Here is a 55,870-nt window from a genome sequence, read left to right on the forward strand (position 1 = left end):
GCATCGGCGGCCCCGGCCAGATCAGACACCGTCGGCCAGCGCTGCGTGAAGGCCAGGAAATAGGGTGTCGCGTGAGGCGTCGTGGTCTGCTGCAGCATGATCTCCGACAGCCAGACCCGGTAGGGATCGGGCCGCGCCGAGCCTGCTCCGGGCCGCCAGGCCAGCGTCCGCCGATGGGCGTCGTACCAGGCCAGCAGGGCCGTGCGAACGGCGGGGCGCTGCTCCGGGATGCTTGTGGGGACTTGGGCCGGGACGGGGGGCATTCCCCGCGCTATAAACCGGAAATGCGCCGCACGCTGCCCACCGACGCCGAGGCCCGCGAAATCCTGTCGCGACGACGCACGCGCCCCGCCCCGAGACCGGCCCCGAAGGCGGGCCGCGCGCTACAGGGACTGATCAAGGACCTGGACGCGAAGTTCGGCCGCGGCGCCTCGGCGCTGGAGCCGCGGTGGACCGAGATCGTCGGCGAGCGGCTGGCGCGGGTGACGCGGCCGCAGAAGCTGAGCAAGGGCCGCGGCGGAGCGGGCGGGACGCTGGAACTGCGCGTGGCCGGCCCGGCGGCCCTGCTGGTGCAGCACCAGTCGGAAGAGATCCTGCAACGGGTTAACCTGTTCCTCGGCCCCGGCAGCGTCGACAAGCTGAGGATCGCGCAGGGACCGGTGAAGCCGCCGGTCGGCCTTCCGGCCCCGGTCCGGCCGCGATCGGCGCCCCGTCCCCTGCCCGCCCATCAGGAAGCCGAGCTGAAAGCGGCGATCGCCGACGCGCCCGACCTGCTGAAAGGCCCGCTGGAACGGCTGGGGCGCGCCGTGCTGAGCGATCCGCAGAAGGGCCGCGATCGCGCCGGCGACTGAGACTTGCTGCGGCGCTTCGACCCGGAGCCGCTGGCGCCGTCGATCTTCTTTGGCTAGATCGACTGTTCAGCGATAGACTGGTCGATGACCGGTCTGTGGCACAGACCCAGGCGCGCGCATTTCGGGGAATCGCGCGATGCTCCCCCATCCCCCGTGCCAGTGAGGACGACTCCATGAGCGCCACCATCCGTTACGCCGCGATGAGCCGCCGCGCCGCGATGACCGCCGCCGCCCTGACCGCCATGGTCGCGATGGCCGGCTGCAACAGCGGCGGGGCCGGAGCGCCGGCGGCGGGCGACATGGCCATGGGCGCGCCGGCGGGAGCCAAGGTCGAGGTGGTTGAATACGCCTCGGTCACCTGCCACGTCTGCGCCGCCTGGCAGGCCGAGAACTGGGAAGGCTTCAAGACGCGCTACGTCGACACCAACAAGGTGCGTTACGTGTTCCGTGAAATCCCGACGCCGCCCGCCGAGGTCGCCATCGCCGGCTTCCTGATCGCCCGCTGCGCCGGCGAAGAGAAGTATTTCGACGTCATCCACGAGCTGCTGGCCAGCCAGGAGGAGATGCGCGGCGATCCCCGCGCCACCCTGTTCCGGGTCGGCAACGGCGCCGGTCTGAGCAACGAGCGCATCCAGCAGTGCATCACCGACGAGGCCGGCCTCGCCGCCGCCGACGACCGCGCCAAGGCCGCGTTCGCCGCGGGCGTGGAGGGCACCCCCACCTTCTTCGTCAACGGAACCAAGGTGATCACGCCGGGCTCGTCGTCGGGCACCAGCCTGGCCGACCTGTCCAGGGCGATCGACGCCGAACTGGCCAAGAACTGATCGTCCGGTGAAGCGGCTTTCGCGATTCCTGCTGACCCTGCTGGTCGCGATCGCCGCGCCGGCGATGGCCCTCGCCCAGACGGTCGAGCCGGTGCGACCGGGCGACCGCACGCTGGGGGCGGAAACGGCGCCGGTGACGCTGACGGTCTATCTGTCGACGACCTGCAGCCATTGCGCCGACTGGCACACCCGGGACTTCCCGGCCTTCAAGGCCCGGTACGTCGACACCGGCAAGGTGCGGGTCGCCTTTCGCGACCTGCCGACCCAACCGCAGGAGCTCGCCGTCGCCGGCGCGGTGATGGCCCGTTGCGCCCCGGAAGAGAAATATGACGCGGTGCTGGACGCCCTGTTCCGGGGTCAGGCCCAGCTTCGCGCCCAACCGGGCCCGCCGTCGCAACAGGCGGTGGTCGGCTGGCTGGCCGCGGGCGGCGTCGCCGGGGGCCTGACGCGCGACCAGATGAACGCCTGCTTCGCCAATGAGGCGGCGTTCACGGAAGTGCAGGCCAGGGCCGAGCAGTCGTTCGCGGACGGGGTCAACGGCACGCCCAGCTTCTTCATCAACGGCGAGCCCGTGCCGGACACCATGGCGTCGCGAGACGTGGCCGCGTTTGAACCGCTGATCCAGCCGCTGCTCGACGGCCGGTGACCCGCTAGCAGGATGCAGTTCCAGCGCCTCCGGCTCGTCGGTTTCAAGTCCTTCGTCGATCCCGCCGAGGTGCATATCGAGCCGGGCCTGACCGGCGTTGTCGGTCCCAACGGCTGCGGCAAGTCGAATGTCCTTGAAAGCCTCCGCTGGGTCATGGGGGCCAATTCGGCCAAGGCCATGCGTGGCCAGGGCATGGACGACGTCATCTTCGCGGGCGCCGCCAACCGCCCGCCGCGCAGCCATGCCGAGGTCTCGCTGACCATCGACAACGCCCAGCGCAAGGCGCCCCAGCCGTTCACGGACAGCGCCGTCATCGAGGTTTCGCGGCGCATCGACCGCGGCCAGGGCTCGACGTACCGCATCAACGGCAAGGAAGTGCGGGCCCGGGACGTGCAGCTGCTGTTCGCCGACGCCTCGACCGGAGCCAACTCCCCGGCGCTGGTCCGTCAGGGGCAGATCAGCGAACTGATCGCCGCCAAGCCGCAGAACCGCCGCCGCATCCTCGAGGAGGCGGGCGGCGTCGCGGGCCTGCACACCCGGCGGCACGAGGCCGAGCTGCGGCTCAAGGCGGCGGAAGCCAATCTGGAGCGGCTGGACGACATCGGCCGCGAACTGGAGACCACCCTGACCCGGCTGAAGCGGGAGGCGCGGCAGGCGGAGAAGTACAAGAAAATCTCGGCCGAAATCCGGGCCTTGCAGGCGGCGCTGCTGTTCGTTCGCTGGAACGACGCCCGGGTGGCGGCGGAGGCGGCGGCGAAGGAACTGGCCGAGGCCGACCGGGCGGTGCTGGAGGCGACGACCGCCTCGGGTCGGGCCCAGACCGCGTCGCTGAACGCCCAGGAGGCGCTGAAGCCTGCGCGCGAGGAGGACGCCGTGGCCGGGGCCCTGCTGCACCGGGCCTCGCTTGAGCGCGACCGGCTGGACATGGCCGAGCAGGCCGCGCGGGCCGAAGTCGAGCGGCTGACGGCCGAAGCGGCGCGCATCGCCGCCGATATCGAGCGCGAGACGGCCATGGCCGGGGACGCGGAAGGCGAGCTGGCGCGACTGGGCGCGGCGCTGGAGGCCTTGCAGGCGGAGATGGCTGCGGCTCCGGCGCGGGGGCCGGAGCTGGAGGCGGCGCTGGCGGCGGCGGAGGACGCGCGCAAGGCCGCCGACGCCGAGGTCGAGCGCGTGGCCGGAGCGGTGGCGGCGGTCGAGGCGCGGGTCTCGGCGGAAAACGCCCGCAAGCGCGACGCCGAGGCGCGGGTGGCGCGGGCCGAGGCCCAGCTGGACTCGGCGCGGCGCGAGCGCGAGGCTCTGGGGCCGCTGGAGACGCCGGAGATCGAGGCCGCGAAGGCGGCGCTGGAACAGGCGCAGGCCGAGCTGGCGGCGGCGCGCGTCGCCGTCGAGACCGCCGAAGCGGACCGGGGCGACAAGGCGCGGGTAGAGCAGGAGGCGCGCCAGGCGGCGCGAACGGCGGAGGATCGGCTGGGCCGCCTGCAGAGCGAGGCGCGCGGGCTGGCGCAGCTGCTCGTTCAGGGCAAACGCGAGCACCCGCCAGCGCTGGACCGGGTGCAGGCCGACAAGGGCTATGAGGCCGCGCTGGCGGCGGCGCTGGGGGACGATCTGGACGCGGCGCTGGATGCGCGGGCGGCGGCGTACTGGGCCGGGGCCGATGCGCCTTCCCCGTCGTGGCCGAAGGGCGTGGAGCCGCTGTCCGACCACGTGACGGCGCCGGATCAGCTGAGGGCGCGGCTGGCGCTGTGCGGGGTGGCGGCGCGCGAGGATATCGAGGCGCTGGCGAAGAGCCTGCCGGTCGGAGCGCGGCTGGTCACCCGCGAGGGGGACCTGTGGCGCTGGGACGGTTTCGTGCAGCGGGCCGAGGCCCCGCGCCCGGCGGCGGTGCGGCTGGCCCAGCGCACCCGGCTGTCCGAACTGGAAGCCGAGATCGACGAGGGCAAGCCGGCGCTCGAGGCGGCGCAGGGCGCGCTGAAGGCCGCGACGGAGGCGTTCCGGGCGGCGGAGGAGGCGGTGAAGACCGCGCGCGCCGCGCCCTTTGCCCTCGACAAGGCGGTCGCGGCGGCGCGCGACCGGGTCGAGGCGCTGGGCCGGGAGCAGGCGCGCAAGGAGGCCCGGGCGCAGGCCCTGGACGAAACCCTGGCGCGGCTGTCGACCGAGGTCGAGGCCGCGCAGGCGGCGCTGGCCGAAGCGCAGGGCGCGGAAGCGCCTTCGGAGACGCTGGACGGGCTGCGAGCGGAGTTGATGGGTGCGCGGACGGCGGCGGATGCGGCGCGCGGCGCGGCGGCGACGGCCCGGGTCGAGCGGGACGCCGAGGCGCGCGATGTCGCTGGACGGCAGGCGCGGCTGGAGGGCCTGAGCCACGAACGCGACGGCTGGGCGGCGCGGGCGAAGGACTCGACGGCCCGGATCGCGGCGCTGGAGAAGGACGCGGAGAAGACGGCGGCGCGGCTGAAGGCGGCGGCGGAAGCGCCGGAGCGGCTGGCGACGCAGCGCTCGTCCCTGCTCGACGCCCTGACCATGGCCGAGACCCGGCGCAAGGCGGCGGCGGATGCGCTCGCGCTGGCCGAGGGTCAGGCCGGCGAGGCGGACCGGGCGGCGCGGGCAGCGGAGAGCGCGGCCTCCTCGGCCCGGGAAGCGCGGGCGGGGCTGGCGGCGCGGGCCGAGGCGGCGGCCGAGAAGCTGGCCGAAACCGAGGCCAACGTCCGCGAGACGGCGCAGATGTCGCCGGAGGAGCTGGGTCAGAAGCTGACCGACGACGCCATCGCCCGCCCGCCGGACGCGGCCGGGGCCGAAAGCCTGCTATACGGGCTGGAGCGCGAGCGCGAGGCGCTGGGACCGGTCAACCTGCGCGCCGAGGACGAGGCGACGGAATACGGCGACCGGCTGCAGACCATGAAGGTCGAGCGCTCGGACCTGACCAGCGCCATCGCCAAGCTGCGCGACGGCATCGACGAGCTGAACGCCGAGGGCCGCGAACGGCTGGTGGCGGCGTTCGACATCATCAACGAGAACTTCAAGACCCTGTTCGAGGCCCTGTTCGGCGGCGGCCAGGCCGAGCTGAAACTGGTCGAGAGCGACGATCCGCTGGAGGCGGGACTGGAGATCTACGCCTGCCCGCCCGGCAAGCGGCTGTCGGTGATGAGCCTGATGTCGGGCGGCGAGCAGGCGCTGACGGCGGCGGCGCTGATCTTCGCGGTCTTCCTCGCCAATCCGGCCCCGGTCTGCGTGCTGGACGAGGTCGACGCCCCGCTGGACGACGCCAACGTCGACCGCTTCTGCCGCATGCTGGACGAGATGCGGAAGCGGACCGACACCCGCTTCATCGTCATCACCCACAACCCGGTGACCATGAGCCGGATGGACCGGCTGTATGGCGTGACCATGCCGGAGCGGGGGGTGAGCCAGCTGGTCAGCGTGGACCTGACGCAGGCGGAAGAGATCGTGGCGGCCTAGCCGACGCCCGTTTCCCGCACGAAGTGGAAGGCGGTGATGGCGTAGCCCTCGCGGAAATAGAAGCGGTGGGCGCGGGTGCGGTGCGTGCCCGAGATCAGGGTGGTGGTGGGGCAGCCGAGCGCGACGGCCTGCTCGTTGAGCCAGCGGATCATGGCCGCGCCGTAGCCCTTCGAGCGATGCGCCTCGTCGGAGACCAGATCCTCGATCTCGAGACGCCGGCCGCAGTAGGTGGTTTCGAACACCCGCCACAGGGCGATGGCGCGGACCTCGCCGTCGTCCACGACCTGCGCCAGCCGCGCGCCTTCAGGGATCAGCCGTTCGATCTGGGCCGGGTAGTCCGCCTCAAGCAAGGGTCGCAGCTGACGGTGCAGGGCCTCGCCCTCAAGCAGCAGGGGCCGGCGCGCGGCGGGGTTCTCGACTGACAGGGCGTCGGAGGTGCGGAAATCGATACGGGTGAAGAAGGACATGCGGTGAAGCTTGGGACGCTGCGCCGCCGCGTTCAACCCTGCCCCAGCACCTCGTGCCGGATAAACAGGCCGAAGATGGCCGGGCCCTCGATGACGTAGCGGCGGAACATCCGGCGCGGCTGGGTCATCAGCCGGTGCAGCCACTCCAGCGACAGGGCCTGGTAGAGGCGCGGCGCGCGCTGCTGGCGGCCGGTCAGGAAATCGACCGAGGCGCCGACACAGAGCGTCACCCCGGTCTGACGGCCGGCGGCGCGCAGGGCGTGGGCGAAACGCTCCTGCTTCGGGAAGGAGACGCAGGCCAGCAGCACGTCCCACTCGGCCCTGGCGGCGTCGTCCACCGCACCGACCCAGACGCCCGTTCCCGGGGTCAGGCCCATCGGGGCGTCGATGAAGGTGAGGCGGCGGCCGGGATAGCGGGCCGCGAGATCGTCGAAGGCGGCGCGGTCCGGGCCGAAGACGCCGACGGTCAGATCGCTCGCGAGCGGCGACGCCAGCAGGTCGGCGGTCAGGTCGGAGCCGGGATAGACGGCCAGCGCCTTGCCCCGCAACCGGGCCAGATGGGCGAGGATGCGGCTGTCGCAGATCTTCAGGTCGGCGTCGCCGTAGACGTCGGCCTCGACCCGGCCGTCCATCAGCTTGATGACGTGATCGACGTTGGGGGTGACGACATAGCCATAGGGACCGCGCGCCATGGCGGCGACCCGACCCAGCAGGTCCGGGCGGTCTCCGTCGGCGAAGTCCAGCGTCATGAAGCGCGTCATGGGCGCAACCTACTCGCCAGCGGGTCAACGGGCGGTTACGACTGGGGCATGAGAACGGCGACTCCCGCGGTCCTGCTCGGCCTGATGCTGGCGGCCCCCGCATGCGCGGAGCCGGCCCCGCCGGCGCAGGAGGGCCCGCGGCTGGTGCTGACCGGCGTGGGCCGGTTCGCGGTGCTGGCTGATCTCTCCACCATCGCCCGCGACGGCGATACGGTCCGGATGCGCTCGCTGCAGGTCGCCGAAGAGGATTTCCGGGCCGGCGGACAGACCTACTGGGGCGGCTGGTCGTGGTGGGCCTTCGACTGCCGGGCGCGCACGGCGGACCGGCTGGATTTCGCCTCGGTGCGCGAAGGCGGCGCGGAGGGACCGGCGACCCGGGACGCCGCCCCGGCCTATCCCGCCGCGCCGGGCGGGGACGCCGCCGAACTGCTGGCCGTGGCCTGTGATCCGGCTTCGGCGGGCGAGGCGGACGCGGATAATCTCGAGGACGCGGTCAGGATCGGCCGAAGGGTGCTGGCGGGAGCGGGCTGAGGCGCAATCTAGCGCGCCGCCGCTTCCACCATGTCGGCCAGGGCCCGCGTCGCGTCGGGGAGCGCCGCGGATCTGGCCCCCGCACTCATGGCCGGCAGCCGGGCCGGGTCGGTCAGGATGGACAGCAGGGTCTCCGCCAGCGCCTGCACGGTAACGTCGTCCTCCAGCATCACCTCGGCCCCGCCGGCGTCGGCGAGGCTGGCGGCGTTGAAGCGTTGGTGGTCGTCCATGGCGATCTTGAGCGGGATCAGGATCGACGGCAGGGCCGCCACGGCCAGTTCCGAACAGGTCGAGGCGCCGGCCCGGCCGATGACCAGATGGGCCGCCGACAGCCGCCGGGCCATGTCGCGGAAGAAGGGGGCGACCTCGGCGTCGATGCCGGCCTCCAGATAAATCTGGCGGGCCGCCTCCAGCGAGTCGGGCCGGGACTGCTGCTGCACCTTGAGTCGGGTCCGTATGGGCTCCGGCAGAGCCGCCAGCGCGCGGGGGGCGGTCTCGGACAGGATGCGGGCGCCCTGGCTTCCGCCGGTCACCAGCACATGGATCGGCTGGCCGCGCGCGGGGGGGGCGAAAGAACGGTCGTAGAGGGCGCGGATGTCGGGGCGGACCGGGTTGCCCACCAGGCTGATGCGGGCCCCGACGCCCTGCGGCGCCTTCTGCAGGTTGGGGAAGGACGAGGCGACGGCGCCGACGTACGGCGCCAGCCAGCGGTTGGTGCGGCCCAGCACCGCGTTCTGTTCGTGCACCAGGGTCGGACGGCCCTGACTCAGCGCCGCCAGCAGGGCCGGAGCCGAGGGATAGCCGCCGAAGCCGACCACCACCGCCGCGTCCAGGCGCTTCAGCGCCCGGCGGGCCTGAACGACGCCGCGCACGATGGTCAGGCCGGCTTTCGCCATCCCGATCGGTCCGCGCCCGGTGGCTGCGTCGAGGGCGATCCGCTCCTCGGCCGGGAAGCTGTGGGCGTACTGTTCGCCGCGGTGGTCGGTCGCCAGCACGATGCGCCAGCCCCGCGCCGCCAGCTCGCGCGACAGCGCCTCGGCCGGGAACATGTGTCCGCCGGTGCCTCCGGCGGCGACGACGCAGACCTTGCTGGACATGGCGCTCCTTACGGCAATATCCGCCGCCGCTGCGGCAGGCTGGCGCCCGGCTCGTAGGCGCCCGGGCGGCGGCGGGTCAGGGCGAGGGCCAGACCCATGGTCAGCCCCATGGCCAGCATCGACGAGCCGCCGTAGCTGATGAAGGGCAGGGTCATCCCCTTGGTCGGGATCAGGTTCAGATTGACCGCGATATTGATGCAGGCCTGCAGGCCGATCAGCACGAACAGGCCGGCGGCGGCGGTCTGTTCATAGGCGTCGTTGAGCTTCATGGCGCGCTTCATGCCGCGCACGACGATGAAGGCGTAGAGGCCGATCATGGCCAGCGACAGGACCAGGCCGAACTCCTCGGCCCCGACGGAGTAGATGAAGTCGGTGTGCAGGTCGGGGACGTGGCGCTTCATCACCCCCTCGCCCACCCCGCGCCCGACCAGGCCGCCGGCGCGGATGGCCTCGGAGGCGCGGTCTATCTGATGGGTGTCGGTGTTCTCGGGCGACAGGAAGCGGCTGAGGCGGTCGCGCATGTGGCCGAAGGCGAAGTACAGCGACACGAGCCCGGCCATGCCCGCCGCCGCGATCACCGCCACCCATTTCAGCGGCACCCCGGCCATGAAGAAGACGGCCATGAAGGTGGTGGTGACCAGCAGGGTCTGGCCGATGTCGGGCTGGATCAGCAGCAGGCCGACGGTCAGGGCCCAGAACCCGAAGGCGATGCTCACGCCGGGCACGCCCTGCCCCTTCTGGGCCTCGGCGAACATCCAGGCGGCGAAGACGATCAGGCCCGGCTTGGCGAACTCGGACGGCTGCAGGCTGAAGGGCCCCAGGTTGATCCAGCGCGCCGCGCCCTTCACCTCGTCGCCGATGAACGGCAGGGCCATCATGGTGACGATGGCGCCGAGCAACGCCAGCACGGCGATGCGCCGCACCCCGCGCGGCGACAGCAGCGACGCCCCCAGCATGAGCACCAGCCCCATCGAGGCCCAGACCAGCATCCGCCACGAATAGTGGAACGGGTCGGAGATCGACTGGTCGGCGTTGATGGCCGCCGGGCTGGAGGCGAAGCTGAGCGCCACGCCCAGCGCCATCAGCGTCAGCGCCGCCGCCAGCAGGCCGCGATCGACGGTCCAGAACCACTTGGCGATCGGGCTCTGGTCGTTGCGCGAAAAGGCGGGGCTGTAGCCTTCGGTCATGACGCGCTCGCGGGAACGGCGCCGAGGGCGAGGACGGCGGCGCGGAAAGCCTCTCCGCGCGCCTCGAAGTCGGGATACTGGTCGAAGCTGGCGGCGGCGGGCGACAGCAGCACGACCTCGTCGCGTCCGGTGGCGGCGGCGGCCTCCGCGGCGGCCTTCACGGCGGTGGCCATGTCGCCGCAGATGCGATGCGGCGTCTCGCCCAGCCGGGCGGCGAACGGCCCCGCCGCCTCGCCGATCAGGAAGGCCTCGGCCACGCGTGGGAACAGGTCCTCGAGGTCGTCGATGCCCCCCGCCTTGGCCCGCCCGCCGGCGATCCAGAAGCTGCGATCGTAGGAGGACAGGGCCTGCCGCGCCGCGTCGGCGTTGGTGGCCTTGGAGTCGTTGATGAACCGCACCCGGCCGAGGGTGGCGACGTGCTCCATGCGATGGGCGAGGCCGGGGAAGGTGAGGAGAAACGCTGCCGCCTGATTTTGCGTCAGGCCCAAGGTGATCGCAGTCGCGTACGCGAACCCGGCATTCTGGGCGTTGTGCCGCCCTGGCAACGAGCGGGCGTGGGTTAATTCCGCCACCCGGCTACCCTCGAAGATCAGCCCATCTGTACCGGCGACCACCGTATGTTCCGGCCTGCCGATCAGGATGCCCCTCATGTTGGCGTGAACCCGAATGACCCGGTGCCTCGCCGCTGTGAGCTCCTGTTCGATCGCCATGCTCCAGTCGTCGTCGATTCCGACGATTGCGGTCTGTGACGCCGTCTGTGCCTGGAAAATCCTTCTCTTCGCCGCGACATAGCCTTCCATCCCGCCATGCCGATCCAAGTGGTCAGGACTCATGTTGATCAGCATCGCCACGTCAGGCGCGAAGCTCGTCGTCAGGTCCAGCTGGTAGCTCGACACCTCGATCACATAGACTGCGCCCGGCGTCGGCGGCGGAAGCGCCAGCACCCCGATGCCGATGTTGCCGCCGACGTGGACGGTCATCCCCGCCTGTTTGAGCATCCAGCCGATTAATGCCGTCGTGGTCGACTTTCCGTTCGTGCCGGTGATGGCCACCACCTTCGGCCGCTTGCCCTCCGGCAGCGCCGCGATCGCCCGCGCAAACAGCTCGATGTCGCCGACGATCTCGACGCCCGCCGCCTTCGCCTTGTCCACGGTCCAGTGCGGCTCCGGATGGGTCAGGGGCGCGCCGGGGGACAGCACCAGGGCCGCGAACCCCGACCAGTCGGCGCTGGTCAGGTCCTCGACGTCGAAGCCTTCGGCCTCGGCCTGCATGCGGCTGGAGACGCTGTCATCCCACAGCACCGGCAGGGCGCCGCCGGCCTTGAGGGCGCGCGCGGCCGTCAGTCCCGACCTGCCGAGGCCGAAGACCGCGATCCGCCGCCCTTCGAAGCCGGGGACCGGGATCATGTCCGCCGCTCCGTCATCCTCGGGCTTGACCCGAGGATCAGACGTGGTGCGCCTGTCGGGTGGGGCGCGGAACCACAAGGCTCAACCACTGACCACCGCGCGAGCGGACGGTCTGACCCTCGGGTCAAGCCCGAGGGTGACGGTCTGAATGACGAGGGCCGCGTCACCGCAGCTTCAGGGTGGCGAGGCCGGCGAGGGCCAGCATGGCCGAAACGATCCAGAAGCGGATCACCACCGTCGACTCCGGCCAGCCCATCTTCTCGAAATGGTGGTGGATCGGGGCCATCAGGAAGATGCGCTTTTTCGTGGCCTTGAAGTAGCCGACCTGGATCATGACGCTGAGCGCCTCGATCACGAACAGGCCGCCGACGATGCCCAGCACCAGTTCGTGCTTGGTGGCCACGGCGATGGCGCCGAGCGCGCCGCCGAGGGCCAGAGACCCGGTGTCGCCCATGAAGATCTTGGCCGGCGGGGCGTTGTACCAGAGGAAGCCGACCCCGCCGCCGATGATGGCGGCGCAGAAGATGGCCAGCTCGCCCGAGCCCGGGACGTGGTGGACGCCGAGGTAGTCCGAGAAGATGAAGTTGCCGACCAGGTAGCTGATGATGCCGAACGCCGCCGCCGCCATCATCACCGGCACGATGGCCAGCCCGTCCAGCCCGTCGGTCAGGTTCACCGCATTGGAGAAGCCGACGAGGGTGAAGGCGGCGAACAGGACGTAGAACCAGCCGACGTTCAGCAGCACGGCCTTGAAGAAGGGGAAGGCGATCGAGGTCTCGAGGTTGGGCGTGGTCGGCGAGGCGGTCATCCACAGCACGGTCATGACACCCGCCACGACCGAGACGATCACCTGGGCGATCAGCTTCTGTTTCGAGGTCAGCCCGGCCGAGGTCTGTTTCGACACCTTGGCGTAGTCGTCGATGAAGCCCAGCACCCCGAAGGCCGCCGTCACGAAGCTGACGATCCAGATGTAGGGATTGGTCAGGTCGCCCCACAGCAGCACGGCCACGGCGATGCCGGCCAGGATCATCAGCCCGCCCATGGTCGGGGTGCCGACCTTGGACAGGTGCGAGACCGGGCCGTCCGAACGGATCGGTTGGCCCTTGCCCTGCTTGAGCCGGATCCAGGCGATGAAACGGCTGCCCATGGCCACGGCGACGATCATGGCCGTAGCCATGGCGAGGGCGACGCGCACCGTCTGGTACTGGACCAGATTGAGCAGCGGGTAGTCCTGCGCGATGTCGGCGTAGTGGAGATACAGCAGATAGAACATTGGGCGTTCCCTATCGCGCGGCGCTGCTTGAGGGCGTTTCGAGGGCGGCGAGGGCCCGGGCGACCAACGACGCCTTCGAGCCGTTCGATCCCTTGACCATGACGATGTCGCCCGGCGCAACCAGCGACGCGGCTTCAGCGGCGAGTTCGGCGGCGGTTTCGCGCCAGAGGCCCCGGCGCGCGGGCGGCAGGGCGTCGTGCAGGCGCTTCATCTCGGGTCCCGCGGTGTGGACCAGATCGAGGCCGGCCGCCGTGATCGGTCTGGCCAGCCCCTCGTGCAGCTCGCGCGAGCGGTCACCGAGCTCCAGCATGTCGGTCAGCACCAGCACCCGGCGCGCACCCGGCCCGACCGGCTTGGCGCCGAGGCTGCGGAAGCCGGCGGCCATCGACAGCGGATTGGCGTTGTAGCTCTCGTCGATCAGGGTGAAGGCGCCGCCGGGGGCTTTTACCACGGTGGTCTGGCCCCGGCCCGCCAGCGGCTGGAAGTCCGCGAGGGCGGCGAGGCCGGTGTCGAGCGGCACGTCCAGTGCGTCGAGCATCAGCAGCACGCACAGGCTGTTCAGGCCCCAGTGGAAACCGGACTGACGCAGGGTGAAGTCCAGCGGCTTGCCGAACAGCTCGGCCCTGACCCGGGCGCCCTCCGGACCAGGCTCGAAGTCGATCAGGCGCGCGTCATGGCCGGCGTCCACGCCGAAGGTGGCCAACCGGGCGCCGGCCTTGCGGGCGGCGGCGTCCAGCACCGCCGAGAAGCCGATGTCGCCGTTCAGCACCGCCACGCCGTCGGGCGCCAGCCCTTCGAAGATCGCCGCCTTCTCCGCCGCCACCCCCGCCTCGCCCTCGACGAAGGCCTCGATGTGCACCGGTCCGACCGTGGTGACGCAGGCGGCGTGCGGCTGGACCATCTTCGACAGCGGCGCGATCTCGCCCGGCGCGTTCATGCCGATCTCGAATACGGCGCGCGCGGTCGAGCGGGGCATCCGCGACAGGGTCAGCGGCACGCCGATGTGGTTGTTGTAGCTCTTGATCGAGGCGTGGGCGGGCCCTGCCAGATCAAGGCCGGACTTGATCGCCTGGGTCACGCTGGTCTTGCCGACCGAGCCGGTGACCGCGCCGCGCCGCACGTGCGGGCTGCGTTCGCGCGAGGCGACGCCGAGGGCTTCCAGCGCGCGCAGGGTGTCGGCGACGACGACCGACGGACCGCCCTCGACCGGATGGCCGGTGATCGCCCCGGCCGCGCCGGCGGCGAAGGCGGAAGCCGCGAAGTCATGGCCGTCGCGGGCCCCCTTGAGGGCGAGGAACAGGTCCCCTGGCACGATTTCGCGACTGTTGTAGGTGATCCCGGCGACCTCGAACGGCGCGCCGGACAGGCGCCCGCCGGTGGCGGCCTCGATCTCGGCGGAGGTCCAGAGGGGAGCAATCTCAGGCATGGATACGCAGGGCTTCGGCGGCTTCGGTGGCGTCGTCGAAGGGATGTGTCACACCGCCGACGATCTGTCCCTGCTCATGCCCTTTTCCGGCGATCACCACCACATCCCCGTCGCGCATCTGTTCGATGGCGTGGCGAATGGCGGCGCGGCGGTCGCCGATCTCCTGCGCGTCCGGGCAGCCTTCGCGAACCGCGCGGCGGATGGCGGCGGGATCTTCCGAACGGGGATTGTCGTCGGTGACGATGGCCACGTCGGCCAGTCGGCCCGCGATCTCGCCCATGATCGGCCGCTTGGCCCGGTCACGGTCGCCGCCCGCGCCGAAGACCACGATCAGCCGGCCCGTCGCATGCGGGCGCAGCGCCTTCAGCACCGTCTCCAGCCCGTCAGGGGTGTGGGCGTAGTCGACATAGACTTCGCCGTGGCGCGAACCGGGAATGCGCTGCAGCCGCCCCTGCGCGCCGGTGATCTTCTCCAGCCCGGCCAGCACCCGCTCGGGGGTCTCGCCGGCGGCGATGCACAGACCGGCGGCGACCAGCGCATTGGAGGCCTGGAAGGCCCCGGCCAACGGCAGCAGCACCTCGTGCAGCGTCCCGCGCACGTCCAGCGTCAACCGCTGGCCCTCGGGCACGGCCTGCCGGCCGACCAGGGTCAGGTCACGGCCGCGCTCGCCCACGCCCATGACGCTCAGGCCCGACATGATCGAAGCGGCGGCGAAGCTGGAATAGGCGTCGGAATCGGCGTTCAGGACCGCTGTCCGGCCGCGCGGCAGCAGGGTCTCGAACAGGCGCAGCTTGGCGGCGCGGTAGGCGTCCATGTCGCCGTGGTAGTCGAGGTGGTCCTGGGTCAGGTTGGTGAAGGCCGCCGCCTTGAGCGTCACACCGTCCAGCCGCCGCTGCTCGATGCCGTGTGACGACGCCTCCAGCGCCAGATGGGTCACGCCGCCGGCGGCCAGTTCGGACAGCAGGCGGGCGGCGTCGGCGGCGTCGGGGCTGGTCAGACCGGGCCCCGTCAACGCCTGATTAACGTTACCCGTCTGTTTCAAAACCCCAAGCGTTCCCATGCTCGCGGCGGAGAGTCCGAGCGAGGCCCAGATCTGGCGGCAGAAGGCCGCCACCGAGGTCTTGCCGTTGGTGCCGGTAATGGCCACGCAGGTGGCCGGCTGGCGACCGTAGAAGCCGCGCGCGGCGATGGCGTAGGCGCGGCGCACGTCGCCCGAGGTGACCAGCACCGGCGCCAGGCCCGCGTCGGTGTCGGCCGGGGCCAGCACCGCCGCCGCGCCCTGCGACAGGGCCTGCGGGATGAAGGCGCGGCCGTCGGCGGCGCTGCCGGGGAGGGCCACGAACAGGCTGCCCGGCGCGACCTTGCGGCTGTCAGCGGTGACGCCGGTGATGACCGGGTCGGCCGGCACGTCGCGGCGCAGCAGGTCGGACAGCTTGATCGAGGCGGGGGCCATGCCGTTCATCGGCCGTCCCCCTCGACATCCTCGAAGGCGGGGATCTTCTCGCCCAGGGCGGTGCGGTATTGATCAGCGCGACGCTGGACGCCGAGGAAGGGGGCGATCCGGTCGGCGATGCGGCCGACGGCGGGCGCGGCCACAAAGCCCCCGGTGCGCGGGTAGCCGCCCGGCTCGTCGATCAGGATCAGGATCGAATAGCGGCGCGCGTTGACCGGGCCGTCGGCCGGGAAGACGGCGGCGAAGCTGCCGACCGCGTGGGTCGGGTCGTAGCGGCCGTTGACCAGCTTGTTCGCCGAACCTGTCTTGCCGCCGACGCGCAGGCCCGGCGCGTCGGCCCGCCCGCCCGAACCGCGGACCACGTTGCGGCGCAGCAGGTCCAGCAGGGTCAGCGACGTCTCGGGGCTCACCACCTGGCGGACCTCGGCCCCCGGCAGGCCGCCCTTGCGCAGGGTCAGGGGAATGTAGCGGCCGCCATTGGTCAGGGCGCCCATGGCGGCGGACATCTGCAGCGGCGTGATCATGATGCCGTAACCGAACGACAGCGAGGCCAGGGTGGAGTCGTCCCATTTCGTCGGCCGGCGCGGGCGAGCCGACTCGTGCAGCTCTATCGGGGCGGCGTCCAGCAGGCCGAGACGGCCGAAATAGTCGCGCATTGTCGCCGGCCCCATCTCGACCGCGAGGCGCGAGGTGCCGATGTTGGACGAGTGGAGGTAGACCTCCTCCAGCGTCAGCACCTGGTTGGTGGCGTGGAAGTCGGTGATGCGGCGGTTGCCGATCATGAAGGCCTGCGAGGCGTCGAACAGGGTGTTCATGTCGGCCCGACCGGTGTCGAGACCGGCGGCGACCGTGAAGGTCTTGAACACCGAGCCCATCTCGTAGTGGGCCGAGGTGGCGCGGTTCAGCCCGTCGGTGGTCGGCCAGCTGGCCATCCCGAGGACCTCGCCGGTCTGGACGTCGGTGATGATGCCGACCGCGCCCTTGGCCTGGCTCTCGGCGACGGCGCGGGCCAGTTCATTCTCAAGTACGCCCTGGACACGGAGGTCGATCGACAGCGGGAAGCTGTCGCCGCGCAGGCCCGCCTCGCGAATCTCGCGATTGAAAGCCAGTTCCGCGCCCGAGATGCCCTGCCCGCCGGTGTCGGCCGCGCCCAGCACATGGGTGGCCGAAGCGCCCAGCGGATAGACCCGGCGATCCTCGGGCTCGAACGTCACACCGCCCAACGCCAGGGCGTGGACCGCCGCCTTCTCGCCGGGGGTCAGGCCGGGCAGGACGATCAGCCGCCTGTCGCCCGACAGCACCCGGTCCAGCTTGGCCATAGAGACGCGCGGCAGGACCCGCTTGATCTGCGCGGCCGCGGCGCGACGGTCCCAGACCTCGGCCGGGTCAATGTAGAGGCCGTAGTGGACGATGTTGGTGGCCAGCAAGGCCCCGTTGCGGTCGACGACGTCGGCGCGCGCCACCGCGTTCGGCTGGCCGATCGAGCCGATCCCGCCCCTCGGAGCCAGAAGGGCGGCGTTGGCCGCGCCCAGTGCGAGGCAGACGAAAACGGCCGAGAACAGCGACAGGATGACGAATATACGGACCCGGGTGTCCTCTTCGGGTCGGGCGTCGGCGCGGGCGCGGCCGAACGAATGCTCGATCCGCCACATGGCCTCGGACAGCCAGCGCCACGACGGCAGCGAGACCCGACCGGGATGTCCGGGGGCGGGGCGGTCCCAGGCCTGCGGATCGTGCACGCTCATTGCGCGCCCTGCGCGGGGGCGGGGGCGGGGGCGGGCGCCGCCGGGATGGTCGGGGCGACGATGACAACCGGCTGGGGATCCGGAATCGGCGCGAGGTCCGGCAGGCTGGCTTCCGTCGCCTGGCGATGCACGTCGACCGGCGCCAGGCCCGCCATCCGCGACAGGGCCTCAAGCCGGCCAGGCTGCTCCAGCCGGGCGGCCTCGGCGCGCAGCAGGCGGACCCGTTGGCCGTTTTCCGTGATCTGGCGCTCAAGACTGGCGATGCGCGCGCCCTCGCCCGCCGCCGCGGCCTTGGCCAGATAGACCGAGAAGATCATCGCGGCGACCAGCACCAGACCGATGATCTCGACCCAGCGAACGCCGCGCACCTTCCAGTCGAACACGCGCTTCAGGGCGCCGGTCGCGCTCATGCCGCGATCCTCCCCCAGGCCGGGGCGTCGGTGCGGACGGCGGCGCGCAGCTTGGCCGAGCGGGCGCGGGGGTTGGCGGCGCGCTCCTCTTCACCGGCCTCGCGCGCGCCCTTGAAGCGAAGGGTGAAGCTGGGCTTGCGCGGGTCGATGGCGACCGGGGCGTGACGCGAACCGCCCGGGGCGTTGCCGGTGCGCTCGGTCAGGAACGCCTTGACGATACGGTCTTCCAGCGAATGGAAGGTGACCACGGCCAGCCGGCCGCCGGGCGACAGCGTCGCCTCGGCCGCCTCCAGCCCGGCGCGCAGTTCGCCCAGTTCGTCGTTGACGGCGATGCGCAATGCCTGGAACACGCGGGTGGCCGGATGGATCGGCGCACCGCGGCGGCCGCCCAGAGCCCTCTCGACCACCTCGGCCAGGTCGAGGGTGCGGGTGAAGGGCTTCTCGGCCCGGCGACGCAGGATGGCCGTGGCGACCCGGCCCGACTGACGCTCGTCGCCGTAAAGCTTGAAGATATGAGCCAGCGGCCCGTGGTCCCAGCCGTTGACGATGTCGGCGGCGGTCTCGCCCTCGTCGGACATGCGCATGTCCAGCGGACCGTCGCGCATGAAGGAAAAGCCGCGTTCGGCCTGGTCCAGTTGCATCGACGACACGCCGATGTCGAACACCACCCCGTCCAGCTTCGCGGCGCCGCTGTCGGCGAAGGCTTCGACGAGGCCGGAGAAGGGTGTGCGGATCAGCTGGAACCTGCCGGGGAAGTCGTTGGCCACCGCATCGGCGTGGGGCTGGACCGTCGGATCGCGGTCCAGCGCGATGACCGTCGCGCCCGTCGCCAGGATGGCGCGGCTGTAGCCGCCGGCGCCGAAGGTGGCGTCGATGATCACGTCGCCGGGTCCGGGCGCCAGCGCCTCGAGCACCTCGGCCAGCAGGACCGGCGCGTGCGGATTGGCGGCGGGCGCGGTCATGCGCCCTCCCCGCCCGGACGGCGCCCGGCCAGCAGCGCCTTGCGCCCGGCCTCGCCGCGCTCGCGCACGGCCTGCCGCGCCAGCGCCCGGCGTTCGTCCCGGCGCGCGTTCCAGCGGGCCCGGTCCCAGATCTGGAAACGGGAGCCGAGGCCGACGATGACCACATCCTCGCCGAGGCCGGCGTCCTGGCACAGGTGTTCCGGCAGGGTGATCCGGCCGCCGCCGTCATAGGCCAAGGGCCGCTGACCCGCGTAGAAGGTCTCTTCCAGCGCCGTGCGCAGGTCGTCGCCGAACGGCAGCTCCTCGATCATCGAGACGTATTCGGCCATCAGCTTGTCGCCGCCGGCCTCGAGGCAGTCGGACTCGATCGAGAAAAAGCAGAACACGCCGTGCTCGGCGCCGTTGTCGGCCGTGCGGAACTCCTGCGGGATCAGCAGGCGGCGCTTGCCGTCCAATTGTTTCTCATAGGTCGAGAGAAACACGCCCTGCCCATTCGGACCCTTCGATCCGCCCTCTGATCCCTGGACGCATCCCCGCGTCCGCTAACCCCAACTCAGGCTTATGGGATAGCATGGGATGAAATGGGGCTCAATGGGATTAGTTGACAGAAGTTAACCTCCAACGGCGGTCGAAAGCTGACAATTTCAGAACATACATGGAACATCCCAAGTATTAACAGGCTGTGGAAAGACTTCGCGCCACATTGCGGGCCAAATCGTTAACGGGGAGCGTCGGCTTGGGTCCACCCGGGCGGGCTGAAGCAGCGAGCGACCGTGTCGCGAGCGCTAGGCCCCTCAAAAGAGAAAGGTCAGACGGCCTGTAAGCCGGGTTCTGTTCCGCCCCGAAGGGCGGCGACGATCATTCCTCTGGACCGGCCATTGCTGACCGGTTCTCGCGACCTACCCGGACGCCTCGGGCGGTGAACCCTGCGGCCGAAACCGCGCGACGTCCCTATTCGGTCTTGCTCCAGGCGGGGCTTGCCATGCCGTCCCTGTTGCCAGGCACGCGGTGGGCTCTTACCCCACCCTTTCACCCTTCCCTGCTCCGGAGAGCAGGCGGTTTGCTTTCTGTGGCGCTATCCCTCGGGTCGCCCCGGGCGGAAGTTATCCGCCGCCTCTTCACCGTGGAGCCCGGACTTTCCTCGACGAAGCAAGCTCCGCCGCGACCGCCCGGCCGTCTGACGGGGTCTAGGTGGGCGCGAAGGCCGCCAAGGTCAAATTTCTAGTTCAACACGCCCGTCGCGCTCTCCGCCGTGGCCAGCTGCAGCACGCCCATGAGCGTGGCCCGCGTCTCGCCGTCGGCGATCCCGTCGACCTGTCCCGGCCGCCAGTGGCGCTGGAAGGCCTCGACGGTCAGACGCGTCGCCTCGTCGTAGTCGCCGCCGGGCTGGAGGCCATAGCCGAGCCGGTGCAGGCCGGCGCGCAGGACGATGACGCCCAGCCCCTCGTCGCCGACGCCGAGCGGGCCGCCAAGGGCGGCCGCGCGCTCGGGCGCGGGCTCGAACCACAGGCCGTGGCCGACCGAGGCCAGCCGCTTCCACGGGAAGCGCTCGCCCGGATCCTTCTTGCGGTCGGGGGCCAGGTCGGAGTGGCCGATGATGCGGGCGTCCGGAATGGTCCAGCGGGTGCGGATGTCGCTGACCAGGCTGATCAGCGAGTCGATCTGCGCCTCGGGAAAGTCGCGGTAGCCGAACTCATGGCCCGGATTGACGATCTCGATCCCGATCGAGGCGGCGTTGCAGTCGGTCTCGCCCTGCCAGGCGCCGCGGCCGGCATGCCAGGCGCGGCGCTCCTCGGCGACCAGCCGCAGGATCGCGCCGTCCTCGCCGACCACGTAATGGGCCGATACCTTCGCGTCGGGGTCGCGCAGACGGGCGATCGCCTCATCGGCGGTGCGCATGCCGGTGTAGTGCAGCACCAGCATGTCGGGCGGGGCCCGCCGCTTGTCGAAATTGGGCGACGGCGCGTCCCGGACGACCAGCATCCTAGCGGCCCGGACGCTCCCAGCCGTAGGCGACCCAGGCGCCGTCGACCTTGCGGGCTTCGATGACATCGTCGGCGCGCCGGGCGCGCGGCGTCACCCGGCGGCGGGCGCGCACGGCGAGGCCAGCGAGGAAGACCACAATGGCGGCGAAAACGGCGATCACGGCCACGGCGGCGGCGGCGAACACCGCCAGCACGGCGCCCACGGCCATGGCGGCGAGCGTGGCGACCAGGCCGCCGAGCCACATCACCGACGCGACCAGCCCGTTGGCGGGTCCACGGCCGGAGGGGCCGGAGCCAAAGGTCAGGCGATCGGACGGGGTCATGGGATTACCTCTGTGACGCTGACAACAACGCCGTACTTCCAATGTCGGTCCATAGGCGTGAACGGTCAATGACCGGACCCTTCACAGGCGAGTGTCCGATTGTCGCTGTCTCAGTAGGGTCGATCGGCCAGAACCGTGGCGCCGGAGGTCCGGGCGCGTTCGGTCTGGAGCTGGCGGACAGCGGCCTCGGCCTGCGGATCGTTCATCACGCCGCCGATGCCGATCAGCACCCGTGCGGCCTCGCCCGAGACCCCGAACATCTCCGACAGGGCGGCGAACGGCGACTTCGATTCCGGGTAGCGCTTGAAGCGCACCGACTCGTCGTCCGGGATGCGGGCCAGCTGGCGGGCCTTGGCGATGGCCTCCTCCAGCCCGCCCAGCTGGTCGACCAGGCCGATGGATTTGGCCTGCGCTCCGGTCCAGACGCGGCCGCGGGCGATCTCTCGCACCCGGGCGGCCGGCAGGTTCCGGCCGCGGGCGACGCGGGCGATGAACTCTTCATAGGTGCGGTCGATCGAGGCCGCGAAGGCGGCGCGGTCGGCCGCGTCGAACGGCTCGGACGGCGAGAAGGAGTCGGCGAAGTCGCCGCCGACGGTCAGGTTGCGCATGTCGATGCCGAAACGGCCGAGGGCGTCGGCCAGCACCAGCTTGCCGCCGAACACGCCGATGGAGCCGGTCAGGGTCGAGGGCTGGGCGACGATCCAGTTCGCTTCCGAACTGATCCAGTAGCCGCCCGACGCCGCGTAGTCGCCCATCGACACCACAACCGGCTTGCCGGCGGCCCTGGCCGCGCGCACGGCCGCCAGGATCTGCTCCGAGGCGTCCGGTGAGCCGCCGGGCGAGGAGACGCGGAAGACGATGGCCTTGACGCTGTCGTCCTCGATCGCGTCGTAGAGGGCCTCGGCCACGTCGTCCGACATGATCGACGAGCCGCCGCCGAACGGGTCGGCGCCGCCGCCCGTGCCGGTCAGGATGGCGCCCTCGCCGCCGACGATGGCGATGGCGTTGCGGCCCGAGCCGGTCCGCTCGCCCCTGGACGAGGCGTAGTCCGCGAATTCCATGATCTCGGAACCCTTGCCGGCGCGGCGTTTGGCTTCGGCCTCGGCCTCCTCGACCTGGCCGATCTTGTCGATCAGGCGGCGCTGCAGCGCCTGCGCCGACGAGTGGGGCCCAGACTCGATGGTGGCGCGCAGGGCCTGGGGCGTGACGCGCCGGTCCTGGGCCGCATTGGCCAGGGCCGAGGTGTAGATGGAGGTCATCCACGCCGTCATCGCCTCGCGGTGAGCCGGGGTGAAGTCGCTCTCGGTGTATTCGTTGACCGCGTTCTTGTACTCGTAGCGCTGCTCGAACTGGGCGTTGACGCCGTATTTCTCGAAGGCGCGGCCGAGAAAGATCGACTCGGCCGAGAAGCCCGCCAGCTGGAAGCTGGAGGTGTTCTGCATCCACAGTTCCGACGCCGAGGCGCCGATCATATAGCTGGAGACCGCGGTCCCGACCGGCTGGAAGCCCTGCGCATGGGCGATGACCACCTTGCCCGAGCGGCGGAAGCGGCGCACGGCCTGACGGATCTCGTCGGCGGCGGCGGGCGTGATCCCGGCTTCCGGCAGGCGGATCAGCAACGCCTTGACCCGGTCGTCATCCTCGGCCTGGGCCAGGGTGTCGACGACCTGCATCGTCGACAGGCCGGCGCCGCCGAACATGGCGAACGGATTGATCGGGGCCTGGTCGGTGATCCCCTCCCGCAGGTCCAGCTCCAGCACGGTGTTGGACGGCGTCGGCTCCTTCGATGTCGCCGAACTGATCGCCATGGTGATCAGCACGACCGGCACGATGACAAAGAACAGCACCAGGCCGGCGAAAACGCCGAGCATCGTCAGGAAGAACTGCTTCATGGAGGAGGTCAGGGTCCGCGCGGGCCGGGCGTGGCCGGGTCCGACCATAGGGCGACGGGGTTTGCCGTCAAATGAACGTCACGTAACAGGCGAATGCGCCGCGGCATCGATGGTGCGGCGCAACAGAGATGATTGATGACGGGCGCGCTTGCCCCTATATCAGCAGCCTGCGAGCGGGGGCCGATCGCCCCGCGTCACTTCCGGACCGCACTCTCCATGCTGGTCACCCTGATGAAGGCCAAGCTGCACCGCGCCACGGTGACCCAGGCCGACCTCGACTACGAAGGCTCGATCGCGATCGACGCCGACCTGCTGGACGCTGCGGGCATCTTCCCGCACGAGCAGGTCGATGTGCTGAACATCACCAACGGCCAGCGCTTCACCACCTACGCCATCGAGGCCCCGCGCGGCTCGCGCGTCGTCGGCGTCAACGGCGCCGCCGCCCGCCTGGTGCAGAAGAACGACAAGGTCATCGTGGTGACCTACGGCCAGCTGCCGGAAGAGGAAGCCCGCCAGTGGTCGCCGACCGTGGTGCTGCTGGACGACAACAACGCGATCAAGCGCGCCGCCTGACCCTGCCTTGCCGGATGTGAAAAGGCCCGCCGTCGCCGGCGGGCCTTTCTTCGTCTGCCTTACCGGCTCAGGTCATAAATCCCGGTGATGTCGATCCGCACCGTCAGCTGTCCGGCGGCGACCGGGGTCGAGCCGGCGTCCATGGCCATTTCGGCGCGGGCGTACTGCATCATCGGCTGGGGCGGCGCATAGCCGCCACCCTCGGTCAGCGAACGGATCCCGCCCAGCGGCACGCCCAGGGCCTGCGAATACAGGGCCGCCTTGGCCTGCAGGTTGCGCACAGCCAGCTGGCGCGCCTGGTTCTCGGCCGAGGTGGGGTCCTTGAGGCCGAAGCCGATGCCGTCGATCTGGTTGACCCCGGCCGCGACCACGGCGTCGGCGGTCGAGCCGACGGCGTCGAGATCGTTGATGATCACCGTCACCCGGTTGCTGGCCTGGTAGCCGCGCAGGCGGGGCGGCTCGTTCTGGACGTAGTCGTACTGGGCCGACAGGTTCAGCCCCGAGGTCTGCACATCGCGTTCCTCGATCCCGGCGCGACGCAGGGCGGCCATGACCTGGTTCATCCGGGTCGCGTTCTGGCTCATCGCCTCGGCGGCGGTTGTCGCCTCAGTGACGACACCGAAGCTGATCGTGGCCATGTCGGGCGCGGTCTTGACCTCGCCATAGGCCGACAGGTTGAGCGACGGGCGCTCGGTGACGGCCTGGATGGTCAGCGGCGCGCCACCGCCCGGCTGCGACTGGGCGAAGGCGGCGGGGGCCGCGGCGATCATGGCGACGGCGGCCATCACGGCTCCGCCCATCAACAGGACGCGGTTCGACACGGCCGGCAGGGCGGCGGCGCGGACGAAGGGGGCGGGGCGGTTCATGTCAGTAGTCTCCGTGAGCGAGGGACGATCCATCCGGCGCCGATCGTGTCGGACGTCCGTGGCTGAACCTTGGCCTTGAACGCCTGAACGCGCGAGCGGGCTCCATTGGCAGAAATCGTTCATCGGCGTGAAATCGGCGACAGGTCGGCGTCGGAACCATGGTGCTTGGCAAGCCGCCGCGCCGCCTGCTAGGCGAGTCGGGCCGCCACGGAGGGCGCGTAGCTCAATGGTTAGAGCCGACCGCTCATAACGGTCTGGTTGGGGGTTCGAGTCCCTCCGCGCCTACCGTCCCCAGAACCCGCCGCCCCGGCTCCAGCGGTCCTCGCCCTGATAGCGGTCGTCCGGGATGTAGCGGCCGTCCCGGTCGTACCAGCCCTGGCCGTCGCGGTAGCGATCGTATCCGTCGAGCGAATAGCCGTCGTCCTGGTATTCGAGGCCGAGCAGACCGTCCTCGCCCTCCCACCAATTGCGGGGATAGGAGCCGAAGGCGCACTCCCAGCCCTCGCCAGGCCGCCAGTAGGGCTCGTAACGGCCGCGGTAGCGATCACGGAACTGGGGCCGACAGACATACCGCGAATAGACCCGGTTGCCGCGCGCCTGCACATTGGCGCGATCCTCGGCGTAGATCACTTCGCGCACGCCCGAGAAGACGTTGTTGATGATCACCGCGCTGCCCGAGGCCGCCGCGACGCCGACGGTGGCGGCGCGGATCCGGCTGTCGGTCAGACGGAGTTCGCCGTTGTAGAGCACCACGCCCTTGTCGGAGCGGCCGACGCGGCTGTTGCTGATGTCGACGGAGGCGCCCTCGATGGCCACGCCCTCGACATAGCCGACGATGGCGGTGTTCTCGATCTCGACCCGGCCGTAGTCCCGGCCCGATCGGACGATCAGGCCGATCGAACGGGGGCCGAAGGCGTTGGGCGCGCCCGTTCCCTTCAGGGTGGTCGAGGCGATGCGCGAGGTCTGGCCCGCGCCCGGGATCACCTCCATGCCCGACTGGGCGCCGGCCACCACGACCTCCCAGGCGTTCAGCACGGCGCCGTCCGCGACGACAGCCGGCGCGATGGTCTGGGCCTCGATGATGGTGTTGCGCAGGTCCAGCAGGCCGCCGTCGGCGTAGATCGCCGCCTCGTCGCCGGCGTGGCGGAAGCCGACGCGGTTCATGATGATCTCGGCGCCGTATCCGACAATGCAGGCGGCGTCTCCGGCGCGCGGCGAGGCGAACACCATGTCGCGGATTTCGACCCGCACGCCTTGAGCCACGGTGATGCAGGGCAGGCCGTCGGGCGCCTGCAGCGTCGGATTTCCGGTCCGCGCCCAGTCGCGCGGATCGAAGCCGCTCTCGCCGATGATGGTCATCGGCTTGTCGATGTTCAGCCAGCCGACGCAGGCGCCGGCGCGGGCCCGGATCACCAGGGTGCCGCCGGGACGGACGCGGCGCACCGCGTCCTCGACCGCGCCGGTGCCGGGATTGCCGCCGCAGTCGACCAGCACGATCTCCTCGCCGCCGGGGCGGTAGGGCCCGGGCCGCCAGTCCGGCCGGTGCCGGCCATAGTCATAGCGCCGGTGCTGCGAGCCGCGGTTGCGATAGCTGCGCGCCGGCGGGTCCAGGAGGACGCCGAAATTCGGCCGGGTCTGGCTCTCGACCTTGGCCGCGACCTGGGCATGGGCCGAGGGTGTCTGCGACAGCGAAACGCCGACCATGGCGGCCGCAATGAGGGCGATTCCAGCGACCGTGCCGCGGATCCGACCGAAGGGGAAACGGGTCGACATGGGTCCACGCCCTCCTTAACGGCGTTGCTGCGAACGGGAGACCTGGGCCAGCACGGCCTGCAGGCGGGCGGCCGAGGGGCCGAAGCCGGACAGGGCCGAATCGATGCGCAGGGCCACAGCCTGGGCCTTGTCCTGGTCCGCCACGCCCGAGACGCCGAGCGCGAAATAGCTCGACATGGCGAACTTGGCCTCCGGGCTGCCCTGGCGGGCGGCCTCGTCGAACCATTTGAAGGCGCGGGCGTAGTCCGCGGGCAGGCCGATGCCCTCGGCGTACATCACCGCCAGCACCAGCTGGGCCTCGGACGAACCGTTGACGGCGGCCAGCTGGATGGCGCGGACCCGCTCCAGATACGACAGCCGGCTCTCCATTGGATGGCCCAGCATGGCCTCCAGCGTCTCGATCTGGCGCTTGGACAGGTCCTCAGGCCGCGCCGGCACGGTGTCAGTGATGCCGAGGTAGCGCAGGGCCCGGCCGACATGGACGAACGGCAGCTCGGTCCCCATCCGGCCCAGGGCGTATTCATAGGCGTCGCCGCGCGGGCGACTCTCATCCGAGAAGGGCACGCCCGAGGCCGGGGCGTCGTTGGGATAGAATTCGAACGGCGGGGTCCACTGCCGGGCCTTGGCCTCGACGAAGCGGCTGTACTGGTCGCGGCTGGGGGCGGACTTCTCGAAGTCCTTCATCAGCACATAGGCGCCGACGTCGCCGGTCTGCACCGCGAGGTAGTTGTACAGATAGGCGTCGACGTCGTTGCGGGGGAACAGGCTGGTCGCGGCCAGATAGCCGCGGCGACGGCGGTCGCGGGTCTCGGGCCCGCCGCCGCCGCTGTTGCGGCCCCACGCCTCGCGGGCCTCGCGGTTGTCCTCGGGTTCGCCGAAGGGGCCGTAGAGTCCGTCGTGCAGACGCGCCAGGGTGCGGAACCCCTCGGCATCCTGGGTCGACAGGATGTAAACGACACGGTCGCGCACCGCCTCCTGCTCTTCCCGGGTCATCTGGCCAAGTTGGCGATCGAGCCGCTGGTAGGCCATGTGGCGTTCGAATGCGCGGCAGTCATCGTATTTGGACAGCGGCCGCCAGCCGCCAAAACCGCCACGGTCGACCCGGTTGATCGGCGCATAGCCCTCGTCATTGGCCAGCGCCATGGCGTACCAGGTGGCGCTCTCGATCGGATCCTCGATATTCTTGTCGGTGGCGCGGACGGCGGCGTAGCGGGCCCCCAGCTCCAGCTGGGCGAAGAAGTCGCCGCGGAAGGCCGCCCGGCGCAGGGCGCGCAGCCCCGTCTCCTGGGCGTTGAACTCGGAGCCGGTCAGGGAGGCGGGGCGCGGGCAGGCGTTCGAAGCGGCGTCGGCGCGCTGCCAGAAGCGCACGCCGCTGCTGCGGTCGCCGCACGAGACCATGCCGAAGGCGGTCAGGGCGAGCACGCCCGCGATCGCCGCGATCGCGACGGGGCCGCGCGACCGGTCGAACCGGCCGCGGTCGGTCTTGTTCGCCTGGCCCTCGCCCATAAATCCTCGCACCACTGAAGCGGGCGTTCCCCGGCTCGCCCATTAAGCTTTGCGCGACCGGGACAGTCCGGTCCAGTTAACTGTCTGTCAAGGTTAACGCTGGTTTGGGTCAAAGCGTTGCCGCACTGCGGCCATTTTACGACATCGCGGAAGTTATCCACCAGAATCAGAGACTTGGGATTCGCCTCGCAGGCGAAAAATCCGACCCTCGCCTCCCGGGGCGGGGGCGCCTATATGGCTCCCATTGCCCGGAGCCCTGCCTGATGTCGTACGTCGCCCGCGATGATCGTCCCGCCGACAAAGCCGCCCGTTACGCCGAACTCGAGGATGAAATTCTCGCGGTGCTGGAGGGCGAGCCGAACCTCACGGCCCGGATGGCGACCGTCTCGTCCATGCTGGCCGACGCCTTCCCGCTGTTCTTCTGGACGGGCTTCTACGTGGTCGATCCCGACAAGGCCGACGAACTTGTGGTCGGGCCGTACCAGGGCACGCTCGGCTGCCTGCGCATCGCCTTCGGCCGCGGCGTCTGCGGCGCGGCGGCGCGGGACCGGACGACCCAGATCGTCGCGGACGTCCACGCCTTCCCTGGCCACATCGCCTGCGACAGCCGCTCGGCCAGCGAGATCGTCGTCCCGGTGTTCGATCGGTCAGGCGGCCTGATCGCCGTCTTCGACGTCGACGCCACCGAACCCGCCGCCTTCGACGCGGTCGACGCCGAGGCGCTGGAGCGGCTGCTGGGCCGGGTGTTCGCGGCCTGATCATCTGCTAAGCCGTCCACCGGACAGGAGGTCGCCATGTCGGATCGGGTCATCGCCATCACCGGAGGCCACGGCGTACTGGGCCGCGCCGTGCTCGAGGCGGCGCTGGCCGACGGGCTGAAGGTCGCGGTCATCGACCATGCCTCGGGCCAGACGGTGCCGGAGGGCGTTCTGGAGCTCGGCGGGGTCGACCTGACCGACGCCGCGGCCGCCGATCGGGCCATCGCGGCCGTTGTCGGGCGCTTCGGCCGGCTGGACGCCCTGCTCAACATCGCCGGCGGCTTCGTCTGGCAGACGGTCGATGACGGGGAGCCGGCGTGGACCCGGATGTTCGCGCTGAATCTGACCACCGCGCTGAACGCCAGCCGCGCCGCCCTGCCCCATCTCAAGGCCTCGGCCGAAGGCCGCATCATCAATGTCGGAGCCAACGGGGCGCTGAAAGCGGCCGCCGGCATGGGCGCCTACGCCGCCTCCAAGTCCGGCGTGCACCGCCTGACCGAGGCCCTGGCCGAGGAGCTGAAGAGGACCCCGGTCACCGTCAACGCCGTCCTGCCGTCCATTCTGGACACCGAACAGAACCGCAAGGACATGCCCGACGCCGATCCGGCCAGATGGGTCCGGCCCGCCGACCTCGCCCGGGTCATGCTGTTCCTCGCCTCACCGGAGAGCCGGGCGATCACGGGGGCCCTGATCCCGGTGACAGGCCGGGTCTGATGTTGCGCCCCGCCCGCTCGGTCCTCTTCCTCCCGGCCAGCAATCCGCGCGCGGTCGACAAGGCGCGGGGCCTGGCGTGCGACGTGGCCATTCTCGATCTCGAGGACGCCGTCGCGCCGGAGGCCAAGGCCGAGGCCCGTGACGCCGCCGTCGAGGCGGTCCGTTCGGGCGGCTTCGGCCCGCGGCTCGGCGTCCGGATCAACGGACTCGACACCGAATGGGGCGAGGCGGACCTGCAGGCCCTGTCCGCCGCCGGGGCGGCTCTTGTCGTCGCCCCCAAGGTCGAGGACGCCGCCGCCGTCCGCGCCCTGATCGACCGTCTGCCGAACGGTGCGGCGCTCTGGGCCATGATCGAAACCCCGAAAGCCCTGTTCAATCTCCATGATCTCGCCGCCTCCGGCGCGCCGCTGGAGGCGTTGATGCTCGGCGTCAACGACCTGGCCGCCGGCCTCGGGACCGGCCCATCGCCCGACCGCGAGCCGCTGAAGCCGTGGCTGGCTGCGACTGTGGCGGCAGCCCGCGCCCATGGCCGGCTGGCTATCGACGGCGTGTTCAACCGCTTCACCGATACGGACGGCTTCGCGGCCGAGTGCGCCCAGGCGCGGCGGTATGGCTTCGACGGCAAGAGCCTGATCCACCCGTCGCAGGTCGACGCCGCCAACGCCGCCTTTTCGCCGTCTCCCGAAGACGTCGCCCGCGCCCGCGCCGTCGTCGCCGCCTTCGCCGCGCCGGAGGCCGCCGGCAAGGGCGCGATCCAGGTCGATGGGCGAATGGCGGAACGGCTCCATCTCGCGGCCGCGGAACAGCTGCTTGCGCGTCTCTGACGCACCGCCTCGACCACCGCCCGGGACAGGCCTATCTAGTCAGTCCAGAAACAGAACGGGCGCCTCGAGCAACGAGGCCGCACATCGAGCGTCAGGGACCATCGAGTTGACCAAAGCCGTCATCGCCGCGACCGGCCTGTTCACGCCGGATCAGTCCATCTCCAACGAGGAGCTGGTCGCGGCCTATAACACCTGGGCGCAGCGCTTCAACGAACAGCATGCGGCAGGCATCGCCGCCGGCGACCTCGCGGCCCTGACCCCCTCCTCGGTCGAGTTCATCGAGAAGGCGTCCGGCATCAAGTCCCGCTTCGTGATGGACAAGGCCGGGGTGCTCGACCCCGCCCGAATGGTCCCGAACATCCCGGAGCGCCCGGACGACGAGTTGTCGGTGCTGGCCGAGATGGCCGTCAGGGCCGCGCGGGACGCGATCGCCGCCTGGGGCAAACCGGTCGGCGAGATCGGCGCCGTGCTGTGCGCCGCCTCCAACATGCAGCGTCCCTACCCGGCCATGGCCATCGAGGTGCAGCAGGCGCTGGGCATCGAGGGCTTCGCCTTCGACATGAACGTGGCCTGCTCCTCGGCCACTTTCGGCATCAAGACGGCCGCCGACTTCATCGCCTCCGGCTCGGTCAAGGCGGTGCTGATGGTCAATCCGGAGGTCTGCTCCGCCCACCTGAATTTCAGGGATCGCGACAGCCACTTCATTTTCGGCGACGTCGCCACGGCGGTCATCATCGAGGCGGCGGACCAGGCGGTCGACGGCTGGGAAATCCTCGGAACCCGGCTCAAGACCGTCTTCTCGAACAACATCCGCAACAATTTCGGCTTCCTGAACCGGGCCGCCGGGACCGGGGCGCCTTCGGGCGACGAAGCGACCGGTCAGACGGACAAGCTGTTCGTCCAGCAGGGGCGAAAAGTCTTCAAGGACGTGGTGCCGATGGTCTCCGACATGATCGTCGACCACGCCGCCGAACTGGGGATCGACCCTCACGGGCTGAAACGGTTGTGGCTGCACCAGGCCAACATCAACATGAACCAGTTCATCGGCCGCAAGGTGCTGGGCCGCGAGCCGACGCCGGACGAGAACGTCATCATCCTCGATGAGTACGCCAACACGTCCTCGGCGGGCTCGATCATCGCCTTCCACCTTCGCCACGACGGCTTCACGCCCGGCGACATCGGCCTGATCTGCAGCTTCGGCGCCGGCTATTCCGCGGGCACGGTGTTCGTTCGCAAACGCTGAACCGCCTCCCGACACAGCCGCGCCGCCATTGCGGTTGATTCTGATAATCGTTCGCAGTAAACGCCGTGCTCCTTCTCAAGCGGGGCCGTTCACATGCGCACTCTCCTCCTGTCCGCCGGGCTCGCCGCCCTCGTCGCCGCCGCCGGTCCAGCCATGGCCGAAGAGCCGACAGTCGCGGCCGGCCTGGACGATCCGACCCGCCTGCCGCCGGTCACCGTTCTCGCTACCCGGGCCGAGACGCGCGCGGACGAAGCCCCCGCCACGGTCACCGTGTTCACGGCGGCGCAGATCGAGGAACTGCTGGTCACCGACATCAAGGACCTGATCCGGTTCGAACCGGGCGTCAGCGTGGTGACCCAACCGGCCCGCTTTGGCGCGGCGCTGGGAACCGCCGGCCGGGCCGGGAACGAGGGCTTCACGATCCGCGGCCTCGGCGGCGATCGGGTGTTGATGGTGGTGGACGGCGTTCGCGTGCCCGACGGCTTCGTCTTCGGCGCCCAGAGCGTCGGCCGCGGCGGCTACGCCGACCTCGATCTGATGAAGTCCGTTGAGATCCTGCGCGGCCCGGCCTCGGCGCTGTACGGCTCCGACGGCGTGGCCGGCGCCGTCTCCTTCACCACCCGCGACCCCGCCGATCTGATGCGCGACGGCGAGCGGTTCGCCGCCCGCGCCCGGGTCGGCTACAATTCCGCAGACGACGGCCTGACCAAATCTCTGATCCTCGCCGGCGAACAGGGCCCGTTCTCCGCCCTGCTGGCCTGGACCGGCCGCGACAGCCAGGAGACGGAGACCCAGGGCGATAGAACCGGGGAAGAAGTGCAGGATGTCGGCGGCGTCCCGACCCTCATCTACTCCAGACGCACCCTGCCCAATCCGCAGGAGATCTCATCCGACGCCTGGCTTGGGAAGCTGGTGTGGGAGGTCGCACCCGGCCACAGCCTCCGCCTCGTCTACGACGCCTATGAGATGCAGTCCGACGCCCAGGTGCTGAGCGGCCGCACGACCCGTACCGTCGCCGCTCCTCCGGCCTCACCCACGGCTGTCCTTAATCTGCTGGCGACCGACACGACGGAGCGCGAGAGAGTCGGTCTGGACTGGCGTTTCGCCGACGCACTCGCCCTCGATCGCGGGCAGGTCTCGATCTACCGGCAGGACTCCACCACCCGCCAGCACACTTTCGAGGACCGGGTCGGGACCGATCGGATTCGCGACAACACCTTCGACAATGAAGTCTCCGGTCTCGCCGCCGACGCCGTGAAGGTCCTCGGCAATCACCGCCTGACCTTCGGCGGTGATTGGTCGCGGACTACCCAGCGGGGCGTCCGCGACGGCACGGTTCCTCCGATGGGCGAGACGTTCCCCACCAGCGCCTTCCCGGAGACCGATTACACCCTGGCTGGCTTGTTCGTGCAGGACGAGATCAGCCTGTTGGACGGCGCATTGAAGATCGTCCCGGCGGTGCGCTGGGACAGCTACGATCTGTCGACCGCCGACGACCCGTTGTATCCCGGCGTCCGGGCCGACCAGTCGGACGACCACGTCTCACCCAAGCTGGGCGTAGTCTGGCAGGCCACCGACGTCGTCCAGCTGTTCGGCAACTGGGGTGGGGGTTTCAAGGCCCCGACGCCCAGCCAGGTGAATCAGTTCTTCTCCAATATCGCCTTCGGCTACACCTCCGCCCCCAACCCCGACCTGCAGCCCGAGACCAGCCGCAGCCTCGAGATCGGCGCCCGCGTCCGCGACCTCGATCTTTTTGGAGGTCAGGCATCGGCTCAACTGGTCGGCTTCCAGTCTGATTTCGAGGACTTCATCAGCCAGCAGGTTGTGTCGGGATCCTTCACTCCCGCCGACCCGGCGGTGTTCCAGTTCGTCAACTTCACCGACGTCGAGGTCTCCGGTGTCGAGGCCAGGGCTGACGTCTGGTGGGACAACGGCCTCAGCGCCCGCTTCGCCGTCGCCTGGGCCGAAGGCGAGACCACCAGCGGCGGCGTGACCACCGCCCTGCCGACCATCGACCCGGTCAAGGCCGTCTTCGGTCTCGGCTATGACGAGCCGGCGGGGCGATTCGGCGGTCAGGCCATTGTCACCTGGTCGCAGGCCAAGGACGCGGCCGACACCGACGGCCTGCCCTGTTTCAACGCCGATCCCGCCCTGGGCTGCGCCGTCGGCGACGACTTCGCCCTGCTGGACCTGACCGCATACTGGAACGTCAACGATCGCGTGACCGCCCGGATCGGCGTCTTCAACGTTTTCGACGAGACGTACAGCTGGTGGAGCGACGTCCGCGGCGTGGCGGCGACCTCGGCGGTGCTGGACGCCTATACCCAGCCGGGCCGCAACATCGGCCTGTCGCTGGCCTTGCGCTACTGAGCTCCGGAGACGATAACGATAATGACTCGCATTATGGACAGCAGCATGACCCGCGCCTTCCTCATCGCCGCCGCCTTGCTCGTCGCCCAGCCGGCGCTCGCCCAGGCCCCGACCACGCCCGCTGCGGCCGAATCCCCTGCCTCGCAGTTCGAGCGCGATCGTCAGTCGATCCTCGCCCAGGCCGGCCAGTGGCGCGTGCGCTTCGACATGCGCGAGAATGTCAGCTTTCGCCAAGGCTACGAGCCGCTCGAGGAGAAGCTGTCGGCCGGCGACGAGATCGTCCGGGTCGTCTACGACAACGGCGATCGCATCAGCCTGCAGCACATCCTGGTGATGTCGGACGACAACGGGAACCACCACGTCATCAAGCACTGGCGTCAGGACTGGGTCTTCGAACCCGAGACCGTCCTGACCTACGCCGGCCCCAATCGCTGGACGCTGACGCCGGTATCCGCTGACGAGCGACGGGGCGCCTGGTCACAGACGGTCTGGCAGACCGACGACAGTCCCCGCTACGGCGGCGTCGGCCGCTGGTCTTACGATCATGGTCTCGCCGAATGGTCCGGCGCCCCGACCTGGCGTCCTCTGGCCCGTCGCGACGCCGTGCGCGACCCGATCTACGACCGCTATCTCGGCACCAACCGCCACGCCCTCACCCCTGCCGGCTGGGTGCATATCCAGGACAATCTGAAGATGGGCCCGTCCGAGGGCGATGACGGCGACCTGACGGCCATCGTCCAGGAAGACGTCATCAACACCTATCGCAAGGTCGACAACTACGATCCCGGGCCCGGCGACGACTATTGGGCGGCGACGAAAGACTACTGGGCCGGCGTCCGCGCGGCCTGGGACGAACGCGTCGCGGCCTCGGGCGGCCTCTATCTCGAGGAAGAAGCCAATCGCGGCGCGGTCACCGGCAAACCGCTGATGGACTGGGCCGTCGATGTCCAGGAAGGCCGACTGACCACCGAGGCCGCCGTCGAACAGGCGCGGGCCCTGATCGCTTCGGCGACGGTCGCGCCGGCGGCCTGACCGGCGTTCAATCGAGAAAGCGCGCCCGGTCCCGGACGGACGGGACCATGCAGGTCCCGGTCCGTCCGAAGATGCGATAGCGGTTGCGGGCGATCACGTCATAGACGGGATCGCGCAATCCTCTCGGCGCGGCTTTCAGGATGATCAGCGGCCGCGTCGCCGGCAGTTGACCGAGCACCGTCAGCGCCGCGTCCGACTTGAAGTGGATACGCCCGTTCCAGATGACCGCATTGGTCTGCGGGACCTCCGGGTCGATCCCGAAGCGCGCCGCGAGGACGCGGCCGGACTCCGACTGAATCGGGGTGAAGCTGAAGCGGGCGTCCCGATCATGGTCGATCACGAACCGCACCCAGCGCGAGCAGAACACGCAGACGCCGTCAAACAGGATCAGACCCTGCGGCTGGCCCTCCGCATCACGTGGCGACCAGCGGTTCATGCGGATGGCGTTTTCATGGGCCCAGACTGGAACGCCAGACCCGCGCGGGCAAGACGGCGTTACGCCGCCGCCACCGCCTCGATCTCGACCAGCCAGGCCTCGTCGAAGATGCCGGTGACGATCACGGTCAGGGCCGGCTGACGCCCCGCCAGCCGCCGTAGCCGAACCTCGCGGTTCTCCAGTGCATATCGCCGATCCGACAGGAAGGTCGTGACCTTGACCAGATTGTCCAGCGTCATGCCGGCGGCGGTCAGCTGGGTCTCGATGTTGGTCCAGACCTGTTCGCACTGACCGGTGAAGTCGGCGGCCAGCGAGCCGTCGGGCGCGACCGGGATCTGACCGGACAGGTAGAGCCAGCGGCTCGGCCCGGTCACCTCCACCGCCTGTGGATACGAGCCCTCGACCGGTGGCGAGCCGTCGCCGGTCAAGGGTCGTATCTGGACGCTCACTGGCGGGCGGCGTCCGAGCGGGCGCGGACCGAAGCGAACTCCGACGTCGGCTTCCAGCCCGGCCAGTCCTCGCTGTTCGCGAGGTCCAGACCCAGGTGATACAGCAGGGTCAGGTTCTCGGTCGCCGAGGTCAGGTCCCAGTCGGCCGACCACTCGTCGGACGGCTTGTGGTAGTCGGCTCCGAATTTGGCGCGCCACGCGGCCTCGCCCGCCTCCCGGCCGCCCTCGACCCAGTCCCAGCCGTGCCAGGGCATGATCGCCGGCACGCCCATGCGGGCGAACGGGAAGTGGTCGGAACGGTAGTAGAAGCCCTCCTCCGGCATGTGGTCGTCAGAGACATAACGGCCAAGCGGCTCGGCCAGGGCCTGCAGGCGGTCCTCGAGATCATTCTGACCCTTGCCGAAGATCGGAATGTCCTTCGTCGGCCCCGACAGCGGCAGCATGTCGATGTTGATGTCGGCCACGGTCGTCTCCAGCGGCCAGACCGGATCGGCGGCGTAGCCATAGGCGCCCATCAGGCCCATTTCCTCGGCGGCCATGTGAGCAAAGACGATCGAGCGCTTCGGCCGCGGGGCCCGGCTGATCTGGCGGGCCATCTCGACCACGGCGGCGGTGCCGGAGGCGTTGTCCCAGGCGCCGTTGAAGATCTTGTCGTCGCCGGGCGTCTCGGGATGCTGCGCGGCGCCGCCGACATGATCCCAGTGAGCCGAATAGATGATGGTCTCTTCCGGATGCTCGGTCCCCGGGATGCGGGCCAGCAGATTGTGCGTGACGAGAGTCTCGCTGGTTTCCTGCGTCTCGACCGACAGGGTGACGCCGTTCAGCGGCACCGCCTTGAAGGCGCCGGAACCGACGCTGCCCAGCTGGGTCATGTCCAGACCCGCCGCGGTCGCCCACTGCAGCGCCACGTCGTGGTTGATGGCCATCGAGAACTCGAGGTCCGCCGCGCCCGGAGTCAGGGTGCGGGTGCGCGTTCCCCCCTGCACCACCCGGCGCCACGTCGGCGAATCCGCAGGCTGGGGCACGAGAGTGACGATACCGGTCGCGCCGCGGCGGAAGGCTTCGTCGGCCTTGTAGGCGCCGGACTCGTAGTTGGTGCTGTATTCGCCGTTGAACAGCTCCCCTTCAGGCTCGCCCCCCATCACCACCACGACCTTGCCGCGCACATCGATGTCGCCGTAGTCGTCCCAGTTCCGCTCCGGCGCTGTGATGCCGTAGCCGACGAAGACCACCGGAGCGTTCCGGATCGAGGCGCGACCGTCGTTGGAGACGGCGCGCAGGGTGACGTCGGTTCCGACGGTCAGCGGATGGCTGGTCCCGTCCGGCCCGGTCCAGCTGGCGCTGGCGGCGCCGGCGGTCGGCGTGAAGCGCTTCAGATGCACCGGTTGCAGCCACTGGCCGTCCGGTCCGCCGGGCTGAAGGCCCATGGCTTCGTACTGCGCCTGCAGCCAGGCCAGCGTCATCCGCTCACCTTCCGTTCCGGGGTAGCGGCCCTGGTATTCGTCGGCGCTGATGGTGCGGATGTCGTTGCTGATGCGCTCGGCCGAAAAGTCCTGGGCGGACGCCAGTCCGGCGGACAGCAGAACGGCGGCGACGGCGACGCCGCCCATCATCTTGCGAAGCATATGGGAAACTCCATCCCCGGATTGATCGGGCGCACTCTAGGGCGGCCCCCGCGGACCGCTCGTTAAGTTTTCGTCATGTCCGCAGCATGGGGACGGCGGCGAACGGGGGCTCAGCGGCGGGCGCTGGCGCTGGCCGCCCGGGCCGGGCCGAACTCCGAACCTGGCTTCCAGCCGGGCCAGTCGCGACTGTTCGCCAGATCGCGACCGATCCACAGGGCGACCTCCAGATCCTCGATCTGGCCGGCCAGATCCCAGTCGGGCGACCATTCATCATCGGCCTGGTGGTAGCGACGCGAGCCGTACTCGTCGCGGGCGGCCTCGCGGGCGGCCTTCGGCTCGTCCCGGAACTCGCCGCCGCCCTCGGCGTAGGCCATTGGCACGCCGCGCTTGGCCAGCGGGAAGTGGTCGCTGCGGAAATAGCTGCCCGCCGCGGGATTGGAGTCGGGGGCCACAACCCGCCCCTGCCGGGCCGCGGCGGCGGCGAGCCGCTCGTCCAGATCGGACTGGCCGTAGCCGATCACGCCGAGGTCGGCGACGCGGCCATAGACGTTCATGGCGTCCATGTTGAATCCCGCCACCGTGGTCTCAAGCGGATAGACTGGATTGGCGGCGTAGTATTCCGAGCCCAGCAGGCCGCTCTCCTCTGCGGTGAAGCTGATCATCACGATCGAGCGCTGCGGGCGCGGCCCGGCGCTCCAGACCCGGGCCAGCTCCAGCAGGCCGGCCGTGCCGGTGGCGTTGTCGACCGCGCCGTTGAAGATGGCGTCGCCATTCGCGTCGGGCTCGCCGACGCCGATGTGGTCCCAGTGGGCGGTGTAGAGGATGGTCTCGTCCGGATGCGTCGCGCCCGGCAGGCGGGCGATGACGTTCTTCGTTACGATCTGGCTGGTCGCCACGTCGAACATGCCGTTGAAGGTCGCGCCGGTCAGTTCGACCGGACGAAAGTCGCGGCTGCGCGCCTGGGTCTTCAGGGCGTCGAAATCGAGCCCGGCCCTGCGGAACAGGTCCACGGCCACATCGCGCTGGATCCAGCTCTCCATCTTGACCCGCTCGGCCGCCGCGTTCTGGCGCACGATGTCGAACTGCGGGCCGGACCAGCTGTTGGTCACAGTGGCCCAGCCGTAGGAGGCGGGCGCGGTCTCGTGGACGATGATGACGCCGGCGGCGCCCTGCCGCGCCGCCTCTTCATACTTGTAGGTCCAGCGGCCGTAGTAGGTCATGGCCCGGCCGTTGAAGGTGTTCAACTCGGGCTGTTCGAAGTCGGCGTCGTTGACCAGCACGACGACGATCTTGCCGCGCACGTCGACGTCCTTGAAGTCGTCCCAGTTCCGCTCGGGCGCCTTGATGCCGTAGCCGACGAACACCAGCGGGGCGTCGGTCAGCATCACATGGCGGCCCGGCAGGCGGGTCGAGACGACGATCTGCTGGCCCTGCGCAAGCGGGATGGAGTCCCCGCCGACCTTGAAAGAGGCCTGAATGTTCGAGGCGGTGAAGCGGTTCAGCGTCACATCCTGGGTCCAGCCGCCGTTCTCTCCGCCCGGCTGGAAGCCGGCCGCCGCGTACTGTTCGCTCAGATAACGGACCGTCATCTCCTCGGCGGGCGTGCCGATGCCGCGTCCCTGGAAGCTGTCGTCGGACAGCACTCGCGCGTGCTCGGACAGGCGCGCCGCGTCGAAGGCCGGGGCCGGAGCCGGAGGCTCGGCCTCCATGCTCGCGCAGGCGGAGATCAGGGCGCCGGCGGCGAGCGCGGCGACAGTCGACAGGAGACGCATGGACGGAAACACCCTCAGCCGGAAACAGACCCGGCCGGACGTTAGGGCGTCGATCTCCCCCTGTCGATCATGGGATAACCGGGTCGGCGGCGGGCCAGCCGGTGTCGCCACGGCGGCGCAGACGAAGCTCGATCACCCGCATCGGCTCGCGCCCCGGCATGACGAAGTCGCCCGTCTCGACCCATTCCCCGTCCCTGAAGACCGTGACGTAACGCATCTCCCCGCCCTGGCTCGGGGTGGTCCAGCGGAATCCATCCGCCGTGGCCTCGAGCGGAAAGTCGGCCGCCTGACCGTTGGCGTAGGAGCGCATCACATACCGATCGGCCGCGTCGTCCCATGACACCACGGCAAAGGCGTTGAAAGCCGGCGCGCCATCAGGCCCGCCGACGCTGCGCCCCTCGATCACCTTGATCGAGCCGCCCAGCATCGGACCGATCCGCTCGGTGTGCGGATGGGTCGTGGTTCGACCGGGGCCCATTGAGACCGTCGCCTCCCCGACCCACTCGCCGTCCATCCAGGCCAGCGTCTGCATTGCCTGCCGCTGCTCGGCCGTTCCCGCCGGCTGCATGGCCTGCGCCGAGGCCGCGGCCGGAACCGCGAGCAGGAAACAGGCGGCCAGCGCCGCCATTGAAATCCGTGCGCCCGTGAACATCACCATCCTCCCTATACACTTTAGATGATAAAGCTCTTTTCGTTGGCTGACAAGCAGGCGCGAAAAACCCGCCGGCGCTGTAGCCCCGGCGGGTCGATCGGTCGTCGAAAGGCGGAAGCCCTAGTGGGCGACGCCCTTCCAGATGCGGCGGTAGCTCAGGTAGGTCACGCCCGCGAACAGGATCAGGAAGATCATCACGCCGAGGCCCGACTGCTTGCGCTGGACCTGCTTCGGATCCGACGCCCAGGCGATGAAGGCGGCGACGTCCTTCGAATACTGGTCGACGGTCTGGGCCGAACCGTCGTCGTAGGTCACCTGGCCGTCCCGCAGCGGCGGGGGCATGGCGATGAAGCCGCCCTTCGGAGCGTGGCTGCCTTCCGGACCCTTCCAGAACGGGGTCAGGTCGCCGGCCATATAGGGGTTGTAGTACTGGCCGGCGCGGATCTCGAGGCCGGCCGGAGCAGCGCGGTAACCCGAGAGCAGCGAGTAGATGTAGTTGGCCCCGTCGTGGCGCGCCTTGGCCATGACCGACAGGTCGGGCGGCGCCGCCCCGCCATTGCCCGCCGCGGCGGCCGTGGCGTTGGGATACGGATTGGGGAAACGGTCAGCCGGAACGGCGTCGCGCATGACCGCCTCGCCGGTCTCGGTGTCGATGTCCGGCACCTGGACCTCGGCGGCCAGCACCTTGACGAAGCGGTTCTCGGCCGGATTGGCCTGGTGGGCGTCGTAGAACGGTCCGCCCGGCTCGGCCAGGGTGCGGAAATACATCAGGTCCATGCCGTGGCAGGACGAGCAGACCTCGCGGTAGACCTTGTACCCCCGCTGCAGCTGACCCTGGTCGAAAGTCCCGAACGGGCCTTCGAAGGTGAAGCCGCCGCTACGCGGGTGCTTGGCCCCGCCGGCGGCCAGGGCCGGCTGGGCCGCCGCGGCGAGGCCGGCCGCGAGGGCGATCAGGACCAGGGTCTTTTTCATCGACTGGATGTTCGTCTTGAGGGTCATGGTCGATCTCAGCCCTTCTTCTCGGGCGAGGCCGGCGCGGCCGAGGTCATGACGTCTCCACCCGGCAGAACCGGCTCGGAGATGGTCGCCGGGATCGGCCTCGGGGTTTCGCGCAGGCCGACCAGCGGCATCAGGACCAGGAAGAAGAGGAAGTAGTAGGCCGTCAGCAGCCGGGTCAGCCACAGGTAGCTGTTCAGCGCGCCGTCGAAGAGGGTGAAGCTGGGCATGCCCGGAATGACCGGCGCGTCGGGCAGCTGCGCCCCGCACCAGCCGAGACCCATGCCCACGATCACGAAGATGACGAAGAAGGTCCGCATGGCGGGGCGGTAGCGCATCGAACGCACCTTGGACGTATCCAGCCACGGCAGGACGAACAGCACGCCGATCGAGCCGAACATCGCGATCACGCCGCCGAGTTTGTCGGGGATGGCGCGAAGGATCGCGTAGAACGGCAGCATGTACCACTCGGGCACGATGTGCGCCGGAGTCTGCAGCGGGTTGGCCGGAATGTAGTTGTCGGCGTGGCCCAGGGCGTTCGGCAGATAGAAGACGAAGGTGGCGAACAGGATCAGGAACAGGATGATGGCGAACCCGTCCTTGACCGTGAAATACGGATGGAACGGCACGGTGTCCTTGGCCATGCGGTCCTTGGGGATCAGGATGCCGACCGGGTTGTTCTGGCCCGCGTGGTGCAGGGCCCACAGGTGCAGGACCACGCAGCCGGCGATCACGAACGGCAGCAGGTAGTGCAGCGAGAAGAAGCGGTTCAGCGTGGCGTTGTCGATGGCCGGGCCGCCGCGCAGCCAGATCAGGATCGGCTCGCCGACGACCGGGATGGCCCCGATCAGGTTGGTGATCACCTCGGCGCCCCAGAAGGACATCTGGCCCCACGGCAGGACGTAGCCGAGGAAGGCGGTGGCGATCATCAGGAAGAAGATCACGCAGCCGATGATCCAGATCATCTCGCGCGGCGCCTTGTACGAGCCATAGTACAGCCCCCGCAGCATGTGCAGGTAGACCGCGATGAAGAACATCGAGGCCCCGTTGGCGTGGGTGTAGCGGATGATGTCGCCGCCGTTGACGTCACGCATGATGCGCTCGACCGAGGCGAAGGCCATCTCGGTGTTCGGCACATAGTGCATGGCCAGGATGACGCCCGTGGCGATCTGCACAACGAGGCACAGCGCCAGGATGCCGCCGAAGGTCCACCAGTAGTTGAGGTTCTTCGGGGTGGGCAGCGCCATGTAGTCGGCGCCGAAGCGGACGATCGGCAGGCGGCTGTCCAGCCACTTCTCGACGCCGGTCCTGGGGACGTAGGTGGATTCGTGATCGCTCATCGTTCTCTTGCCCGTCCTCAGCCGATTTTCACGCGGGTGTCGGACACATAATCATAGGTCGGCACAACCAGGTTCTTGGGCGCCGGACCTTTCCGGATGCGGCCCGAGGTGTCGTAGTGCGATCCGTGGCAGGGGCAGAACCAGCCGCCGTAGTCGCCGGCGCCGAAGGTCGGCACGCAGCCCAGGTGGGTGCACGAACCGATGACGACGAGAAACTGCTGGTGGCCCGCCTTGACGCGGTCAGCGTCGATCTCGGGATCTTTCAGGTCGCGGGCGTGGTCGTCGGCGCGGGCGCGCTGGACCTCGGCCGGGGTGCGGTAGCGCACGAACACCGGCTTGCCCTGCCATTTGATGACGACCTGCTGGCCTTCCTGGACCTTGGTCAGGTCGAACTCGATGGTCGACAGCGCCAAGGTGTCGGCGGCCGGATTCATCGAATTGACCAGCGGCCACGCCGCCATGGCCCCTGCCCCCACCGCCGCGGCGCCGGCCGCGATGTGGATGAAGTCTCTACGATTGGGATCCTGATGGTTCGGATCGCCCTGGTCTGCAGCCACCGATTCGTCTCCTGAGCCGTTGGCGGCGTCGCCAAGAGGCGCGCCGTTTCAACGCTGTCGTTCCTTAGCGAATTCCCGGATGGCTGGCCCGGCCCGGCTTTGCGGCGCATCGCCGCAACGTGCTGACGCTTCGTGAGAAACGCTCGCAATTCGAGCCGCGACAAGCCCCCGGGCCGCGCGTATGAGGGCCTTAGAATGCGTCTCGCCCTTTTTCAACCGGCCATTCCGCAGAACGTCGGCGCCTGCATCCGTCTGAGCGCCTGTTTCGGGGTGGAACTGCACGTCATCGAGCCCACCGGCTTCCATTTCGACGACCGGGCGATGAAGCGCGCCGCGCTGGACTATGGGCCGCTGGGACATCTGGTCCGGCACGCCGGCTGGGACGATTTCCAGCGTGACCGGGCCCCGGGCAGGCTGGTCCTGTTCACGACGAAGGGCGCGACCCGGCTCGACGGCTTCGCCTTCCGGCCCGACGACATCCTGCTGTTCGGCAGCGAGTCCGCCGGGGCGCCGGACCATGTGCACGCGGCGGCCGACGCGCGGGTGCTGATTCCGATCCGGCCCGGGGCGCGTTCACTGAACCTGTCGGTCAGCGCGGGCGTCGCGCTCTGGGAAGGTCTGCGGCAGACCGGCGGCCTGGCCGCGCCAGACTGAGGTTCAGGCGGCGTTGAGTGGGCCGGCGATGTGGCACGTCAGGCCGGCGGGCGCGAAGTCGAGCGTCACCGAGCCGTGGAACTCATGCGCCAGCGCCCGTTCGAGCATCTGAACCCCGAAGCCGCGCCGCGTCGGCGGACTGACCGGCGGGCCGCCGCGTTCGGTCCAGGTCAATGACAGCCGGTCGCCATCCTCGCGGCTCCACGCGACGTCGATCGCTCCCGTCGCGACCGACAGCGCGCCATGTTTGATGGCGTTGGTGCACAGCTCATGCAGGGCCATCGCCAGCGCCACGGTGGTCTGCGGCGGCAAGTCGATGTCCGGACCGGTCGCCGTATAGCAGTCCGGATTGTTGCAATGCGGATCCAGGGCGCGCCGGACCAGGTCGGCCAGCGGCGCCCCGGCCCAGTTCCGGGACGTCAGGATGTCGTGGGCGGCGGACATGGCGTGAAGCCTCGCCTCGAAATCGCGCAGCGCCTCCGGTGAGGTGTCATTCCGGAGGGTCAGGTGCGCCAGCGACTGCACCACCGCCAGCGTGTTCTTCACCCGGTGGTTCAGTTCGTTGATCATCAGCAGCTGACGCTCGTCGGCCTTCTTTCGCTCCGTGATGTCGACCAGCATGTTGATGCCGCCGGTCAGGGCGCCGTCCCGTCCGAACAGCGGCGTCGCATAGGGGATAAAGGGGACCCGGGTTCCGTCCGGCCGTTCGGCCACCGCCTCGTACTCGCCGTGGCTGGGGGTCCGGCGGTTCAACGCAAGGGCCATCGGACAGGCGTCGTGGGGCAACGGCGTCCCGTCGGGCCAGAACAGCTTCCAGCTGACGCACCAGGAGTCGCTGCCGACCACCGGTTCCCGGCCGGAGAAGCGCACGGCGGCCTGGTTGTAATAGGTGATCCGGCCCTCGGCGTCGGTCGTATAGACCGCGGCGGGCAGGGCATCGAGCATGGCCCGGGCCCGGTGCTCGCTCTCCCCCAAGGCCCGTTCATTGGTCCAGCGGTCTGTCACGTCGCGGGTGATGGCCAGCTGGCCGACGTCTCCCGTCGGCAGCCGGATCGGCGCGGCATGCGTCTCCATGTGACGGCGCTGGCCGGTGAGGCCGACCATGTCGAACTCCCACGTCAGCCGGGTTCCGCGGCAGACCCGTTCATGGTTGGCGATCCAGGCCTGGCGATGCTCGGGCGCGACGAGGTCGAAGGTGGAGGAGCCGGAAATCTGCTCGAAGCCCGTCGCCCCGACGATGCCGACACCGGCCGGGTTCATCTGCAGCAGCCTGCCGTCGGGGGCGACGACCTTGATGCATTCGGGCGTGGTTTCGATGATCGAGCGGAGGAAGGCGTGATCCTCGCCGGCCGACCGCTCGAGTTCGGCGAGCGTGGCGAGGCCGGGCCCGCTGTGCGACTCAAGAAGTGTGACGACCGACATACCAGGTTCCCGACTTAACGCCTTGAACGGCGTCCTCGCGCGATGGTTCCAGCCCCTGCGGAGCACGCGTCATTCGGGAGCCCCGGCCTCCGGCAGCCTGGCCAGGCCGGGCCGCGCGCCGCTCTGGCTCGCCGCCACGGCCTCGACCGCCCGCATCACGCGCAGCACGTTCCCGCCCGCCAGCTTGCGGATGTCCGCCTCGCTCCAGCCGTTCGCCATCAGGGTGGCGAGGATGCGGGGGTAGGCGTCCACGCCCTCGACCCCGTCGGGCAGGCTGCTGACGCCGTCGAAGTCGCCGCCGAGGCCGACGTGGTCGATCCCGGCCACGTCGCGGACGTGCTGGATGTGGGCCACCACGTCCGCCACCCCGGCGCGCGGGGCGGGGTTGGCCGCGACCCAGGCCTGCATCCCCGCCGCGACGGCGGCGGGATCGCCCGGATTCAGTGATTTCAGACGGGCGTCCTCGGCCGAACGCGCCGCGCCCCAGGCCCGCACCGCCTCGCTGATGAAGCCCGGCACGAAGGTGACCATGACCACGCCGCCATCCCCGGGCAGGAGACGGAGCACACTGTCGGGGACATTGCGCGGATGCGCCGTCACCGCCCGCGCCGACGAGTGGGAGAAGATCACGGGCGCCGCGGACACCCGCATGGCGTCCAGCATGGTCTCTTCCGAGACGTGGCTCAGGTCGACCATCATGCCGAGGCGGTTCATCTCACGCACCACCTCCTCGCCGAACGGATTGAGCCCGCCCCATTTCGGCGCATCGGTGGCGCTGTCGGCCCAGGTCGTGGTGGTCGAGTGAGTCAGCGTCATGTAGCGCACGCCGGCGTCGTGGAACTCGCGCAGCAGGCCCAGCGAATCGTCGATCGAATAGCCGCCCTCCATGCCCATCAGCGAGGCGATCTTGCCGCGCCGGTGGATGCGCTGGATATCGTCGGCCGTGGTCGCCAGCTCGAAGACGTCGGGGTGGGCGGCGACGATCCGCTTGACGGTGTCGATCTGTTCGAAGGTGGCCTTGGCCGCCTCGACGGGCGTCAGGCTGGCCGGGACGTAGACCGACCAGAACTGCCCCCCGACGCCGCCGGCGCGCAGGCGGGGGATGTCGGTGTGCAGCGCCGTCGTGGCGTCGAGGTTGGCGGTCAGGTCGACCGCGTGCGGGTCGTTGCCATGCTGCTGGCGCAGCGCCCACGGCAGGTCATTGTGCCCGTCGATCAGCGGCGTCCGCTCGAGGATGCGCCGGGCCGCCGCTTCGTCCTGGGCGGCGGCGGGCACGGCCGCCATCAGGACGGCAACGGTGGAAAGAAGGACGGTGCGGATCATGGCGGGCTCCCCGAAAGCGACGGCGGACAGTGGCAGAGGATGACGGCGGGTCAACCTTGAGGCGGGTGGAGCGGCGCTTGGGCGGAGGCGGTTATTATCGGGTCAGACAAAAAACATGGTCTGAATAGTCTGAACCGTCTGAATGGTCTGAATCCTCCGTCGGTGGCGATTTACGTGTCAAAGACCGCGCGTGGTTGCCCGAGCGGAAAAGAGCCGCAGTGTGGACCCGCGGCTTCCTGCGGCGGGAAGATGGGGTCGAGAAAAGTGGATGTCTCTGGAAAGGCTGGAGATTATCCGGTGAACCCGACTATAGATTCCCGAATTGTCAGCAGAGGTTTCAGGGCTCACCTCCCCGTCGGCGAAGGCCGGTGTGGAAGACAGGTCGATGCGAAGCAGCGACCAGGAGGGGGCGGCGCGGCCGATGGTGATTGGCGCAGGGCTTTCCGCCACCTGCGCCGCCACCTCCTGATCGCTGCGCGATCTGTCCTCCCCATTCGCCCGACGCGAACGGGGAGGTGAACGCCGCACTTCACCGGGTCGCGCGGACCGCCTAGAAGCCTCGCCATGACCGACGCCGCCGACCCGCTCGCCCAGCAGAAGACCGAGGCCCGCGCGTGGTTCGAGGCGCTGCGCGACCGTATCCACGCCGCTTTCGAGGCGCTGGAGGACCAGGCGCCCGCCGATCTGTTTGCCGGCCAACCCGGCCGCTTCGCGCGAACGCCGTGGGACCGCCTCGAGGGCGGGGGCGGGGTCATGGGCATGATGCACGGCCGGCTGTTCGAGAAGGTCGGCGTGCACGTCTCGACGGTGCACGGGACCTTCCCGGCCGACTATGCGAAGACCGTCCCGGGCGCGGCCGACGATCCCCGCTTCTTCGCCACCGGGGTCAGCCTGATCGCCCATCCGGTCAGCCCGCGCATTCCGGCGGTGCACATGAACACCCGCTTCATCGCCACGACGAAAGGCTGGTTCGGGGGCGGGGCCGACCTGACGCCCGTGCTGGACGTCGACCGGCGCGACGACGCCCCTGACACCGTCGCCTTCCACGCCGCCCTGAAGGCCGCCTGCGACGCCCACGATCCGGCGTGGCACGCGAGGTTCAAGGCGTGGTGCGACGAGTATTTCTTCCTGCCGCACCGCAACGAGCCGCGCGGCACCGGCGGCATCTTCTACGACCACCTCGACAGCGGCGACCGGGCCCGCGACTTCGCCTTCACCCGCGACGTGGGCGAGGCCTTCCTCAGGGCCTATCCGGAGATCGTGGCCCGGCGCATGGCCGAGCCGTGGACGGCGGGCGAGCGCGAGGAACAGCTGGTCCGGCGCGGCCGCTACGTCGAGTTCAATCTGCTCTACGACCGCGGCACGACCTTCGGGCTGAAGACCGGCGGCAACGTCGAGTCGATCCTGAGCTCGATGCCGCCGGTCGTGAAATGGCCCTGAGGCGACGGTCCACACCCATCCGTCATCCTCGGGCTTGACCCGAGGATCAGACCGTCCGGTGCTCCGTCGAGAGGTGCACGGCCGGAGCCGCCGGGACGCCCGCTTCGCACAGCTTGCCTCTCGCCTCTGATCCTCGGGTCAAGCCCGAGGATGACGGGAAGGGTTGGCTGGACGCCTTGAGCCGCTGAGCCCCCCTCAGGCCGGCTCCGGTTCGCGCGCCGGCTCGAGCGCGGCGCCGATGGCCGCGAACAGGCTGGTCATGGTCACAGGCTTGGTCAGGTGGGCGTCGGCCCCGGCGGCGCGCCCCGCCTCGACGTGCTCGGCCATGGCGTTGGCGGTCAGCATCACCACCGGGGTGCGCGACAGGCCGTGATCGGCCTCGTGCCTGCGGATGGCCTCGGTCGCGCTGAGTCCGTCCATAACCGGCATCTGCATGTCCATCAGGATCAGGTCGAACCCGCCCGCCTTGAACGCCTCGACCGCCTTGCGGCCGTCCTCGACCGCGACCAGTTCCATTTCCGTCGCGCCCAGCATGATCTCGACGACCTTGCGGTTGGCGGGATGGTCGTCGGCCAGAAGGATGCGCAGCGAGCTTCCCGTCACGTCCCGCGCCGCCGCCGCCGGCGCCGAGACCTCGGCGCAGGCCCGCCCGGCGCGCGGCAGCGGTATCTCGAACCAGAAGCTGGAGCCCTCGCCCGGCGTGCTCTCGCAATCCAGCGCCCCGCCCATCAGGTCGACCAGGGCGGTCGAGATGGCCAGTCCCAGGCCGGTGCCGCCGAACCGGCGCGTGATCGAACCGTCGGCCTGCTGGAAGCGCCGGAAAATCCGGCCGCGCTGTTCGGTGTCGAAACCCACGCCGGTGTCGCTGACCCGGAAGACAATCCGCCCGTTCTCCGCCGCCGCCACGGTCAGGCGAACCGAGCCCTCGCCGGTGAACTTCAGGGCATTGCTGACGAGGTTGGTCAGCACCTGCCGCAGCCGGACCGCGTCGCCCTCGACCACGCCCGACAGGGCGGGATCGAAGTCGACCTCCAACGCCACGCCCTTGTCCTCGGCCTTGACCCGCCACAGGGCCCCGATGTCGCCGACCGTCTGTTCGAGGTCGAAGGGCGCGGGCTCGATGGCGACCTGGCCGGACTCGATCTTGGCGGTGTCGAGAATGTCCGAGAGCAGGCGCTCCAGGGTCACGCCGGACGAGCGGATCAGCTCGACCATCTCCCGCTCCTGCGCGCCCAGAGGCCGCCGGGTCAGGGAATCGGCCATCGACACCACCCCGTTCAGCGGCGTGCGGATTTCATGGCTCATGTTGGCGAGGAATTCGCTCTTGGCCCGGTTGGCGTCCTCGGCCCGCCGCTGCGCCAGCCGCAACCGGCCGGCCTGCCGGGACAGCCAGACGACCGTCGCCATGGCGAACAGCAGGAAGACGATCCCGATGGCGATGACCGCCCGCTGCAGGTTGGTGTTGGCGCGGGCGGTCTCCAGCTGCCGACGGCGCTCGGCCAGCTGCTCCTGCATGTCGCCGGTGACCTGGTGGACGCCGGCGCTGAAATTCCGGGCCGAGACGACCTCGCTCTCCAGCATGTGAGCCCGGAGCATCCGGAAACCTTCGGCCGTCCGGCCCTCGGCGAACAGGACCTCGGCCTCCACGTGTTCGACCTCGAGGCCGAGCCCGCCCGCCTCGAGCCGACGCAGCGCCTCGAGATCACGGCGGGCGGCCGCGGTCTGGCCGGTCTGGGCGCGGGCGATGGCGCGCAGGGGCAGGATGCTGGCGGCCAGGAAGGCGGCGGGGCCCAGGTTTTCCCCGTATGGCTCAAGGCAGGCCAGAACCTCGCGGGGCGCGTGGCGGGCGTTGGCGACGGTGGCGCACAGGCTGGCGTCGTAGATGGCCAGGGTCGGCAGGTCGGAGCGGGAGGCCAGCCGGTGGTGGGCCGCATAGTATTCAGCCGCGCGGGCCTGATCGCCGACCTTCACCGCCATCACCGTCAGATTGTAGAGGCTGTCGAAGTCCGGGCGGGGATAGGCCGGGTTGGAATAGTCGATCTCGAATTTGCGGAAGGCGTCGGCGGCGCCCTTGAGGTCGTTGAGGTCCTTCAGACCCATGCCCGCGACTTCCCAGATGCCGGCCTGGGCCGTCGCCGCGAACGGATCGCCGACGGGGATGTCGGCCTGCGCCTGCGCCAACAGTTCCAGACCCTCGCCGATATGGCCCTCGTCCATCAGGGCCAGGGCGGCGAGACGGGCGGCATGGGCGCGCACGAACCAGTCCCGCCCGGTTCGCGCGAACCGCCGCATGTCGGCGGCGACGGCGACCTCGCCCTGGTCGTACCGCGCGGTGAGGTCGTTCAGATGGGCGATGTCGATGTAGCGCGCGTCGTTGCGCCGCCGCGCGGCGGCGGCCAGACGGCGGTTCCAGACGGCGGCGCGCTCGAACTCGCCCTGGTTCAGGATGGTCCAGGTGACGTGATAGAGCCGGTTCAGGCCCTCCCGGTCCTGACGCCGGGCGGCGGCCGAGCCGAAGGCCTCGAGGGCGGCGAAATCGGTCGAGCCCGCCCGCCGCTCCACGAAGCGCGCGAGGCTCAGCGCATCGGCCCCGCCGCGCGCGTCGAACGTCGGCTGGGCGGCCCCGCGCGGGGCGCCGGCAAGGACGACGAGCAGAACGAAACTCGCCGCAAGCATACGGAAAGGCGACATGAGGATTCCGGCGTGATGCTCCGTCCTCGCACACATGTGTTGCGCAAGGTTTAGCGGACCGTCGGCGCGGCCCGGGAGCGTCATCCGGCGGCGCCGTCGCCGGTCATCCAGACCTCGGCCCGGGCGCCCGCGTCGCCGAGCCGGTCCGCGACCCAGCCGCAGATTTCGGACGCGGCGGCCTCCGCGCCCACGGGGGGATTGAGCACCACCACCGCGCAGCCGTTCATCTTCATCGGATTGGCCAGCGGGCGCAGCCGCGCCTCCGCCACCAGCGCCCGCTTCACGCCCGCCTGGTCCAGCCGGCGCAGGAAACCGTCGAAGGTCTCCATGTCCTTCAGCGGGGTCCAGATCGCCACCATGGCGCGCGGGTCGGCGCGGACGATCGCCGCCCCCGTGTCGGCGGCGCGCAGATAGTCGTCCGGCCGCTCGAACGGCGGGTCGATGAGGACGAAGGCGGCCTGGGCGTGCGCCGCCTCGGCCCGGGCCTGGTCATAGCCGTCCCCGGCCCGGGCCGCCGCCCGGGGGAAGGGCTCCAGCGCCTGCTCCAGCAGGTCGAACACCGGCGGGTGCAGTTCGAATCCGAGGTAGCGGTCGGCCGGGCGCAGACGGCGCGCGATCAGAAGCGGCGACCCCGGATACAGAGTGGCGCCGCCGCGGGGATTGAGGCGCTCCACCTCGCCGGCCAGAGACTCGATCAGCGGCGGGCGGTCGGCCGCGGCCATGAGCCGGGCGATGCCGGCCTCGGCCTCCTTCGAGCGGGCGGCGTCGCCGCTCAGGTCGTAGACGCCTGCGCCGGCGTGGGTGTCGATCACCGTGACCGGGCCCGCCGCCTGCCGCCGCTCGAGCAGCCACAGCACCAGGGCGTGCTTGACCAGGTCGGCGAAGTTTCCGGCGTGGAAGCTGTGGCGATAGTTCATGCCCGGGGCATCCCCCTCCCCGCCGTTGCGGTCAAGAGGAACCGCCGTCGCGGCGGCGGCGTTGCCGAGCACCGATCCCGAAGGAGCCGATCATGACCGTTCGCCGGAGCCTGAGCTGATGCCCGACGGCTCCGCCGCCTTTTCCGCGCCCCCCGGGATACCGGCGGGCCTGACGTGGTGCAGCGACGAACAGCCGGGCATCCGCCGGACCCCGGCCGCTGACGGCTTCCATTATCACGACGCGCACGGCCGGCGGATCACCGACGAGGCCGTGCTGGACCGCATCCGCGCCCTGGCCATCCCGCCGGCCTGGACCGGGGTGTGGATCTGCCCGCGCGCGTCGGGCCACATCCAGGCCATCGGGCGGGACGTGAAGGGCCGCAAGCAGTACCGCTATCATCCGGACTGGAGCGCCCACGCCGCGGAGACCAAGTTCGAGCGCGTGCCCGAGTTCGCCCGCGCCCTGCCCGGACTGCGCCGCCGGGTCGAGGCGGACCTGGGGCGGCGCGGGGCGGCCCGCGAGAAGGTGCTGGCCACCGCCGTGCGGCTGCTGGAGCTCACGCTGATCCGGGTCGGCAACGCGCAGTACGCCCGGCAGAACCGCTCCTATGGCCTGACCACCCTGCACAAGCGGCATCTGGAGGTCGACGGCGCGGCGCTGATCTTCGCCTTCAAGGGCAAGAGCGGCGTGGAGCACGAGGTGAAGGTGCGCGACCGCCGGCTGGCCGCCGTGGTGCGGAGTCTGCGCGAACTGCCGGGCCAGCAGCTGTTCAAATACCGCGACGACGCGGGCGATCTGTGCGCCGTCACCTCGGACGACGTGAACGCCTACATCCGCGAGGCCATGGGCGAGCAGTTCTCGGCCAAGGACTTCCGCACCTGGGCCGGGACGGTCTCGGCGGCGCGGGCGCTGCGCGACATGGAGCCGCCGGCCTCGCCTGCCGAGGCGAAACGCGCGATCACCGTCTGCGTCAAGGCGGTCGCCGGGCTGCTGGGCAACACCCCGACGGTGTGCCGGACCTCCTATGTCCATCCGCGCGTGTTCGACCTCTATCAGGACGGCCGCCTCGGCAAGGTCCTGCCCGGTCCCGAGGCGGCCGGGTTCGAGCGCGCCCTGGCCCGGGCCCTGACCGACTGACCGGACGGCCGGGCCCGGCTGGGCGACCGGCCGCGATTGCGCCCGCAGGCTAAATCGGATGTAACTTGCTCCCCGGGAGAACGACGCTCTACGGAGCGCCGTTTGTCGGAGGGACCGAAGATGATGTCTGTATCGAATAATTTCCTGCGCCTGGGCGTGCTGTCCGCCCTGGTCGGGATGTCGCTGGGCGTGTGGATGGGCGCGAACCAGGACTTCGTGCTGAGGCCGGTGCACGCCCATATCAACCTGCTGGGCTTCGCCTCGATGATGCTGTTCGGCCTGTTCTACCGCTCGTTCCCGGCGGCCGGGCGCGGCTGGCTGCCGATGGTGCATTTCGCCCTGTCGGTGCTCGGCTTCCTGATCCTGATGCCGTCGCTGGCCCTGATGCTGTTGCAGAAGCCGGTTTTCCTGCCGGCCATGATCGCCTCGGAGATCATGCTGGTTCTGTCGATGCTGCTGTTCGTCATCATCGTCTTCATGGCGACGATGAAGAAGGACGAGACGGCCGCCGCCTGAGTCTCAGGCGGTCGACCAGTAGCCGCGGCTGCGGGCGCTGACCGGCGCCCGCGTCGCCTCGACCATGGACAGGATGGCGGCCCGGAAGGCGTCCGCCTCCTCGTCGCCGCGCAGCAGCCGCAGCGAGCGGATGATGCGGGTGATGCGCAGATGGTTGTGGTCGTGCGGCCGCAGCCAGTTGTGGGTGGCGCGGTAGAAGGCCTCCATCCGGTCCGTCGCCGCCGCCATGGCGCACTGGGCCAGGACCGAATCGTGGATGGCCTGCATGTCGTCCGTGGTCAGGACCGGCGCGTCAGACACGGCGCCGGACGGCTCCGGCAACGGGAACAGCCACTGGATGAAGTCGTGCGTCAGTTCGAGCGCCGTGTCGTCGAACCCCAGCACGTCGAACAGGGTGCGCCCGCGGGAGTCCGGTCCCTCGCCTTCCAGAAAGGCCACGATCGGGACCGTCATGGTCTGAGCCGCCCTTACGCCGCCTTGTCCCAGTCGAGAACCACCTTGCCCGACTGGCCGGAGCGCATGGCCTCGAAGCCTTCGCGGTAGCGGTCGTAGCTCATCTGGTGGGTGATCAGCGGGGTCAGGTCGAGACCGGCCTTGAGCAGACCCAGCATCTTGCGCCAGGTGGTGAACATCTCGCGGCCGTAGACGCCCTTGATGGTCAGGGCCTTGAGGATGATCGCGCCCCAGTCGGTCTCCATCGGCTTCGACGGAATGCCCAGCAGGGCCATGCCGCCGCCCATGATCAGGGTGTCGACGCATTGCTTGAAGGCGATGGGCGAGCCCGACATTTCGAGCGCGACGTCGAAACCGACCTTGAGGCCGAGCTCGTGCATCACGTCCTTCAGGTCTTCGCGGGTGGTGTTCACCGTGCGCACGCCGGGCGCGACCTTCTGCGCCAGCTCGAGGCGGAAGTCGTTGATGTCGGTCAGCACCACGGTGCGGGCGCCGGCGTGGCGCGCGACGGCGGCGGCCATCATGCCGATCGGACCGGCGCCAGTGACCAGCACGTCCTCGCCGAGCAGGTCGAACTGCTGGGCGGTGTGCACGGCGTTGCCGAACGGGTCGAGGATGGCGCCGATCTCCCACGGCACGTCGTCGGGCAGCTCGATGACGTTGAAGGCCGGAGCGACGACATATTCGGCGAAGGCGCCCTGGCGGTTCACGCCGATGCCGCGGGTGTGCGGATCGAGGTGGAAATGGCCGGCGCGGGCGGCTTCAGAGTTCAGGTCGATGACGTGGCCCTCGGCCGAGACGCGCTGCCCGACCCGGAGCTTGCGGTCGACGTCCTTGCCGATGGCGACGATCTCGCCGGAGAACTCATGGCCGGTGATCATCGGCACCGGGACGTTCTTCTGGCTCCACTCGTCCCAGTTCCAGATGTGGATGTCGGTGCCGCAGACGGCGGTGCGATGCACCCTGATCAGCACGTCCTCGTCGCCCGCCACGGGGATGGGGGCGTCGATCAGCTCGAGGCCGACGCCCGGCGTCGTCTTGGCCAGGGCCTTCATGGTGCCGGTCATGCGATCACTCCCAATTCCTTGCCGGCCGTCGTGAACGCCGCGACCGTTTGATCAATCTGTTCGAAGGTGTGCGCCGCCGACATCTGGGTGCGGATGCGGGCCTGTCCCCGGGGCACCACGGGGAAGCTGAAGCCGATGACGTAGACGCCGAGCTCCAGCGCCCGGGCGGCGAAATCCTGGGCCAGTCTGGCGTCGCCCAGCATGACCGGAATGATCGGATGCTCGCCGGGCAGCAGGTTGAAGCCGGCCCCGGTCATGGCGGCGCGGTAGCGGGCGGCGTTGGCGAACAGCTGTTTGCGCAGGGCGTCCCCCCCGTCGCCGCCGGCGATGCGGATGGCCTCGAGGCTGGAGCCGCAGACGGCTGGGGCCAGGGCGTTGGAGAACAGATAGGGCCGCGCCCGCTGCTTGAGCAGGGCGACGACGTCCGCCGTCGCACAGATGAAGCCGCCCATGGCGCCGCCCAGCGCCTTGCCGAAGGTGCCGGTGAGGAAGTCGATCTCAACGCCGTGGTAGGCGTATGATCCCCGCCCCTGCGGACCGAGGAAGCCGGTGGCGTGACAGTCGTCGACCATGATCAGGGCGCCGTAGCGGTCGGCCAGCGCCCGGATGTCCTTCAGCTTCGCGATATAGCCGTCCATCGAGAAGGCGCCGTCGGTGGCGATGACGATCTCGCGCGCGCCGTCGGCCCGGGCCTGCTTCAGCTGGGCCTCGAGGTCGTCCATGTCCGAGTTGGCGAAGCGGTAGCGTTTGGCCTTGCACAGGCGCACGCCGTCGATGATCGAGGCGTGGTTCAGGCTGTCGGAGACGATGGCGTCCTCAGCTCCGAACAGCGGTTCGAAGATGCCGCCGTTGGCGTCGAACGCCGCCGCGAACAGGATCGCGTCCTCGAAGCCGAGGTAGTCGGCGATGGCGCGCTCAAGCTCCTTGTGGATCTCCAGGGTGCCGCAGATGAAGCGCACCGAAGCGGTCCCCGCGCCCCACTGCCGCTGGGCCTCGATCCCGGCCTGGACGACGCGCTCGTCGCCGGCGAGGCCGAGGTAGTTGTTGGCGCAGAAATTCAGCACATCGCGGCCGCCGACCGTGATCACCGGCCCCTGACGGGAGGCGATGATTCGTTCCGGCTTGGTCAGGCCCTGGGCGTCGATGTCGGCGAGTTCCGCGCGCACGCGGTCATGGAACGGGCTTGGAAAGGTCGCTGTCATGCGCGCTCCGCTACGCCGTTTTCCGACCGGTTTGAAGCCCCGCCGCGCGCGCGGCTCACCCTCCCGGCGTCGGGGCCGGCTCGGCGACCGCGCGGAACGGGCTGACCTGAATCCGGCCACCGCAGGCGGTGAAGCTCTGGACCAGGGTCGCGGGGGAGGTGTCGCCCGGCGCGATCGCCCGGACACGGGCCGCGGTCGGACAGACGGTCTCGCCCTGGGCCTCGTTGGGGATCACCGTCCAGGCCAGGTCGAAGAAGGCCTTGGCCTGCGGCTGGAGGATGACCGGCGCGGGCGCCTGGCCGGAGCGCAGATAGGCGCCCGGATTCTGTTCGGAGCGAACGGTCGTCAGGGTGCGGCCCCGGGCGTCCTGCAGCGTCACCGTCGGATAGCCGGTCAGGCCGCAAACCTGGCCGCCGACGTTCTGCACGCCGACGATCGTCAGCCGATGGCCCATCCCGGCGTCGCCGCCGTCGGCCGACAGCTTCAGCTGCGGTCCCCTGCACGGCGTGACGGCCGGCGGCAACGGTCCGCCCGGCAAGACGTCGGGGGCCGGGACCGGGCCGGGAGCGATCGGGCCGGATGAGGGCCGGCTGCACCGCTCCAGCACCGCGATCCCGACGTCCTGGTTGGGTCCGAGACGGCTGAGCGTCGCAGCTTCCTGTCCGGTCGCGGTCGCGGTCTGCCATTCCATGCCCGAACCGATGAAACGCGCGCCCGAGGCGGCCTGGACCGTGCGCAGGACGTAGGCCTGGCCCTTGTAGGTCAGCTGGGCGGTGGCGGTGTCCGGATAGGCGACCGTCACCGACTGGCCGCTTTCGCAGGCGTAGCTGACCGGCGGAGGCATGGGCCCGGCGGGCGCCGGCGTCGGC

Annotated in this window: 51 protein-coding genes, 1 tRNA gene and 1 other RNA gene (2 of these 53 running past the window's edge); 17 read left to right on the forward strand and 36 right to left on the reverse strand. The window is 70.0% G+C overall.

Annotation, left to right across the window (positions count from 1 at the left end; translation table 11 throughout):
• A protein-coding gene (locus VEB62_RS01865) for an A/G-specific adenine glycosylase (protein ID WP_324794849.1) crosses the window boundary here: on the reverse strand, positions 1-263 show its 5' end (the start). Its footprint begins 802 nt before the window's first position; only the first 263 of its 1,065 coding nucleotides appear in the window; its start codon is at positions 261-263; its stop codon lies beyond the left edge, outside the window.
• Positions 264-284: 21 nt separating this feature from the next.
• Here VEB62_RS01865 and VEB62_RS01870 point away from each other — a divergent pair, with 21 nt between their 5' ends.
• The 4 genes from VEB62_RS01870 (at position 285) to smc (ending at position 5,774) form a co-directional block, all read left to right on the forward strand.
• Positions 285-851, forward strand: a complete 567-nt coding sequence (locus VEB62_RS01870; protein ID WP_324794850.1) for a DUF721 domain-containing protein — start codon at positions 285-287, stop codon at positions 849-851.
• Between the two features lie 173 nt (positions 852-1,024).
• The gene (locus tag VEB62_RS01875) at positions 1,025-1,675 is read left to right on the forward strand and encodes a thioredoxin domain-containing protein (RefSeq protein ID WP_324794852.1); all 651 of its coding nucleotides are present in this window, start codon (positions 1,025-1,027) and stop codon (positions 1,673-1,675) included.
• 7 nt (positions 1,676-1,682) lie between these two features.
• On the forward strand, positions 1,683-2,321 hold the full coding sequence (locus VEB62_RS01880; protein WP_324794854.1) for a thioredoxin domain-containing protein: 639 nt from the start codon (positions 1,683-1,685) through the stop codon (positions 2,319-2,321).
• Positions 2,322-2,333: 12 nt separating this feature from the next.
• A complete protein-coding gene (gene smc, locus VEB62_RS01885) occupies positions 2,334-5,774 on the forward strand; it encodes a chromosome segregation protein SMC (RefSeq protein ID WP_324794856.1) in 3,441 nt (1,146 codons plus the stop codon).
• Here the strand turns inward: smc and VEB62_RS01890 are convergent.
• Together VEB62_RS01890 and VEB62_RS01895 are read right to left on the reverse strand one after the other, a co-directional pair.
• A complete protein-coding gene (locus VEB62_RS01890) occupies positions 5,771-6,241 on the reverse strand; it encodes a GNAT family N-acetyltransferase (RefSeq protein WP_324794858.1) in 471 nt (156 codons plus the stop codon). The genes smc and VEB62_RS01890 overlap by 4 nt on opposite strands.
• A 32-nt stretch (positions 6,242-6,273) precedes the next feature.
• Positions 6,274-7,002, reverse strand: coding sequence for a WecB/TagA/CpsF family glycosyltransferase (locus VEB62_RS01895; protein WP_324794860.1), 729 nt, complete (start codon positions 7,000-7,002; stop codon positions 6,274-6,276).
• A gap of 48 nt (positions 7,003-7,050) precedes the next feature.
• On the opposite strand from VEB62_RS01895, the gene VEB62_RS01900 reads away from it, so the two are divergent.
• Positions 7,051-7,533 (forward strand): surface-adhesin E family protein, encoded by a 483-nt coding sequence (locus VEB62_RS01900; protein ID WP_324794862.1) that lies wholly within the window; start codon positions 7,051-7,053, stop codon positions 7,531-7,533.
• Between the two features lie 8 nt (positions 7,534-7,541).
• Here the strand turns inward: VEB62_RS01900 and murG are convergent, their stop codons facing one another.
• The 14 genes from murG to sppA form a co-directional block, all read right to left on the reverse strand.
• Entirely contained in the window at positions 7,542-8,630 is a 1,089-nt protein-coding gene (gene murG, locus VEB62_RS01905) for an undecaprenyldiphospho-muramoylpentapeptide beta-N-acetylglucosaminyltransferase (protein WP_324794863.1), read from the reverse strand.
• A gap of 8 nt (positions 8,631-8,638) precedes the next feature.
• On the reverse strand, positions 8,639-9,817 hold the full coding sequence (ftsW, locus tag VEB62_RS01910; protein ID WP_324794865.1) for a putative lipid II flippase FtsW: 1,179 nt from the start codon (positions 9,815-9,817) through the stop codon (positions 8,639-8,641).
• On the reverse strand, positions 9,814-11,223 hold the full coding sequence (gene murD, locus VEB62_RS01915; protein WP_324794867.1) for a UDP-N-acetylmuramoyl-L-alanine--D-glutamate ligase: 1,410 nt from the start codon (positions 11,221-11,223) through the stop codon (positions 9,814-9,816). Before murD ends, ftsW begins: the two co-directional genes overlap by 4 nt.
• A gap of 163 nt (positions 11,224-11,386) precedes the next feature.
• On the reverse strand, positions 11,387-12,496 hold the full coding sequence (mraY, locus tag VEB62_RS01920) for a phospho-N-acetylmuramoyl-pentapeptide-transferase (RefSeq protein WP_324794869.1): 1,110 nt from the start codon (positions 12,494-12,496) through the stop codon (positions 11,387-11,389).
• 10 nt (positions 12,497-12,506) lie between these two features.
• Positions 12,507-13,922: a UDP-N-acetylmuramoyl-tripeptide--D-alanyl-D-alanine ligase gene (locus VEB62_RS01925; RefSeq protein ID WP_324794870.1), complete on the reverse strand. Its 1,416-nt coding sequence runs from the start codon at positions 13,920-13,922 to the stop codon at positions 12,507-12,509.
• Positions 13,915-15,384: a UDP-N-acetylmuramoyl-L-alanyl-D-glutamate--2,6-diaminopimelate ligase gene (locus tag VEB62_RS01930; protein WP_414641970.1), complete on the reverse strand. Its 1,470-nt coding sequence runs from the start codon at positions 15,382-15,384 to the stop codon at positions 13,915-13,917. Before VEB62_RS01930 ends, VEB62_RS01925 begins: the two co-directional genes overlap by 8 nt.
• Positions 15,381-17,120, reverse strand: a complete 1,740-nt coding sequence (locus VEB62_RS01935; protein ID WP_324794871.1) for a peptidoglycan D,D-transpeptidase FtsI family protein — start codon at positions 17,118-17,120, stop codon at positions 15,381-15,383. The genes VEB62_RS01930 and VEB62_RS01935 overlap by 4 nt, the downstream gene beginning before the upstream one ends.
• Positions 17,117-17,530, reverse strand: a complete 414-nt coding sequence (gene ftsL / locus VEB62_RS01940; protein WP_324794873.1) for a cell division protein FtsL — start codon at positions 17,528-17,530, stop codon at positions 17,117-17,119. The genes VEB62_RS01935 and ftsL overlap by 4 nt, the downstream gene beginning before the upstream one ends.
• Positions 17,527-18,492 (reverse strand): 16S rRNA (cytosine(1402)-N(4))-methyltransferase RsmH, encoded by a 966-nt coding sequence (gene rsmH / locus VEB62_RS01945; RefSeq protein ID WP_324794875.1) that lies wholly within the window; start codon positions 18,490-18,492, stop codon positions 17,527-17,529. Before rsmH ends, ftsL begins: the two co-directional genes overlap by 4 nt.
• A complete protein-coding gene (locus VEB62_RS01950) occupies positions 18,489-18,974 on the reverse strand; it encodes a division/cell wall cluster transcriptional repressor MraZ (RefSeq protein WP_324794878.1) in 486 nt (161 codons plus the stop codon). Before VEB62_RS01950 ends, rsmH begins: the two co-directional genes overlap by 4 nt.
• Before the next feature lie 322 nt (positions 18,975-19,296).
• Positions 19,297-19,673: RNase P RNA component class A (gene rnpB, locus VEB62_RS01955), an RNA gene on the reverse strand.
• A gap of 40 nt (positions 19,674-19,713) precedes the next feature.
• Positions 19,714-20,475, reverse strand: coding sequence for an N-acetylmuramoyl-L-alanine amidase (locus tag VEB62_RS01960; RefSeq protein WP_324794880.1), 762 nt, complete (start codon positions 20,473-20,475; stop codon positions 19,714-19,716).
• Between the two features lies 1 nt (position 20,476).
• Positions 20,477-20,800, reverse strand: coding sequence for a hypothetical protein (locus VEB62_RS01965; protein ID WP_324794882.1), 324 nt, complete (start codon positions 20,798-20,800; stop codon positions 20,477-20,479).
• Positions 20,801-20,910: 110 nt separating this feature from the next.
• Positions 20,911-22,692: a signal peptide peptidase SppA gene (gene sppA, locus VEB62_RS01970; RefSeq protein ID WP_324794884.1), complete on the reverse strand. Its 1,782-nt coding sequence runs from the start codon at positions 22,690-22,692 to the stop codon at positions 20,911-20,913.
• A gap of 216 nt (positions 22,693-22,908) precedes the next feature.
• Here sppA and panD point away from each other — a divergent pair, with 216 nt between their 5' ends.
• Positions 22,909-23,265, forward strand: coding sequence for an aspartate 1-decarboxylase (gene panD / locus VEB62_RS01975; RefSeq protein WP_324794886.1), 357 nt, complete (start codon positions 22,909-22,911; stop codon positions 23,263-23,265).
• A gap of 59 nt (positions 23,266-23,324) precedes the next feature.
• Here the strand turns inward: panD and VEB62_RS01980 are convergent, their stop codons facing one another.
• Positions 23,325-24,131, reverse strand: a complete 807-nt coding sequence (locus tag VEB62_RS01980) for an SIMPL domain-containing protein (RefSeq protein WP_324794888.1) — start codon at positions 24,129-24,131, stop codon at positions 23,325-23,327.
• 212 nt (positions 24,132-24,343) lie between these two features.
• Here VEB62_RS01980 and VEB62_RS01985 point away from each other — a divergent pair.
• Positions 24,344-24,416: transfer RNA gene (locus tag VEB62_RS01985), tRNA-Ile, on the forward strand.
• Here the strand turns inward: VEB62_RS01985 and VEB62_RS01990 are convergent.
• Together VEB62_RS01990 and VEB62_RS01995 are read right to left on the reverse strand one after the other, a co-directional pair.
• Positions 24,414-25,904, reverse strand: a complete 1,491-nt coding sequence (locus tag VEB62_RS01990) for a right-handed parallel beta-helix repeat-containing protein (RefSeq protein WP_324794890.1) — start codon at positions 25,902-25,904, stop codon at positions 24,414-24,416. The two genes, VEB62_RS01985 and VEB62_RS01990, sit on opposite strands and share 3 nt — an antisense overlap.
• Before the next feature lie 15 nt (positions 25,905-25,919).
• Positions 25,920-27,422 carry a tetratricopeptide repeat protein gene (locus VEB62_RS01995; protein WP_414641971.1) on the reverse strand — a complete coding sequence of 501 codons (1,503 nt, stop codon included), beginning with the start codon at positions 27,420-27,422 and terminating at the stop codon, positions 25,920-25,922.
• Positions 27,423-27,673: 251 nt separating this feature from the next.
• Here VEB62_RS01995 and msrC point away from each other — a divergent pair, with 251 nt between their 5' ends.
• From msrC to VEB62_RS02025, 6 genes are all read left to right on the forward strand, one after another.
• Positions 27,674-28,168: a free L-methionine (R)-S-oxide reductase MsrC gene (msrC, locus tag VEB62_RS02000; protein ID WP_324794891.1), complete on the forward strand. Its 495-nt coding sequence runs from the start codon at positions 27,674-27,676 to the stop codon at positions 28,166-28,168.
• A gap of 36 nt (positions 28,169-28,204) precedes the next feature.
• Positions 28,205-28,882: an SDR family NAD(P)-dependent oxidoreductase gene (locus tag VEB62_RS02005; protein ID WP_324794893.1), complete on the forward strand. Its 678-nt coding sequence runs from the start codon at positions 28,205-28,207 to the stop codon at positions 28,880-28,882.
• Positions 28,882-29,706: an HpcH/HpaI aldolase/citrate lyase family protein gene (locus tag VEB62_RS02010; RefSeq protein ID WP_324794894.1), complete on the forward strand. Its 825-nt coding sequence runs from the start codon at positions 28,882-28,884 to the stop codon at positions 29,704-29,706. Before VEB62_RS02005 ends, VEB62_RS02010 begins: the two co-directional genes overlap by 1 nt.
• A 106-nt stretch (positions 29,707-29,812) precedes the next feature.
• Positions 29,813-30,949: a beta-ketoacyl-ACP synthase III gene (locus tag VEB62_RS02015; protein WP_324794896.1), complete on the forward strand. Its 1,137-nt coding sequence runs from the start codon at positions 29,813-29,815 to the stop codon at positions 30,947-30,949.
• Positions 30,950-31,042: 93 nt separating this feature from the next.
• Positions 31,043-33,319, forward strand: a complete 2,277-nt coding sequence (locus VEB62_RS02020; protein ID WP_324794897.1) for a TonB-dependent hemoglobin/transferrin/lactoferrin family receptor — start codon at positions 31,043-31,045, stop codon at positions 33,317-33,319.
• Positions 33,320-33,340: 21 nt separating this feature from the next.
• Positions 33,341-34,351 (forward strand): DUF6607 family protein, encoded by a 1,011-nt coding sequence (locus tag VEB62_RS02025; RefSeq protein WP_324794899.1) that lies wholly within the window; start codon positions 33,341-33,343, stop codon positions 34,349-34,351.
• Positions 34,352-34,358: 7 nt separating this feature from the next.
• Here the strand turns inward: VEB62_RS02025 and VEB62_RS02030 are convergent, their stop codons facing one another.
• The 8 genes from VEB62_RS02030 to petA form a co-directional block, all read right to left on the reverse strand.
• Positions 34,359-34,787 carry a thiol-disulfide oxidoreductase DCC family protein gene (locus VEB62_RS02030; protein WP_324794900.1) on the reverse strand — a complete coding sequence of 143 codons (429 nt, stop codon included), beginning with the start codon at positions 34,785-34,787 and terminating at the stop codon, positions 34,359-34,361.
• A gap of 59 nt (positions 34,788-34,846) precedes the next feature.
• On the reverse strand, positions 34,847-35,215 hold the full coding sequence (locus VEB62_RS02035) for a RidA family protein (protein ID WP_324794901.1): 369 nt from the start codon (positions 35,213-35,215) through the stop codon (positions 34,847-34,849).
• Positions 35,216-35,232: 17 nt separating this feature from the next.
• Positions 35,233-36,861 (reverse strand): M28 family peptidase, encoded by a 1,629-nt coding sequence (locus VEB62_RS02040; protein ID WP_324794902.1) that lies wholly within the window; start codon positions 36,859-36,861, stop codon positions 35,233-35,235.
• Between the two features lie 110 nt (positions 36,862-36,971).
• Positions 36,972-38,633, reverse strand: a complete 1,662-nt coding sequence (locus VEB62_RS02045) for a M28 family metallopeptidase (RefSeq protein ID WP_324794903.1) — start codon at positions 38,631-38,633, stop codon at positions 36,972-36,974.
• 67 nt (positions 38,634-38,700) lie between these two features.
• On the reverse strand, positions 38,701-39,285 hold the full coding sequence (locus VEB62_RS02050; protein WP_324794905.1) for a DUF1579 domain-containing protein: 585 nt from the start codon (positions 39,283-39,285) through the stop codon (positions 38,701-38,703).
• Between the two features lie 120 nt (positions 39,286-39,405).
• Complete coding sequence (locus tag VEB62_RS02055) at positions 39,406-40,284, reverse strand: cytochrome c1 (protein ID WP_324794906.1); 879 nt, start codon at positions 40,282-40,284, stop codon at positions 39,406-39,408.
• Between the two features lie 8 nt (positions 40,285-40,292).
• Entirely contained in the window at positions 40,293-41,621 is a 1,329-nt protein-coding gene (locus VEB62_RS02060; protein WP_324794907.1) for a cytochrome b, read from the reverse strand.
• A 17-nt stretch (positions 41,622-41,638) separates the two neighbouring features.
• Positions 41,639-42,178 (reverse strand): ubiquinol-cytochrome c reductase iron-sulfur subunit, encoded by a 540-nt coding sequence (gene petA, locus VEB62_RS02065; RefSeq protein ID WP_324794909.1) that lies wholly within the window; start codon positions 42,176-42,178, stop codon positions 41,639-41,641.
• A gap of 195 nt (positions 42,179-42,373) precedes the next feature.
• Between petA and VEB62_RS02070 the strand changes: the two genes are divergently transcribed.
• On the forward strand, positions 42,374-42,832 hold the full coding sequence (locus tag VEB62_RS02070; RefSeq protein WP_324794911.1) for a tRNA (cytidine(34)-2'-O)-methyltransferase: 459 nt from the start codon (positions 42,374-42,376) through the stop codon (positions 42,830-42,832).
• A 3-nt stretch (positions 42,833-42,835) separates the two neighbouring features.
• On the opposite strand, the gene VEB62_RS02075 is transcribed toward VEB62_RS02070, so the two are convergent.
• Positions 42,836-44,254: a sensor histidine kinase gene (locus VEB62_RS02075; RefSeq protein ID WP_324794913.1), complete on the reverse strand. Its 1,419-nt coding sequence runs from the start codon at positions 44,252-44,254 to the stop codon at positions 42,836-42,838.
• Between the two features lie 69 nt (positions 44,255-44,323).
• Positions 44,324-45,577 (reverse strand): dipeptidase, encoded by a 1,254-nt coding sequence (locus VEB62_RS02080; protein WP_324794915.1) that lies wholly within the window; start codon positions 45,575-45,577, stop codon positions 44,324-44,326.
• Between the two features lie 564 nt (positions 45,578-46,141).
• Here VEB62_RS02080 and hemF point away from each other — a divergent pair.
• Positions 46,142-47,017, forward strand: a complete 876-nt coding sequence (hemF, locus tag VEB62_RS02085) for an oxygen-dependent coproporphyrinogen oxidase (protein ID WP_324794917.1) — start codon at positions 46,142-46,144, stop codon at positions 47,015-47,017.
• A gap of 195 nt (positions 47,018-47,212) precedes the next feature.
• Here the strand turns inward: hemF and VEB62_RS02090 are convergent, their stop codons facing one another.
• A complete protein-coding gene (locus VEB62_RS02090; RefSeq protein WP_324794919.1) occupies positions 47,213-49,708 on the reverse strand; it encodes an ATP-binding protein in 2,496 nt (831 codons plus the stop codon).
• An 80-nt stretch (positions 49,709-49,788) separates the two neighbouring features.
• Positions 49,789-50,625 (reverse strand): 23S rRNA (adenine(2030)-N(6))-methyltransferase RlmJ, encoded by an 837-nt coding sequence (gene rlmJ / locus VEB62_RS02095; protein WP_324794921.1) that lies wholly within the window; start codon positions 50,623-50,625, stop codon positions 49,789-49,791.
• Positions 50,626-50,743: 118 nt separating this feature from the next.
• Between rlmJ and VEB62_RS02100 the strand changes: the two genes are divergently transcribed.
• Both VEB62_RS02100 and VEB62_RS02105 read left to right on the forward strand, forming a co-directional pair.
• Positions 50,744-51,763 (forward strand): DNA topoisomerase IB, encoded by a 1,020-nt coding sequence (locus VEB62_RS02100; RefSeq protein ID WP_324794923.1) that lies wholly within the window; start codon positions 50,744-50,746, stop codon positions 51,761-51,763.
• A 123-nt stretch (positions 51,764-51,886) separates the two neighbouring features.
• Positions 51,887-52,279 carry a hypothetical protein gene (locus tag VEB62_RS02105; protein ID WP_324794925.1) on the forward strand — a complete coding sequence of 131 codons (393 nt, stop codon included), beginning with the start codon at positions 51,887-51,889 and terminating at the stop codon, positions 52,277-52,279.
• Between the two features lie 3 nt (positions 52,280-52,282).
• Here the strand turns inward: VEB62_RS02105 and VEB62_RS02110 are convergent, their stop codons facing one another.
• The 4 genes in view from VEB62_RS02110 to VEB62_RS02125 are tightly spaced (at most 55 nt apart) and all read right to left on the reverse strand, a layout consistent with a single transcriptional unit that may run on beyond the window.
• Positions 52,283-52,732 carry an opioid growth factor receptor-related protein gene (locus tag VEB62_RS02110; RefSeq protein ID WP_324794927.1) on the reverse strand — a complete coding sequence of 150 codons (450 nt, stop codon included), beginning with the start codon at positions 52,730-52,732 and terminating at the stop codon, positions 52,283-52,285.
• A gap of 14 nt (positions 52,733-52,746) precedes the next feature.
• Positions 52,747-53,799 (reverse strand): L-threonine 3-dehydrogenase, zinc-binding type, encoded by a 1,053-nt coding sequence (gene tdh / locus VEB62_RS02115; protein ID WP_324794929.1) that lies wholly within the window; start codon positions 53,797-53,799, stop codon positions 52,747-52,749.
• Complete coding sequence (gene kbl / locus VEB62_RS02120; protein WP_324794930.1) at positions 53,796-55,001, reverse strand: glycine C-acetyltransferase; 1,206 nt, start codon at positions 54,999-55,001, stop codon at positions 53,796-53,798. The genes tdh and kbl overlap by 4 nt, the downstream gene beginning before the upstream one ends.
• 55 nt (positions 55,002-55,056) lie before the next feature.
• Positions 55,057-55,870, reverse strand: the 3' portion of a protein-coding gene (locus VEB62_RS02125) for a DUF4232 domain-containing protein (protein ID WP_324794932.1). Its footprint extends 104 nt past the window's final position; the window shows 814 of its 918 coding nt (coding positions 105-918); its start codon lies beyond the right edge, outside the window; its stop codon occupies positions 55,057-55,059.

The sequence above is a fragment of the Brevundimonas sp. genome, from assembly GCF_035626975.1.
Taxonomy (GTDB): domain Bacteria; phylum Pseudomonadota; class Alphaproteobacteria; order Caulobacterales; family Caulobacteraceae; genus Brevundimonas.

What these genes read in the sequence shown, in the direction of transcription:
- VEB62_RS01870 (WP_324794850.1), top strand. Translation starts at nt 285, where the DNA reads ATGCGCCGCACGCTGCCCACCGACGCCGAGGCCCGCGAAATCCTGTCG.
- VEB62_RS01875 (WP_324794852.1), top strand. Translation starts at nt 1,025, where the DNA reads ATGAGCGCCACCATCCGTTACGCCGCGATGAGCCGCCGCGCCGCGATG.
- smc (WP_324794856.1), top strand. Translation starts at nt 2,334, where the DNA reads ATGCAGTTCCAGCGCCTCCGGCTCGTCGGTTTCAAGTCCTTCGTCGAT.
- VEB62_RS01890 (WP_324794858.1), bottom strand. Translation starts at nt 6,241, where the DNA reads ATGTCCTTCTTCACCCGTATCGATTTCCGCACCTCCGACGCCCTGTCA.
- VEB62_RS01895 (WP_324794860.1), bottom strand. Translation starts at nt 7,002, where the DNA reads ATGACGCGCTTCATGACGCTGGACTTCGCCGACGGAGACCGCCCGGAC.
- VEB62_RS01900 (WP_324794862.1), top strand. Translation starts at nt 7,051, where the DNA reads ATGAGAACGGCGACTCCCGCGGTCCTGCTCGGCCTGATGCTGGCGGCC.
- murG (WP_324794863.1), bottom strand. Translation starts at nt 8,630, where the DNA reads ATGTCCAGCAAGGTCTGCGTCGTCGCCGCCGGAGGCACCGGCGGACAC.
- ftsW (WP_324794865.1), bottom strand. Translation starts at nt 9,817, where the DNA reads ATGACCGAAGGCTACAGCCCCGCCTTTTCGCGCAACGACCAGAGCCCG.
- murD (WP_324794867.1), bottom strand. Translation starts at nt 11,223, where the DNA reads ATGATCCCGGTCCCCGGCTTCGAAGGGCGGCGGATCGCGGTCTTCGGC.
- mraY (WP_324794869.1), bottom strand. Translation starts at nt 12,496, where the DNA reads ATGTTCTATCTGCTGTATCTCCACTACGCCGACATCGCGCAGGACTAC.
- VEB62_RS01925 (WP_324794870.1), bottom strand. Translation starts at nt 13,922, where the DNA reads ATGCCTGAGATTGCTCCCCTCTGGACCTCCGCCGAGATCGAGGCCGCC.
- VEB62_RS01930 (WP_414641970.1), bottom strand. Translation starts at nt 15,384, where the DNA reads ATGAACGGCATGGCCCCCGCCTCGATCAAGCTGTCCGACCTGCTGCGC.
- VEB62_RS01935 (WP_324794871.1), bottom strand. Translation starts at nt 17,120, where the DNA reads ATGAGCGTGCACGATCCGCAGGCCTGGGACCGCCCCGCCCCCGGACAT.
- ftsL (WP_324794873.1), bottom strand. Translation starts at nt 17,530, where the DNA reads ATGAGCGCGACCGGCGCCCTGAAGCGCGTGTTCGACTGGAAGGTGCGC.
- rsmH (WP_324794875.1), bottom strand. Translation starts at nt 18,492, where the DNA reads ATGACCGCGCCCGCCGCCAATCCGCACGCGCCGGTCCTGCTGGCCGAG.
- VEB62_RS01960 (WP_324794880.1), bottom strand. Translation starts at nt 20,475, where the DNA reads ATGCTGGTCGTCCGGGACGCGCCGTCGCCCAATTTCGACAAGCGGCGG.
- VEB62_RS01965 (WP_324794882.1), bottom strand. Translation starts at nt 20,800, where the DNA reads ATGACCCCGTCCGATCGCCTGACCTTTGGCTCCGGCCCCTCCGGCCGT.
- sppA (WP_324794884.1), bottom strand. Translation starts at nt 22,692, where the DNA reads ATGAAGCAGTTCTTCCTGACGATGCTCGGCGTTTTCGCCGGCCTGGTG.
- panD (WP_324794886.1), top strand. Translation starts at nt 22,909, where the DNA reads ATGCTGGTCACCCTGATGAAGGCCAAGCTGCACCGCGCCACGGTGACC.
- VEB62_RS01980 (WP_324794888.1), bottom strand. Translation starts at nt 24,131, where the DNA reads ATGAACCGCCCCGCCCCCTTCGTCCGCGCCGCCGCCCTGCCGGCCGTG.
- VEB62_RS01990 (WP_324794890.1), bottom strand. Translation starts at nt 25,904, where the DNA reads ATGTCGACCCGTTTCCCCTTCGGTCGGATCCGCGGCACGGTCGCTGGA.
- msrC (WP_324794891.1), top strand. Translation starts at nt 27,674, where the DNA reads ATGTCGTACGTCGCCCGCGATGATCGTCCCGCCGACAAAGCCGCCCGT.
- VEB62_RS02005 (WP_324794893.1), top strand. Translation starts at nt 28,205, where the DNA reads ATGTCGGATCGGGTCATCGCCATCACCGGAGGCCACGGCGTACTGGGC.
- VEB62_RS02010 (WP_324794894.1), top strand. Translation starts at nt 28,882, where the DNA reads ATGTTGCGCCCCGCCCGCTCGGTCCTCTTCCTCCCGGCCAGCAATCCG.
- VEB62_RS02020 (WP_324794897.1), top strand. Translation starts at nt 31,043, where the DNA reads ATGCGCACTCTCCTCCTGTCCGCCGGGCTCGCCGCCCTCGTCGCCGCC.
- VEB62_RS02025 (WP_324794899.1), top strand. Translation starts at nt 33,341, where the DNA reads ATGACTCGCATTATGGACAGCAGCATGACCCGCGCCTTCCTCATCGCC.
- VEB62_RS02030 (WP_324794900.1), bottom strand. Translation starts at nt 34,787, where the DNA reads ATGAACCGCTGGTCGCCACGTGATGCGGAGGGCCAGCCGCAGGGTCTG.
- VEB62_RS02040 (WP_324794902.1), bottom strand. Translation starts at nt 36,861, where the DNA reads ATGCTTCGCAAGATGATGGGCGGCGTCGCCGTCGCCGCCGTTCTGCTG.
- VEB62_RS02045 (WP_324794903.1), bottom strand. Translation starts at nt 38,633, where the DNA reads ATGCGTCTCCTGTCGACTGTCGCCGCGCTCGCCGCCGGCGCCCTGATC.
- VEB62_RS02050 (WP_324794905.1), bottom strand. Translation starts at nt 39,285, where the DNA reads ATGTTCACGGGCGCACGGATTTCAATGGCGGCGCTGGCCGCCTGTTTC.
- VEB62_RS02055 (WP_324794906.1), bottom strand. Translation starts at nt 40,284, where the DNA reads ATGACCCTCAAGACGAACATCCAGTCGATGAAAAAGACCCTGGTCCTG.
- VEB62_RS02060 (WP_324794907.1), bottom strand. Translation starts at nt 41,621, where the DNA reads ATGAGCGATCACGAATCCACCTACGTCCCCAGGACCGGCGTCGAGAAG.
- VEB62_RS02070 (WP_324794911.1), top strand. Translation starts at nt 42,374, where the DNA reads ATGCGTCTCGCCCTTTTTCAACCGGCCATTCCGCAGAACGTCGGCGCC.
- VEB62_RS02075 (WP_324794913.1), bottom strand. Translation starts at nt 44,254, where the DNA reads ATGTCGGTCGTCACACTTCTTGAGTCGCACAGCGGGCCCGGCCTCGCC.
- VEB62_RS02080 (WP_324794915.1), bottom strand. Translation starts at nt 45,577, where the DNA reads ATGATCCGCACCGTCCTTCTTTCCACCGTTGCCGTCCTGATGGCGGCC.
- hemF (WP_324794917.1), top strand. Translation starts at nt 46,142, where the DNA reads ATGACCGACGCCGCCGACCCGCTCGCCCAGCAGAAGACCGAGGCCCGC.
- VEB62_RS02090 (WP_324794919.1), bottom strand. Translation starts at nt 49,708, where the DNA reads ATGTCGCCTTTCCGTATGCTTGCGGCGAGTTTCGTTCTGCTCGTCGTC.
- rlmJ (WP_324794921.1), bottom strand. Translation starts at nt 50,625, where the DNA reads ATGAACTATCGCCACAGCTTCCACGCCGGAAACTTCGCCGACCTGGTC.
- VEB62_RS02100 (WP_324794923.1), top strand. Translation starts at nt 50,744, where the DNA reads ATGCCCGACGGCTCCGCCGCCTTTTCCGCGCCCCCCGGGATACCGGCG.
- VEB62_RS02105 (WP_324794925.1), top strand. Translation starts at nt 51,887, where the DNA reads ATGTCTGTATCGAATAATTTCCTGCGCCTGGGCGTGCTGTCCGCCCTG.
- VEB62_RS02110 (WP_324794927.1), bottom strand. Translation starts at nt 52,732, where the DNA reads ATGACGGTCCCGATCGTGGCCTTTCTGGAAGGCGAGGGACCGGACTCC.
- tdh (WP_324794929.1), bottom strand. Translation starts at nt 53,799, where the DNA reads ATGACCGGCACCATGAAGGCCCTGGCCAAGACGACGCCGGGCGTCGGC.
- kbl (WP_324794930.1), bottom strand. Translation starts at nt 55,001, where the DNA reads ATGACAGCGACCTTTCCAAGCCCGTTCCATGACCGCGTGCGCGCGGAA.